Annotated in this window: 37 protein-coding genes and 1 pseudogene; 20 read left to right on the forward strand and 18 right to left on the reverse strand. The window is 70.4% G+C overall.

Annotated features, from left to right (window positions below):
- Positions 1-407 (reverse strand): annotated as a pseudogene (locus FHR90_RS13760) (IS5 family transposase); the annotation flags it as partial.
- Between the two features lie 543 nt (positions 408-950).
- On the opposite strand from FHR90_RS13760, the gene FHR90_RS13765 reads away from it, so the two are divergent.
- Positions 951-1,451 carry a hypothetical protein gene (locus tag FHR90_RS13765; RefSeq protein WP_176622782.1) on the forward strand — a complete coding sequence of 167 codons (501 nt, stop codon included), beginning with the start codon at positions 951-953 and terminating at the stop codon, positions 1,449-1,451.
- 168 nt (positions 1,452-1,619) lie between these two features.
- On the opposite strand, the gene FHR90_RS13770 is transcribed toward FHR90_RS13765, so the two are convergent.
- The 5 genes from FHR90_RS13770 to FHR90_RS13790 form a co-directional block, all read right to left on the reverse strand.
- Positions 1,620-2,147: a GNAT family N-acetyltransferase gene (locus tag FHR90_RS13770; protein WP_176622780.1), complete on the reverse strand. Its 528-nt coding sequence runs from the start codon at positions 2,145-2,147 to the stop codon at positions 1,620-1,622.
- A complete protein-coding gene (locus FHR90_RS13775; protein WP_218061967.1) occupies positions 2,144-2,389 on the reverse strand; it encodes a type II toxin-antitoxin system TacA family antitoxin in 246 nt (81 codons plus the stop codon). Before FHR90_RS13775 ends, FHR90_RS13770 begins: the two co-directional genes overlap by 4 nt.
- A gap of 212 nt (positions 2,390-2,601) precedes the next feature.
- Positions 2,602-3,387, reverse strand: a complete 786-nt coding sequence (locus FHR90_RS13780) for a hypothetical protein (protein WP_183275414.1) — start codon at positions 3,385-3,387, stop codon at positions 2,602-2,604.
- 128 nt (positions 3,388-3,515) lie between these two features.
- A complete protein-coding gene (locus FHR90_RS13785) occupies positions 3,516-4,874 on the reverse strand; it encodes a sigma-54-dependent transcriptional regulator (protein WP_183275415.1) in 1,359 nt (452 codons plus the stop codon).
- The gene (locus FHR90_RS13790; protein ID WP_183275416.1) at positions 4,871-6,367 is read right to left on the reverse strand and encodes a sensor histidine kinase; all 1,497 of its coding nucleotides are present in this window, start codon (positions 6,365-6,367) and stop codon (positions 4,871-4,873) included. The genes FHR90_RS13785 and FHR90_RS13790 overlap by 4 nt, the downstream gene beginning before the upstream one ends.
- Positions 6,368-6,523: 156 nt before the next feature.
- Between FHR90_RS13790 and FHR90_RS13795 the strand changes: the two genes are divergently transcribed.
- Complete coding sequence (locus FHR90_RS13795) at positions 6,524-6,754, forward strand: hypothetical protein (RefSeq protein WP_176625601.1); 231 nt, start codon at positions 6,524-6,526, stop codon at positions 6,752-6,754.
- A gap of 176 nt (positions 6,755-6,930) precedes the next feature.
- Here FHR90_RS13795 and FHR90_RS13800 read toward each other — a convergent pair whose 3' ends face one another.
- A complete protein-coding gene (locus FHR90_RS13800; protein ID WP_176625603.1) occupies positions 6,931-8,772 on the reverse strand; it encodes an ABC transporter ATP-binding protein in 1,842 nt (613 codons plus the stop codon).
- A 103-nt stretch (positions 8,773-8,875) separates the two neighbouring features.
- Here FHR90_RS13800 and FHR90_RS13805 point away from each other — a divergent pair, with 103 nt between their 5' ends.
- Positions 8,876-11,470 (forward strand): NUDIX domain-containing protein, encoded by a 2,595-nt coding sequence (locus tag FHR90_RS13805; protein WP_183275417.1) that lies wholly within the window; start codon positions 8,876-8,878, stop codon positions 11,468-11,470.
- Positions 11,467-14,679, forward strand: a complete 3,213-nt coding sequence (locus tag FHR90_RS13810; RefSeq protein WP_183275418.1) for a class I SAM-dependent methyltransferase — start codon at positions 11,467-11,469, stop codon at positions 14,677-14,679. Before FHR90_RS13805 ends, FHR90_RS13810 begins: the two co-directional genes overlap by 4 nt.
- Positions 14,680-14,865: 186 nt before the next feature.
- Here FHR90_RS13810 and FHR90_RS13815 read toward each other — a convergent pair whose 3' ends face one another.
- Positions 14,866-16,533 carry a dihydroxyacetone kinase family protein gene (locus tag FHR90_RS13815; protein WP_183275419.1) on the reverse strand — a complete coding sequence of 556 codons (1,668 nt, stop codon included), beginning with the start codon at positions 16,531-16,533 and terminating at the stop codon, positions 14,866-14,868.
- Positions 16,534-16,784: 251 nt separating this feature from the next.
- Between FHR90_RS13815 and FHR90_RS13820 the strand changes: the two genes are divergently transcribed.
- From FHR90_RS13820 to FHR90_RS13835, 4 genes are read left to right on the forward strand one after another with little or no spacing between them, the layout of a single operon-like run.
- Positions 16,785-18,524: an AMP-binding protein gene (locus FHR90_RS13820; protein WP_183275420.1), complete on the forward strand. Its 1,740-nt coding sequence runs from the start codon at positions 16,785-16,787 to the stop codon at positions 18,522-18,524.
- Positions 18,525-18,552: 28 nt separating this feature from the next.
- On the forward strand, positions 18,553-19,206 hold the full coding sequence (gene nth, locus FHR90_RS13825) for an endonuclease III (protein WP_176623787.1): 654 nt from the start codon (positions 18,553-18,555) through the stop codon (positions 19,204-19,206).
- Positions 19,155-21,137: a CocE/NonD family hydrolase gene (locus tag FHR90_RS13830; RefSeq protein ID WP_176623782.1), complete on the forward strand. Its 1,983-nt coding sequence runs from the start codon at positions 19,155-19,157 to the stop codon at positions 21,135-21,137. The genes nth and FHR90_RS13830 overlap by 52 nt, the downstream gene beginning before the upstream one ends.
- Before the next feature lie 49 nt (positions 21,138-21,186).
- Positions 21,187-22,632 carry a carbohydrate porin gene (locus FHR90_RS13835; protein WP_176623780.1) on the forward strand — a complete coding sequence of 482 codons (1,446 nt, stop codon included), beginning with the start codon at positions 21,187-21,189 and terminating at the stop codon, positions 22,630-22,632.
- A 133-nt stretch (positions 22,633-22,765) separates the two neighbouring features.
- Here the strand turns inward: FHR90_RS13835 and FHR90_RS13840 are convergent, their stop codons facing one another.
- The 3 genes from FHR90_RS13840 to FHR90_RS13850 all read right to left on the reverse strand — a co-directional run bounded on the left by FHR90_RS13840 (position 22,766) and on the right by FHR90_RS13850 (position 26,716).
- Positions 22,766-23,464, reverse strand: a complete 699-nt coding sequence (locus tag FHR90_RS13840) for an MgtC/SapB family protein (protein WP_176623778.1) — start codon at positions 23,462-23,464, stop codon at positions 22,766-22,768.
- Between the two features lie 4 nt (positions 23,465-23,468).
- Entirely contained in the window at positions 23,469-25,664 is a 2,196-nt protein-coding gene (locus FHR90_RS13845) for a ComEC/Rec2 family competence protein (protein WP_183275421.1), read from the reverse strand.
- 146 nt (positions 25,665-25,810) lie between these two features.
- On the reverse strand, positions 25,811-26,716 hold the full coding sequence (locus tag FHR90_RS13850; protein WP_176624908.1) for a LysR family transcriptional regulator: 906 nt from the start codon (positions 26,714-26,716) through the stop codon (positions 25,811-25,813).
- A 124-nt stretch (positions 26,717-26,840) separates the two neighbouring features.
- Between FHR90_RS13850 and FHR90_RS13855 the strand changes: the two genes are divergently transcribed.
- From FHR90_RS13855 to FHR90_RS13865, 3 genes are read left to right on the forward strand one after another with little or no spacing between them, the layout of a single operon-like run.
- Positions 26,841-28,007 carry an iron-containing alcohol dehydrogenase gene (locus FHR90_RS13855; RefSeq protein ID WP_176624902.1) on the forward strand — a complete coding sequence of 389 codons (1,167 nt, stop codon included), beginning with the start codon at positions 26,841-26,843 and terminating at the stop codon, positions 28,005-28,007.
- 58 nt (positions 28,008-28,065) lie between these two features.
- A complete protein-coding gene (locus tag FHR90_RS13860; RefSeq protein WP_176624900.1) occupies positions 28,066-29,460 on the forward strand; it encodes an MFS transporter in 1,395 nt (464 codons plus the stop codon).
- Complete coding sequence (locus FHR90_RS13865; protein WP_246330283.1) at positions 29,457-30,977, forward strand: CoA-acylating methylmalonate-semialdehyde dehydrogenase; 1,521 nt, start codon at positions 29,457-29,459, stop codon at positions 30,975-30,977. Before FHR90_RS13860 ends, FHR90_RS13865 begins: the two co-directional genes overlap by 4 nt.
- A 3-nt stretch (positions 30,978-30,980) precedes the next feature.
- On the opposite strand, the gene FHR90_RS13870 is transcribed toward FHR90_RS13865, so the two are convergent.
- A complete protein-coding gene (locus FHR90_RS13870) occupies positions 30,981-32,588 on the reverse strand; it encodes a hypothetical protein (RefSeq protein ID WP_176625349.1) in 1,608 nt (535 codons plus the stop codon).
- Between the two features lie 173 nt (positions 32,589-32,761).
- Here FHR90_RS13870 and FHR90_RS13875 point away from each other — a divergent pair, with 173 nt between their 5' ends.
- From FHR90_RS13875 to FHR90_RS13885, 3 genes are read left to right on the forward strand one after another with little or no spacing between them, the layout of a single operon-like run.
- On the forward strand, positions 32,762-34,291 hold the full coding sequence (locus tag FHR90_RS13875) for a S41 family peptidase (RefSeq protein ID WP_183275422.1): 1,530 nt from the start codon (positions 32,762-32,764) through the stop codon (positions 34,289-34,291).
- A 10-nt stretch (positions 34,292-34,301) separates the two neighbouring features.
- A complete protein-coding gene (locus FHR90_RS13880) occupies positions 34,302-35,297 on the forward strand; it encodes a divergent polysaccharide deacetylase family protein (RefSeq protein WP_183275423.1) in 996 nt (331 codons plus the stop codon).
- Complete coding sequence (locus tag FHR90_RS13885) at positions 35,290-35,811, forward strand: RNA pyrophosphohydrolase (RefSeq protein WP_176623999.1); 522 nt, start codon at positions 35,290-35,292, stop codon at positions 35,809-35,811. The genes FHR90_RS13880 and FHR90_RS13885 overlap by 8 nt, the downstream gene beginning before the upstream one ends.
- A 124-nt stretch (positions 35,812-35,935) precedes the next feature.
- Here FHR90_RS13885 and FHR90_RS13890 read toward each other — a convergent pair whose 3' ends face one another.
- The 6 genes from FHR90_RS13890 to FHR90_RS13915 form a co-directional block, all read right to left on the reverse strand.
- Positions 35,936-38,158, reverse strand: a complete 2,223-nt coding sequence (locus tag FHR90_RS13890) for a TonB-dependent receptor (protein ID WP_176623997.1) — start codon at positions 38,156-38,158, stop codon at positions 35,936-35,938.
- A 92-nt stretch (positions 38,159-38,250) separates the two neighbouring features.
- The gene (locus tag FHR90_RS13895) at positions 38,251-39,840 is read right to left on the reverse strand and encodes a DHA2 family efflux MFS transporter permease subunit (RefSeq protein WP_176623995.1); all 1,590 of its coding nucleotides are present in this window, start codon (positions 39,838-39,840) and stop codon (positions 38,251-38,253) included.
- Complete coding sequence (locus tag FHR90_RS13900) at positions 39,840-40,955, reverse strand: HlyD family secretion protein (protein ID WP_176623993.1); 1,116 nt, start codon at positions 40,953-40,955, stop codon at positions 39,840-39,842. The genes FHR90_RS13895 and FHR90_RS13900 overlap by 1 nt, the downstream gene beginning before the upstream one ends.
- A gap of 102 nt (positions 40,956-41,057) precedes the next feature.
- Positions 41,058-42,812, reverse strand: coding sequence for an ABC transporter ATP-binding protein (locus tag FHR90_RS13905; RefSeq protein WP_183275424.1), 1,755 nt, complete (start codon positions 42,810-42,812; stop codon positions 41,058-41,060).
- 57 nt (positions 42,813-42,869) lie between these two features.
- Complete coding sequence (locus tag FHR90_RS13910) at positions 42,870-44,138, reverse strand: CCA tRNA nucleotidyltransferase (protein WP_266153127.1); 1,269 nt, start codon at positions 44,136-44,138, stop codon at positions 42,870-42,872.
- Complete coding sequence (locus FHR90_RS13915) at positions 44,125-44,763, reverse strand: DUF1285 domain-containing protein (RefSeq protein ID WP_394367863.1); 639 nt, start codon at positions 44,761-44,763, stop codon at positions 44,125-44,127. Before FHR90_RS13915 ends, FHR90_RS13910 begins: the two co-directional genes overlap by 14 nt.
- Before the next feature lie 18 nt (positions 44,764-44,781).
- On the opposite strand from FHR90_RS13915, the gene FHR90_RS13920 reads away from it, so the two are divergent.
- The 6 genes from FHR90_RS13920 to FHR90_RS13945 all read left to right on the forward strand — a co-directional run bounded on the left by FHR90_RS13920 (position 44,782) and on the right by FHR90_RS13945 (position 53,184).
- On the forward strand, positions 44,782-45,828 hold the full coding sequence (locus tag FHR90_RS13920) for an AAA family ATPase (RefSeq protein ID WP_183275425.1): 1,047 nt from the start codon (positions 44,782-44,784) through the stop codon (positions 45,826-45,828).
- A 20-nt stretch (positions 45,829-45,848) separates the two neighbouring features.
- Positions 45,849-46,844 carry a DUF58 domain-containing protein gene (locus tag FHR90_RS13925; protein WP_246330284.1) on the forward strand — a complete coding sequence of 332 codons (996 nt, stop codon included), beginning with the start codon at positions 45,849-45,851 and terminating at the stop codon, positions 46,842-46,844.
- Positions 46,841-49,549 carry a DUF4159 domain-containing protein gene (locus FHR90_RS13930; RefSeq protein WP_183275426.1) on the forward strand — a complete coding sequence of 903 codons (2,709 nt, stop codon included), beginning with the start codon at positions 46,841-46,843 and terminating at the stop codon, positions 49,547-49,549. Before FHR90_RS13925 ends, FHR90_RS13930 begins: the two co-directional genes overlap by 4 nt.
- Positions 49,546-51,672 (forward strand): VWA domain-containing protein, encoded by a 2,127-nt coding sequence (locus FHR90_RS13935; RefSeq protein ID WP_183275427.1) that lies wholly within the window; start codon positions 49,546-49,548, stop codon positions 51,670-51,672. The genes FHR90_RS13930 and FHR90_RS13935 overlap by 4 nt, the downstream gene beginning before the upstream one ends.
- 121 nt (positions 51,673-51,793) lie before the next feature.
- Positions 51,794-52,486 (forward strand): ankyrin repeat domain-containing protein, encoded by a 693-nt coding sequence (locus FHR90_RS17670; RefSeq protein ID WP_176626397.1) that lies wholly within the window; start codon positions 51,794-51,796, stop codon positions 52,484-52,486.
- 116 nt (positions 52,487-52,602) lie between these two features.
- Positions 52,603-53,184 carry a hypothetical protein gene (locus FHR90_RS13945; protein ID WP_183275428.1) on the forward strand — a complete coding sequence of 194 codons (582 nt, stop codon included), beginning with the start codon at positions 52,603-52,605 and terminating at the stop codon, positions 53,182-53,184.
- Positions 53,185-53,243: the final 59 nt, after the last annotated feature.

Raw genomic sequence — 53,243 nt, forward strand, 5'->3', positions numbered from 1 at the left:
GCAGTCACGGTCGGTCAGGGCGTGGATTTTGGTCGTGCGTCCGCCACGGGAGCGGCCGATGGCCTGGCGGCACTCCCCCCTTTTCCACCCGAAGCGCAGCGATGCGCTTTCACGGCGGAGGAATCGATCAGGATCTCGGCGGGCGGCCCGCCGGCTGTCGCCAAGGCGTGAAACAGGTTCGACCACACACCCTTGGCAGCCCAGCGCCGGAAGCGGTTGTAGAGCGTCTTGCGTGGCCCGTAGACGGCCGGCGCGTCTTTCCACCGGCACCCGGACAAAAGGACATGGATGATGCCGCTGATGACGCGCCGGTCATCGACGCGTGGCTTGCCGCGCGTGTCGGTCGGCAGATGCGGCTCAAGTCGGGCGAACTGGCGATCGCTGAGCCAGAAATGATCTCGGTCCAACGGAGGTCTCCTTCCGGAGACCTTGAATCACGTCGAAGCCATCGTGGGAATCCACTTTATGGGTCCCAGCCCTAGTCGGAGAAATCGCCCCAATCCAAGCAACGCTTGTGGCTATCAAGGAGGTTCTGGAGGGCTATCCGCTTACCTACACACAAATGCTCCATCGGGTGCAGAAAGCAACCGGTGCGAAAAAAAGCGCGATTAATGCGATTATCAAAGGAAGAAATATAAAATCTAATAGATCCTTCTCATATTACGCCTTTGTCAGCAATTCAGACCGCCTCCGATACGAGAATAATGGAGTATTAAAAAAGGGTGTGGCATCTAATTACAATGATGAATCTGTATCATTTATTATAAATGAGCTGCGTAGAAACTTAGAATCCTAGTGTATTACTAATAATTACAGAAACATAAATGAAAAATGGTCATCAGTTAAATGATTCTGATGTACAATGAATTGATGATTGAGCAAAGCATTATGATGATATAAGTGCATCTCATATGTAGAAATCTTAACTCGAGGATGTTTAGGCGCATAAAATGAATTATGTGACGGGAGACATCTTTGTAAAAGTACCATCCCCCCAAACCTTGAAGGCGTGGTTACCTCTCTGGGATTGCATCTCAATTCTTTTTCTGTTCCAGAATTCCGACGTTGCGGATGGGGAAGATGAGCTGCCGGAGTGGCGAATCTACTGGGTTGCAGGCTTGGCCCTGCTGAGAACTGTGGGCCATGTGCTAGCAAAGGTCGATGCCAAGATATCGCCGGAACACGCGGAGGCCATTGCCGCACTCTGGAAGGGATTTCAGGACGACAGGAGCAAGTCGGCCATTTTTTGGACATTCATCGATAGGGAAAGGAATAATCTCCTTAAAACTTATTCCTTTGGTGCTAAACTTGCGTGGGATGATAATCAGGATGCTTACGTAGAATTCGAAGGCGGGCTCGACGCCTTCGATCGCTTTCGTGAGGCGGTCTATTGGTGGCGTCACCATCTTATGGCGCTCGAGCATGAACTTTTAGTGCCAACATGTGACTAGTCGACTTGGATCCAGGATAGATGGCAGAGTAGGCCTCTTCCGGTTGGTGTTATTCGGCTCATGACGATTGAGGTTCGTCGAGAATGATCTGAGCCATGCCGGGCATGCCGCAGGTATGCAGCGCATTGGGGTGCGGTTGATGCCGACCCGCGCGAGGCGGCCATTCTCTCAGAGTTGGTCGGCTGCCTGCAAAGCGCTTTGCAGGGTTGCCAGCGGCAACACGAGGGTCAGCGGGCGGTCGGTAAGCGGCACGGCGCCGTAGGCTGCGTACCAATTCGCCGCTCGCTCGTTCCTGGCGTCGATGATGAGCATCACGCCGCCTGCCTCGGCTGCAACGCGGAGGCATCGACGCGCGACCATGCCGAGCAGCTGCCCGCCGAGACCCTGGCCCTGGACGCGGACATGCGTGGCGATCCGTGCCAACCGAAATCCGGGTACCTCGTGTCTGGCGAGGCCACGCCTGACGATCGCGGGCGTGTCGGCATAGCTCAGACTGCCCGGAGCGATGCTGTAGAAGCCGAGGATGGTGCGGTTGTCCGTGTCGTCGATCGCGAGGAAGGTCTTCGCACCGCCCGACTCGTGGCTCTGGCGCGCATGGCGCTGAAGAAAGATGTTCAGCTCGGCATCGCCGCAATCGAACGACGCTCGATCATGTGCCTTGGAAATCGCCTCCTCGTGCCAGCCAGGCAGTGTCATGCCGGCTTTGGCATGTCGGCGATCGCGGCACGCAGTCTGGCGTTCGCCGGGGGCGGGTTCTCCAGCAGGTCGAGAACCAGCAGGCTGTCACGCTCCGAGAGACTGACGCACTCGGCCGCTTTGACGACCGCTTCCGCCTCGCGCAACGCGGAGCGCGTGACGAAAGTGGTGAGATCGGTCTGCTTCAACGCGGCGGCGCGCGCGAGCAGGGCCTTTTGCTCCGGCCTGATCCGCAGGCTCATCCGTGGCGTGTCTTCCATCACGGCTCTCGGCATGGTTGCCCTCCTGCGTATGCCTTCAAATGGTACAGGGCGGCACGATAGCGCTCGTCATGCGTGCTTTCAATTCATACGGGAGGGAGTTTTGCCCGGCGTCCCGGAGGCGAGGGTTTGTGCGGCCGCCCCGTTCCTTCTCGCCCCCGCCGCCGCGCGCGGGCGGCGGCGGGGGCTCGCGGTCAGTGGTGGTCGCCGTGGGGGCCCGGGCCGGGCAGGCCGGGGGGTGGCGCGATGTCCTTCAGCGTGGCCGCGCTGGCGCCGAGGGAGCGGGCCTCGATGGCGGTGCCGAGGATGGTCTTCGAGCCGAAACCCTTCACCGCCACCGGCTTGCCGACCGCGAGCGCGTCGCCGAGCTGTTCGGCGGCGGGCGGTGGCAGGTGGATCTCGGTGCCGTTGTCGAGCAGCACGCCGTCGAGCTCGCCGCGCGGGCCGTGCAGCTGCAGCTTCACCGTGCCGGAGGCGGACAGTTCGGTGGCGTCACCTCCGGGGGGCGGTGGCGGCGGGGCGCCGTGCGGGGGCATCGCCGGGCCGTGGCCGAACCAGTGCGGCCAGAAATGGCCGCCCCCCGGACCACCGCCGAAGCCGGGGCCGCCGGGGCCGAAGCGCGGGCCGTCATGCGATTCGACCACGCTCTGGCCGGTGGCATCCTGGGTGATCGACATCGCCTTGATCATCGGGATGGTGCGCGCCTTCAGGCCGTGGATCGTCACCATGTCGCCCGGCTTGACGGTGGCGACCAGCAGGGTCGACTGGCGCGGCGAGAAATGCACCTCGGTATTGCCGTCGAGGATCAGCCCGGCGACGTCGCCGCGCGGGGTGAGGTCGTACTGCGTCACGCGGCCCTTGAAGCTGGGCAGCTGGGCGGGGTCGTAGAGCGGGCCGTCGGTGGGCTGCGCCGCATAGGCGACGCTGCCACCGATCACCGCGAACACCGCAGTCGCCAGCAGGCTCTTGGTTGCGTTCATCGTCTGTCTCCTGCCCCGCTGATGGGGCCTGGACAAACAGGAGCAAGCCGCGTGCCAGTTCATGACCGTCGCGTTTTCAATGAGTTATTCGACGCGACCGGGTGTCGGGGTGTCGGACAGCCCGACGCCTATGTCGGATTTTCCGACACATCGAGCCGCCGCATCCGCTCGTAGAGCGCCTGCCGGGCGATGCCGAGCGAACGCGCCGCCCGGGCGCGGTTGCCACCCGCCTCCGACAGGGCGCGCAGGATCATCGCCCGCTCCACGCGCGCCAGCGCCTCTGGCAGCGTCTCGCCGGGCATCGCCTCCATTCCCTGCGCGGTCTCCGGCTGCCCCTCGTCGAGAAAGGCGAAATCCGCCGCTCCCAGCACCGGCTCGCGGGTGAGGGCGGCGGCGCGCTCCACCACGTTGCGCAGTTCGCGCACGTTGCCGGGCCAGCGATGCGCCACCAGCCGTGCCGCCGCATCGGCCGCGAGCCGACGCGGCGCGCCGGGGCCGGCGGCCAGCGCGAGGAAATGCTCGGCCAGCTCGACGATGTCGGCCAGCCGATCGCGCAGCGGCGGCAGCGCGATCGGGACCACGGCGATGCGGTAATAGAGGTCCTGCCGGAACCGCCCTTCCGCCACCTCGCGCACCAGGTCGCGATGCGTCGCACAGACCAGGCGCAGATCGACCTTCACCGGCCGGCCACCGAGCGGCGTCACCTCGCGCTCCTGCAGCACGCGCAGCAGCTTGGCCTGCATCGCCAGATCCATGTCGCCGATCTCGTCGAGCAGCAGCGTGCCGCCATCGGCCGCCCGCAGCGCACCCGTGTGGTCGGACGTCGCGCCGGTGAAGGCGCCCTTCACATGCCCGAAGAGCTGGCTTTCGAGCAGGGCTGCCGGAATCGCCGCGCAGTTGACCGCCACGAACGGCCCCGACGCCCGACGCCCCGCACGATGCAGGGTCTGTGCGACCACTTCCTTGCCGGTGCCGGTCTCGCCGGTGATCAGCACGTTCACGTCGCCGTCGGCGACCCGCCCGATGGTCTTCTGCACCTCGCGCATCGCCGCCGAGGCGCCGACGAACGCCGAACCGTCCGCGTGCGTCCGGGGCTCGGCCGCGGCCCCGCTCTCACCGCCGGTCGCCAGCAGGCGCGCGATCAACCGTGAGAAATCCTCGCGCCCCACCGGCTTGGTGAGGTGGTCGAGCGCGCCGAGCCGCATCGCCTCGATGGTGTTGGTGGCGGTCGCGACCGCGGTCAGGATCGCCACCGGCGGCGGGGCGGGGCGCGCGCGGATGCGGCGCAGCACCTCGATGCCGTCGAGGCCGGACATGCGCAGGTCGAGCACCACCGCATCGACCGTCTCGCGGTCGAGCAGGGCGAGGCCGGCGGTGCCGTCCCGTGCCTGCAGCGGCCGGTGGCCGAGATCCTCGACCAGCTCGGCCATGCCGGCGCGCAGCCCGTCATCGTCGTCGATCAGCAGGATGGTGCGCGGCGCGGTCATTGCGGGATCTCCAGCACGAACCGCGCCCCCGCGCCCGCCGTCTCGTCGAGGCGGATGCCGCCCCCATGCGCCGACGCCGCCTCGCGGGCGATCGCCAGCCCCAGCCCTGTGCCGTCGGCCCGGCCGGTCACGAACGGATCGAACAGGCTCGCCCCGAGTGCGGGATCCACGCCGGCACCATCATCGCTCACCACCAGCCGTACCATCCCCTCCACGACTCCGCCCTCGACCCGCACGAGCGTGCGCGCATGCTGGGCGGCATTGAGCACCAGATTGCCAAGGGACGCCTCGAGCAGAGCCTCGTCCAGCCTCGCCTCGCCGGTCATGACCTGCAGATCCAGCGCGATCTCCCCTGCCCGCCCCGACTGGGCGAGGCGCGCCGACGCGATGCGTCCGCACAGGGCGCGCAGATCGCAGGCCAGCGGCACGGCACCGTGCTGCGTGGTCATGTCGAGCAGCGCGTGTGTCAGCCGCTCCAGCCGGGAGACCTGCTCGAGGATCGCCGGGAGGGCGGCCGCGCGACGCTGCTCGCTTCCCGCGATCGCGTTCTCCGCCCGCAGCCGGATCGCCGCGATCGGGTTGCGCACCTCGTGCGCCACCCCCGCCGCCACGCGCCCGAGTGCCGCCAGCCGCGACGCCGCCGCCTCGCGCGCCTGCGCCGCCTCCAGCCGCAGCGCCGTCTCGTTGAGTGCGGCGATCACCCGGTCCAGCCCCGGCTCGCCGGCCGGGCGCAGCACCGCCTTGCCCGCCGTGCCGCGCACCGCCGCCTCCAGCCGCGCCAGTGCCCGCCGCCAGGCCAGCAGCAGCCGCGACGACCACAGGCCGATGCCGAGGATCAGCAGCAGCAGCGCACCCACGCCGAGCCCGAGACCCGGATGCGCGGCGGCGAACAGCATCGCCGGCAAGCCCTCGCCCACCCGGCCCCCGCCGGGGCTCGCCACCCAGCCGACCAGCCCCGGCCAGGGTCCGGGCAGCACGCAGGTGGCGATGGCGAGCGTCGCCGGCCCGGCCGCGACCGCGCCCTGCACCGCCCTGTCGTCCCGCTCGGCCTGCGCCACCAGGGGCGCGAGCGCACCCGGCCCGGGAAACGCCCCGCCCGAGGCCACCACGCTGCCCGGCCGGCCGCCGCGCACCGCCACCACCGGCACTCCCTCGCGCCAGATGCCGCCCGTGGTGCCGGGCAGCTCGGCCAGCCCGAGCGCCGCCACCGCCGCGAGATCGGCCGGCGGCGGCAGCTCCGCCCCCGGCGGCACGCCGACCGAATAGAACGCCACCTGCTCGCGGATCAGCCCGCAACCGGTCTGTGCGACCGCCATCGCCCGCTCGTCGCCGGCCAGCATCGACTGCCGGGCAAATCCGGCCAGCAGCAGCACCGAAAGCACCGAGGCCGCTAACGACAGGCTCCACAACACCAGCAGCCGACCGCTCAGCGAACGCAGCAGCAGCCCGCCCGTCTGCCCCGCTCCCCCGATCCAGCCTCGCCGCGACAGCATGGCAGCCCCTTAGTTTCTCGTTAACAAAATGGTGATAGGGCGAATTAAGAACGGCGCCGCCGGGACGGACACAAACCTGCCGCAAAGCAGCCACGGTTCCTGCCCGGCCGAAGCCGACTGAAGATCGTGTCCTCGTTGCGTCAAGGTGTATCAGATATGCTGCGCATCAATGCCCGCCCCGGCCAGACCTGGATCGAACGTCGCGACCAGCTCGCGGCAGACGTTTCCGCGCACGGCGTACAGCCGCGCCGCCGGACGGTCACGCAGCTGGAGGCCGCAGCCGATGGCGGCGTCGATGTCACGTTCTCCGACGGCCAGAAGGCCTGGCGCACCAGCTTTTCGGCGTGGCTGAGCTGGATCGAACTCACCGGCGCCGAACTCGCCTAGGGTCGCATGACCGGCCGCGCCGTGGCGGCCATCCGACGGCGATCTGCTGCGCTTCGGTGCTCACGGCCATCACGGCCGCTCCGCTCCGATGCTCGCAGATCCCCACCGGCCGCCGCCGCTGCGCGGCGGCTCTGACTCACCACGGCACGCCCGCTCACGCGACCTCCATCCGCACGTCACACGGTCAGTTCGACCTCGCCCGCCTCGCCCAGGATCTGATGGTCGTGCAGGCGGCGGTAGAGACCGCCCTCGATTGCCAGCAGTTCGTCATGCGCGCCGTCCTCGGCCAGGCGGCCGTGCTGGAAGACCAGGATCCGGTCCAGCGTGCGCACTGTCGACAGGCGGTGCGCGATCACGATCACCGTGCGGCCGACCATCAGGCGCTGCATCGCCTCCTGCACCAGCGCTTCCGACTCGGTATCCAGGCTCGAGGTCGCCTCGTCGAGGATCAGCAGACGACAGTCGGCCAGGAAGGCACGGGCGATGGCGATGCGCTGACGCTCGCCGCCCGACAGCTTCACCCCGCGCTCGCCGACCAGGGTCTGGTAGCCCTTCGGCAGCCGTTCGATGAAGCCGGCGGCATTGGCGAGCTCGGCTGCGCGCGCGATCTCTGCCGCCGAGGCGCCGGGACGGCCATAGGCGATGTTCTCTGCCAGTGAGCGATGGAACAGCACCGGCTCCTGCGGCACCAGTGCGATCTGGCTGCGCAGGCTCTCCTGCCGCACCCGGGCGACGTCCTGCGCATCGATCAGGATGCGGCCCGACTGGATGTCGTAAAGGCGCTGGATCAGCTTGGTCAGCGTGGTCTTGCCCGAACCCGACGGCCCGACGAGCCCGACGCGCTGCCCGGCCGGGATCAGCAGGTCGAAATGGTCGAACAGCGGTGCGGCATTGCGCCGCGCATGCGCCTCATAGGTGAAGCACACCTGCTCGAAGCGCACCTCGCCACCGCTCAGCCGCATCTCGCCGGCACCCGGCGCATCGGCGAGGCCGTGGTCGCGGTCGAACATCGCCACCAGCTCCTCCATCTCGTTGACCGAGCGCTGGAGCTGGCTGATGTGCTGGCCGAGATCGCGCAGATAGCCCTGCACCAGGAAGATCATCGTCAGCACATAGGCGACATCGCCGGCATTGGCCCGGCCGCGCCACCACAGCCACACCACCCCGCCGACCATCATCATCCGCAGGCCCAGCAGCGCCGTCGCCTGAAGGTTGCCGCTGTTGGTGCCGACCACCCAGGCGCGGGTGGTGCGCCGTCCCCAGCGGCGCAGCACCGACGCGAGCCGCGCATCCTCGCGCGATTCGGCACCGAACGCCTTGACCACCGCGTTGCAGGTCACGGAATCGGCCAGTGTCGCGCCCACCCGCGTGTCCCAGCTGTTCGACAGCCGCGCCGGCGGCGCGGAATAGAACAGCGTGAGGCACACCGACATCACCACGAACGCCACCGAGCTGACCGCCAGCAGCGCGCCCATGATCGGCCAGCGCCAGCCGAGCACCGCCGTGCTGCCGACCAGCACGATGATCTCCGGCAGCAGCATCAGCAGCGTGGTGTCGTCGAAACTGTCGATCGCCCACATGCCGCGGGTGATGCGGCGCACGATCGCGCCGGCGAAGGTGTTGGCGTGCCAGTCGGTCGAGAAACGCTGCACGCGCGCGAACGCGCCTTCCGCCACCTCGCGCATGATGCGCACCGTCAGATGGGTGATGCCGAGATAGGAGAACCGCCGTCCGACCACGCCGAACAGCCCCAGCACGCCGAGGCCGGCCACCAGCCACGCCGCACGGTGCACGCTCTCGGGCGGCAGGCCGCCGGCCCGTCCCGAGCCGTCGGAGATCGCATCGACCAGCCAGCCCGACACGATCGGGCTGACCACGTCCGCCCCCGTCGCCAGCACCATGCCGAACACCACCGGCACGAGCTGGACCGGCGCCCGCAGCCATTGCCGCAGCACGAACCGCACGGCGCCGATGAATACGCGCGACGGGGTTTCGCGCGCTGGCGATGAGGTGGCCATGTCTGGATGCTCCCGGGGATCGTCCAGCTATGCCAAACCGCCGCCCGGTCGGGCAACCCGGTCTCGCTGAAACCTGACCGATCTGTTACCTGACGGCTCGGGGATGGTTCACGGGAAAGGCGATTTCGACTTGGAAGGCCTGCCCTACCTGGCCGAGGACACGCCCGCCGCAGCGGTGCCGCGCCTGCGGGCCGTGGCGGCGCTGAGCGAGGCGAGCGCCGCCCTGCATGCCGATCACGCCGCCCGGCTGGCGACGCTGCTCGAGGGCGGCCCCGCCTCGGCCGGGCGGTGGCGCTCCGCATTGCGTGCCCTGCTGCGCCGGCTGCGCGCGCACCATCCGCGCGCACGCCTGCGACGCGTGCTGCGCGAGGAGGGCATCGCCGCCACCTGCCGCAAATCGCTGCGCCTGCTGCGCAATCTCGCCCGGCACGGATGGAACCACGCCGCCCTCCGGCTCGGCCACGCCCGACTTCGCCTGCAGCCGCGCCCCGGTTTCGTCTCGCACGCGATCACGCCCGCGCCGCCGCCGCCGGTCCTCCTGCCGCCGCCCGGCCCCACCACCGCCCATCCGCCGGCCCGTCTGTTCGGCACGCGGGTGCTGATCGTCGCCGAGCTCAGCCTGCCGCAATGCGCCAAATACCGCGTCTGGCAGAAGCGTGAGCAGCTCGCCTCGCTCGGCATCGCCTGCGAGGTGCGCGACTGGACCGACCACGACGCCGCCCGCGAGGCGATGCAGCTCTGCGCCAGGGTGATCTTCTACCGCGTGCCCGGCCATCGCGGCGTGCTGGCGCTGTTCGACGAGGCCCGCCGGCTCGGGCTGGAGGCGATCTGGGAGGTCGACGACCTGATCTTCGATGCCGGCCTGTATCTCGCCGACCGCGACCTCTCCCGCCTGCCGCCCGACATCCGTCGCGGTGCGCTGGCCGGCGCGGCACTCTATGCCCGCGCCTGGGCCGCGGCCGATCGCGGCATCGCCTCCACCCCGGCCCTCGCCGCGCTGATGCAGGCCCACAGCCCGCACCCGGTCGATATCGTCGAGAACGCGCTCGATCTCGACACGCTCGCCGCCGCCGAGCATCTGCTCGCCCGCCGCCGCACCCGCCCCGGCCGCCACGGGATGCAGATCTTCTACGGCGCCGGCAGCCGCACCCATGACGGCGACGTCGCCATCGCCGCCGACGCGCTCGCGACCATCCTCGCCCGACACAACCGCGCCAGCCTGCGCATCGTCGGCGAGGTCGCGCTGCCCGCCTGCCTCGACCCGTTCGCCGACCGCATCGAGCGCCTGCCGCCGGTCGACTACCATGCCTATCTCGCCCTGCTGGCCGACGCCGACATCAATCTCGCCCCGCTCGAGGACACGCCGTTCAACCAGGCCAAGAGCAACATCAAGTTCGTCGAGGCCGGCATCCTCGCCATCCCGTCCGTGTGCTCGGCCGCGGCCAATTTCGCCAGCGCCATCACCGACGGCGTCGATGGCTGCCTTCCGCGCGACACGCCCTCCTGGATCGACGCGCTCGACCGGCTGGTTGCCGATCCGGCCCTGCGCGCACGCATGGGCGAGGCCGCCCGCGCCAGCGTGCTCGACCGCTACGCCCCCGCCCGGATCGCCGCCACGCGGATCGCGCCGCTGTTCGCCGCCCCGCCCGCGACCGGCCGCCGCACCCGCCTGCGCGTGCTGGCGGTGCACCCCACCCTGCTCTCGCCCGATGCCGGTCCGCTCGACGCCGCCACCCGCCAGGCGCTGCTGGAGCTCGGCACGGACGGCGAGATCGAACTCGCGGCCTTCACCGCCGCCGATCTGCCCGACGCGGCGCCCTACGCCCTGCGCCGGCTCACCGACCGTGCGTGGCCGGTGATCGTCCTGCGCCCCCCGCCGCGCTCCCGTCCGGACCCGGTCCTCGCCCTCGACGACCCCGCCTGCGCCGCCCGCTTCGCCGAACTGCTCGACGCGCTGCGCCCAGGCGCGGTCTGGCTGCTCGGGCTGCACGGGCTCGGCGCCGGACTCGCGCGCGCCTGCCTCGCCCGCGACATCCCCTATCTCGTCGATCTCGCCGATGGGTGGTGGCGTCCCGCGAGCCCGATGCCCAACCCGACTCTCGCCGCCCGGGTGATCGCCGGCGCGCTCCATCACGCGACCGCACTGGTCGCCCCGGACGAGCCGACCCGCGCGGCCGCCATCGCCGCCGGCGCGCCGCCCGACCGGACCACCATCCGCACCGACGATCCCGCCTTCCTGCGCGGCACGCTCGATCGCATCCTGCCGCCCCGCCCCGACACCCCCGGCCCGACGCTGGGCATCGCCGCCGCCGTGCTGCTCGATGCCGCCGGCCGGCTGGTGCTGGTGCGCAAGCGCGGCACCGACCTTTTCATGCAGCCCGGCGGCAAGATCGCCCCCGGCGAGACCGCCCCCCAGGCGCTGCTGCGCGAGCTCGGCGAGGAGCTCGGCCTGATGCTGTCGCCGGCCGACCTCACCCCGCTCGGCCGCTTCACCGCCCCGGCCGCCCATGAACCCGGCTGGCAGATCCGCGCCGAGCTTTTTCTCGCCCGCACCGACGCCGAGCCCGCCCCGCACGCCGAGATCGACAGCGTGATCGCGGTGACGGCCGACCAGGCCGCCACACTGCCCCTCGCCGCGCTGACCGAACTCCACGTCCTGCCTCTCATGCGCGACCTGCCGCCACGGACCGACCGATGACCCAGACCAACCCCACACTCGACCTGCTCGCCGACCCGGCCCTCGACGCCCCGTTCCGCGTGCCGCCACGTCTCGATGTCGACAGCGCCTGGTATGGCCATGTGCCGTTCGCGCAATGGCTGGTCGGCGCGATCGCGCCCGGCCTGATCGTCGAACTCGGCACCCACGCCGGCGTGTCCTACGCGGCGATGTGCGACTCCGTGCTGCGCGCCGGGCTGCCGACGAAATGCATCGCCGTCGACACCTGGAAGGGCGACAAGCATGCCGGCTTCTACCCCGAAGCCATCCATGACGACCTGCGCGCCTTCCACGACGCGCGCTACGGCGATTTCTCCACCATGATGCGCTGCCGCTTCGACGAGGCGCTGCCCTACATCGCCGACGGCAGCATCGACCTGCTGCATGTCGACGGACGCCACCATTACGAGGACGTGCGCGAGGACTACACGAGCTGGATCCCCAAGCTCTCGCCGCGCGCGGTGGTGCTGTTCCACGATACCCAGGTCCGAGAACGCGATTTCGGCGTCTGGCGGTTCTGGGGCGAGCTGTCGCAGACGCGCCCGAGTTTCGAGTTCCTGCACGCGCACGGGCTCGGCGTGTTCGCCCATGGCGCCGAGATCCCCGGCCCGGTCGCCCGGCTCTGCGCCGCCGACGCGCACCGCACCGCCACGCTCCGCGCGCGCTTCGCCCGGCTCGGCGAACGCTGGGTCGCCGGCGAGACGCTGCGCCACACCCAGGCGCTGCTGCATCACGAACAGCAGGTCCGCGCACAGACCGAGGCCCGCGCCCGCGCCCTCGACGTCGCCCTCGCCGGCGCGCAATCCGCCGCCGGGCTCGCCGAGCAGGCCCTGCGCGAGCACCAGGCCAGCCACCAGCAACAGCAGCACCAGTGGCACGACCGCCTGCGCGGCGCCGAGCACGCAAGCGAGCTGCAGCTCGCCGAAGCCCGCGCCGCCCTCGCCCGCGCCCAGCACGCCGAAACCCGACTGCACGAGATCCTCGGCGACCCGCGCGCCACCGCCTGGGGCCGCGCGCTGGTCGAACGCGCCGAGCTCGCCGAACGCCACGCCGCCAACCTCGTCGCCGCCCTCGAGGCCGCCCGCACCGACCGCGCGATCATCCTCGGCTCCACCTCCTGGCGCATCACCGCGCCGCTGCGCGCGCTGCGCGGCGGCACCCACATCACGCCGATCCCGGTCCTCGACACCCCCGTCGCCCCGATCGAGCCGCCGAGTGCGCCGGTCGCGCCGCCGGAGCCCATCGCGACGCCCGGGGTCGAAGCCGTCCCTGCTCCCCGCCCCGCGCCGACGCGTATCCTGTTCGTCTCCGGCGAGGCCCACACCCCGGGCCACACCTATCGCTGCATCCGCCTCGCCGAAGCCACACGGCGCCTCGGCCTGCCCGCGCATTTCGTCTCCATCGAAGGCGTCACACCCGCCGATCTCGACTCCTGCCGTCTCGTCATCCTGTGGCGCGTGCAGCGCAGCGAACACGTCGAAAATCTCTGCCGACTCGCCCGCGAACAGGGCGCTTCCATCGCCTTCGACATCGACGACCTGATGGTGGTGCCCGATTTCGCCACCCCGGAGCTGATCGACGGCATCCGCACCACCAACTCCATCACCTCGCAGGTCCGCGACCTGTTCGTGCGCATCCGCCAGAGCGTCGATCTCGCCGATTTCTGCCTCTGCACCACCGAGGAACTCGCCTACTGGCTGCGCGGCGAAGGCCAGGACACCTATGTCGTGCCCAATACCTTCGACGACGCCACCTTCTTCGCCGCCCGCCGCGCCGCCGCCAGCCGCCCCGATGACGGGCTGCTGCGCATCGGCTACGCCGGGGGCACCCGCACCCACCAGAAGGATTTCGCCCGCGCCGCACCCGCCCTCGCCCGCTTCCTCGGCGGCCGCGACGATGCCCGGCTGGTGGCCTTCCGCGATCCGGCCTCCGGCGAGGGCCTGCTGCTCGCCGACGAGTTCGCCGACCTCCCCGCCGACCGCATCGAATGGCGCGACATGGTGCCGCTCGCCGAACTGCCGGCCGAGATGGCCCGCTTCGACATCAACATCGTACCGCTCGAGACCGGCAACGTGTTCGCCGAGGCCAAGAGCGAGCTGAAATACTTCGAAGCCGCCCTCGCCGGGGTGCCGACCATCGCCTCACCCACCGGCCCTTTCGCCCGCGCCATCCGCCCCGGCATCACCGGCCTGCTCGCCGGCGACGACGCGGCCTGGCTCGACCACCTCACCCTGCTCGCCGACGACGCCGGCCTGCGCGCCCGCATCGGTCACGCAGCCGCGCTCGACGCGCTCTCCGCCTGGGGCCCGAACCGCGCCGCCAGCGCGCTGCGCGACATGCTCGCCTCGCGCGCCAGCCCCGCCGACGCCGCCCGCACCTTCCAGCTCACCCTGTTGCGCCGCGCCCTGCCGAAAGCCCCGCTGCCGACCCTGCCCGAATTCGACACGCTGTTCCGCCACGACCGCATCGCCGAGGCCGACGCGCAGGTCACCATCATCATCCCGCTCCACAACTACGAGGCCCATATCCTCGACGCCCTCGAATCGGCCCGCCACCAGACCCTCGCCGCGCTCGACCTGATCGTCATCGACGACGCCTCCACCGACGGCTCCGCAGCCCTGGCCGAAACCTGGCTCGCCGCCCATCACGCCCGCTTCCGCCGCGCGATCCTGCTGCGCAACCGCGCCAACGCCCATCTCGGCCCGACCCGCAACCTCGGCTTCGACCAGGCCGAAACCCCCTACGTGCTGCCGCTCGACGCCGACAACCGCCTTCGACCCGCCGCCTGCGAACGCCTGCTGGCCGCCATCGCCCCCACCGACGCCGCCTTCGTCCATCCGCTGATCCAGACCTTCGGCGAGCGGAGCGAAGTGCTCGGACGCCACCCGTACACCCCCAACCGGCTGGTGGGTGCGAACACCATCGACGCCATGGCCCTGATCGCGCGCGCCGCCTGGGCCGAGGCCGGCGGCTACGACGACGTGCAATACGGCTGGGAGGACTACGACCTGTGGTGCCGCTTCGCCGAACGCGGCCTCGCCGGCCTGCATCTCGCCGACATCCTCGCCGACTACCGCACCCACCCGAACTCGATGATCCACGCCGACACCGAACAACCCGACCAACGCCGCGCCCTGATCGCCGACATGGAATCCCGCCACCCCTGGCTCCGCCTCACCGGCCGGCGGTAGAGGCCCGCCCGCAGGGGGCGCTGCCCCCTGCACCCCCGGCAAAGGGCTGAGCCCTTTGCGATCCCATTTGTTATGTGCAAGGGGGGATGGGCATCAGCCCATCCCCCCTTGCACATAAAATCCGAGGTGCAGGAGGCCGAGCCTCCTGCCAGGGGGTGCGGGGGACAGCGTCCTCCGCGAACGGCCTCACCCCGCCAGGGCGCGGAGCCAGACCACGGTGCCGAGGGCGCCGGCGTCGGGGGCGCCGAGGGCGCGTTCGCCGAGATAGGCGGCGCGGCCGCGTTTGGGGCGCATCGAGGTGGTGTCCTGTGCGCCGCGGGCGGCGGCGGCGGCGGCGGCGGCCCAGGCGGCGGCGTAGCCTTTCGAGGCGTTGGCGGCGAAGGCTTCGGCGGCGGGGTGCAGCGCGTCGAGCATGGTGCGGTCGCCGGGCTTGGCGCCGCCGAGATCGGTGATGGCCTGTAGCGCCTCCTGGAAGGCCTTCGCGGCGGTTTCGGGGGCGATGGCGGTCTCGCCCTGCAGGGTGCGGGCGGCGCGGGCGAGGGCGACGGCGTAGAACGGGCCGGAGCTGCCGCCGACCACGCGGCGCAGCACGGAGGCGACGGATTGCAGCACGACGTCGGGGCCGCCGCGAGCGCCCCTGGCCACGTCCTCGATCGCCTCGCCGGCGCGGGCATAGCTGGCGCCCAGATCGCCGTCACCGCTGACCGAATCGGCCTCGGCAAGTTCGCCCTCCGCCGCGCGGCACGCAGCGCCGACCCTGGAGAGGGCCGCGACCAGGGCGGGGTCGGCCTCGGGCAGGTCGTCATGGGTCTCGGCGTGCGGGGCGGGGATCACCTGCACTTCGGCGACGGCGCCCGGACCCACCCAGGCACCGGCTTCGGTCGCGGCATCGAGGGCGGCGAGGCGGGCGTCGTCGAGGCGGCAGAGGGTGAGCGACACGCCGGGCATCTCGAGCGCGGTCATGTAGTTGCCGCTCCAGGCGCGGACCACGTCGATGCTGTGCTCGCGCAGCCAGTCGAGCGCGTCGCCGGCGACGACGGCGAGTTCCATCGGCGGGGTGCCGCCGAGACCGTTGACCAGCAGGGCGACGCGTTCGTCGGCCTTGATGCCGAGATCCTCGACGATGGTGGACAGGATGGTGGCGACCAGCTCGGCGGCGGGCTGCATCGGCCCGCGCGAGACGCCGCGTTCACCGTGGATGCCGAGGCCGAGCTCGATCTCGTCCTCGCCGAGCTCGAAGCCGGGCTTGCCGGCGGCGGGCACGATGCAGGGGCCGAGGCCGACGGCCATGGTGCCGACCGCATCGGCGGTGGCGCGGGCGGCGGCGACCACCTCGTCGAGGCTCGCGCCGGAGGCTGCGGTGGCGCCGGCGATCTTGTGGACGAACACCGTGCCGGCGACGCCGCGGCGGTCGCTGCGCCCGACGGTGTTGCGCAGCGAGACGTCATCGGCGACCAGCACCAGCTCGACGGGGATGCCCTCGGCGCGGGCGAGTTCGGCGGCGAGGCCGAAATTGAGCCGGTCGCCGGTGTAGTTCTTGACGATCAGCAGCGCGCCGCGCGGCCCGGCGACGGCACGGATCGCCGCCAGCACGGCATCCGCGGAAGGCGAGGTGAAGACCGGCCCGGCGACGGCCGCCGACAGCATGCCGGCGCCGACATAGCCGGCATGGGCGGGCTCGTGGCCGCTGCCGCCGCCCGAGATCAGCGCCACGGGACGGTCCTCGGGGCGGTCCGGCACGGCGGCGATGGCGACGTCCTCGTCGGCCAGGACGCGCAGTCCGGGATTGAGCCCGGCCAGGCCGAGCAGCATGTCGCGCACCGTGTCCTGCGGTCGATCGAGCAGCTTCTTCATGACGTCTCCCCTCGCTGCGCGGCGCGGCATGTCTCGCCGCGTCCCTCTGCAAGCCCGCGAGATTGCCGACTTCCCCGTCAATGCGCCAGCCCGGCCGCGAGGGCAGGACGCGCATCGGCACGGGCCTCACAACGAGTGGAACCGTGACGGTTTGGCTTGCAACCGACGGTTAGCTCTCTAGCTTATCCCTGAACAAGACAGATCCCGGCCGAACCGGGCGACATCAAACGGGAGACGTGCAGGTGCTGACGATGCGTGAAGGCGAACTGTACGACCGCGATCTGCCACGGTGCGCGGCCAACCATGTACCGCTCAGCCCGGTCACTTTCCTCGACCGCAGCGCCGCGGTCTGGCCCGAGCGCACCGCGCTGGTCTACGGACGGCGCCGAACGAGCTGGCGGGCGCTGCGGCACCGCTGCCGGGCGCTGGCCTCGGCGCTGCGCGGACGCGGCATCGGGCGCGGCGGCACGGTGGCGGCGCTGGCCGCCAACACGCCGGAGCTGTTCGAGCTGCATTTCGCGGTGCCCCTGTCGGGCGGCGTGCTGGCCGCGCTCAACACCCGGCTGGACGCCGCGACCATTGCCTGGATGCTCGAGCATTGCGAGGCCCAGATCCTGTTCGTCGATCGCGAGTTCGCCGCCATCGCCGCCGATGCGGTGGCGCGGCTCGGCCGGGGCATCGCCGTCATCGACATCGACGATCCCGCCTGCCTGCATCGCCGGGCGGCGATCGGTGAATGCGATTACGAGGCGCTGGTGGCCGAGGGCGACGCGAGCGAGGCGCTGCCGCCCCTCGAGGACGAGTGGGACGCGATCGCGCTGAACTACACCTCCGGCACCACCGGCGAGCCGAAGGGCGTGGTCTATCACCATCGCGGCGCCTATCTGAACGCGGTCTCCAACGCGCTGGACTGGCAGCTCACCCGCGACTGCGTCTATCTGTGGACGCTGCCGATGTTTCACTGCAACGGCTGGTGCTTCGCCTGGACCATCGCCGCGGTCGGCGGCATGGCGGTCTGCCTGCGCCAGGTGCGCACGCATGCGATCGTCGAGGCGATCGCGCGCGAGGGTGTCACCCATCTGTGCGGTGCGCCCACCGTGCTCACGATGATCGATGCCGCCGGTCCGGAGGTGCTCGCCTCGCTGAAGACCGGCGTGTCGGTGATGGTGGCGGCCGCGCCGCCGCCGCCATCGGTGATCGAGGCCATCGAGCGCCATGGCTGGACCGTCACCCATGTCTATGGCCTGACCGAAAGCTATGGCCCGGTGATGATCAACGAGTGGCAGGCGGAGTGGAACGGGCGCGACGCCGAGGCCAGGACGGCGCTCAAGGCCCGTCAGGGCGTGCGCGGCCACATGCTCGAGGACGTGATGGTGGCCGACCCCAGGACCCTGCAGCCGATGCCGGCGGACAGCAGCAGCGTGGGCGAGCTGTTCCTGCGCGGCAACAACGTCATGAAGGGCTATCTGCGCCAGGCCGAGGCGACCGAGGCCGCGTTCCGCGGCGGATGGCTGCATACCGGCGATCTCGCGGTCCGCCATCCCGACGGCTATGTCGAGATACGCGATCGCGCCAAGGATATCATTATCTCAGGTGGCGAGAATATTGCAACTATTGAGATAGAAAACGCCCTTCACCGCCACCCTTCCGTGCAGGGCGCCGCGGTGGTTGCCCGGCCCGATCCGCTGTGGGGCGAGACGCCCTGCGCCTTCGTCGAGCTTCGGCCCGGCGAGAGCGCCGACGCCAATGCGCTGATCGCGTATTGCCGCACCGTCCTCGCCCGGTTCAAGGTGCCGCGGCACGTGATTTTCGGCCCGCTGCCGCGCAGTTCCACCGGCAAGGTGCTCAAATACGTGCTGCGCGAGACGGCACGGGAGGATGCGGAGGGCCGCTCCGGACTCGGGCCGGCGGATTCGGACGGAGAGACGGCGTTTGACGACAAGCACGACCTCGCCGAAATCCGCCACCCGCCGATCGCGCGCCAGTTCTGAGCCGAAATCCGGGCCGCGCTCGAAGCCGATGAAGGCCGCCGATGTGCGGCCGTTCATCGAGGCCCTCGCGGCCGCCAATCCCGACGCGGAAAGCGAGCTGACCTATACCGACGCCTTCACGCTGCTGGTCGCCGTGGTGCTGTCGGCGCAGGCGACCGACGCCTCGGTCAACCGCAGCACGCCGGCGCTGTTCGCCGCTGCACCCGATCCGGCGGCGATGGCCGCGCTGGGGACGGACGGCATCGCGCCCTATATCCGCACCATCGGCCTGTGGCAGAGCAAGGCACGCCACGTCGCCGCCCTCGCCGCCCGACTGGTCGAGGCTCATGGCGGACAGGTACCGTCCGATCGCGCCGCCCTCGAAGCCTTGCCCGGGGTGGGCCGCAAGACCGCCAACGTGGTGCTCAACATCGCCTTCGGCGAGGCGACGATGGCGGTCGACACCCATATCTTCCGGCTCGGCAACCGCACCGGGCTGGCCATCGGCCGCACCCCGCGCGCGGTCGAGGACAAGCTCGTCCGCCGCATCCCGCCGGCGATGCTCCGTCCCGCGCATCACTGGCTGATCCTGCACGGACGCTATGTCTGCCGTGCCCGCACGCCGGAATGCTGGCGTTGCGCGGGGGCGCAATGGTGTACATACCCGGCCAAGACCGAACCGAAACGGAGTCGTGCCGCGTGAATCGTCCTGCCGTCGCTGTCGCCGCGCTCTGCCTGCTGGCCGCCCTGCCCGCCCGCGCCGCGCCCGCCTTTCCCGACACCGTGCAGACCGGCACCGACATCCCGTCGAAATTCACCCTGCCCGCCGGCGCGCAGGATTACGACCGCCGCGAGGTGATGGTCCCGATGCGCGACGGGGTGAAGCTGTTCACCGTGATCTGGGTGCCGAAGGGTGCGCATGACGCACCGATGATCCTCACCCGCACGCCGTATGATGCCGCCCACCGGATGCGCGACCTCCATGCCGCGAAGCTGGTCGATGCGCTGCCGCAGGGCGACGATGTGTTCGCACGCGCCGGCTATATCCGCGTGTTCCAGGACATCCGCGGCAAGTACGGCTCCGAGGGCGACTACGTCATGACACGGCCGCCGATCGGGCCGCTCAACCCCACCAGGACCGACGAGACCACGGACGCCTACGACACCGTCGAGTGGCTGGCGAAGAATGTGAAGGAGAGCAACGGCCGCGTCGGCATGCTCGGGTCGTCCTACGAGGGCTTCACCGTGTCGATGGCGCTGCTCGGCCCGTCGCCGCACCTGATGGCCGCCTCGCCGGAAAGCCCGATGGTCGATGGCTGGATGGGCGACGACTGGTATCATTACGGCGCCTTCCGCACGCCGAATCTCGACTATTTCACCGGCCAGATGGCGGCGCGCGGCAAGGGTGTCGAGATCCCCCGCCCGTATCGCGACGACTACAGCAACATGCTCGCATGGGGCTCCGTCGCCGGCGAGGCGGCGGCCGGCGGGCTCGACCAGCTTCCGTTCTGGCACCGGATGCTGGCGCATCCGGCCTATGACGCCTTCTGGCAGGGTCAGGCGCTCGACCATCTCGCCGTCGAACATCCCTCGAAGGTGCCGACGCTTTGGCTGCAGGGCATCTGGGACCAGGAGGACATGTGGGGGGCGATCCACACCTTCCTCGCACTGCGCAAATCCGGCCATCTCGACAACAACCACCTTGTCATGGGCCCATGGCGGCACAGCCAGGTGAACTATGACGGCTCGTCGCTCGGCGCGCTGCACTGGGCCGGCGATACGGCCGAGGACTACCGCGCGCATGTGCTGCTGCCGTTCTTCAACCAGTATCTCAAGCCGGGCTCGCCGAAGGCCGACATCCCGCGCGTGCTGATCTACAACACCGCCGAGGATCACTGGGACCGCTTCTCCGACTGGCCGACGCGCTGCCTCGATGCCTGCGGCGGCAATCTCGGCAAGCCCGCCTATCTGCTGTCGGGTTTCTCGATCGGCTTCACCGCGCCGGGGGCGGCCCCCGGCGCTCCCGATGGTGCCGACAGCTATGTCTCCGACCCCGCGCATCCGGTGCCCTATCGGCCGCGCCCGGTGGTGGCCTCGGACCGCCCGGGCTGGCAGACCTGGCTGGTCCAGGACCAGCGCTTCGTCGATGGCCGCCCCGACGTGCTCAGCTACAGCACCGGCGTGCTCGACCATCCGCTGCACCTGTCCGGACAGCCCGTCGCCGATCTGTGGGTCGCCACCACCGGCGCCGACGCGGACTGGGTGGTCAAGATCATCGACGTCTATCCGGGCCAGAACCCGTCCGACCCCGATATGGCCGGGTTCGAGCTGCCGCTGTCGCTCGACATCTTCCGCGGGCGGTATCATGCGAGCTTCGAGCACCCGGCCCCGCTCAAGCCCGGCGAGCCGACCCGCACCCGTTTCTCGCTGCCGGCGATCAACCATGTCATCGAGCCCGGCCACCGGCTGATGATCCAGATCCAGTCGTCCCTGTTCCCGCTCTACGACCGCAACCCGCAGGGCTGGGTCGACAACATCCTGACCGCGAAACCGGCCGATTTCCGGCCCGCCACCCAGACCATCCTGCACGATTCGGCCCATGCCTCAGCAGTGTGGCTGCCGATCGTCGACTGAATGACGACAAAAACAGCCTCAGAAAAACAGCCCCAGGGAGAAAACAGCAATGACGTATCATCCGACGCTCGCCTTGCGCGCCCGGCTGGCGGCCCTCGCCGCCTCTGCGCTGGCCTGGGGATCGCTCGCCCATGCCGCGCCTTCGACCTCGTCGGCGGCGGCGGGCAACGACCTGCCCAACAGCGGTTTCGCCTCCGGGCAGTCGCTTCAGGTCTCGGCGCCGATCGCCGGCCCGCTCTTCGCCTCGCCGTTCTCCAATGACCACCTGTTCGGCGACTGGGCCGGCGCGCGGCCGTGGCTCAAGGATCACGGCATCATCATCAATCTCGACTGGCTGACCGAGAATGCCGGCAACATCACCGGCGGGCGTCGCAAGGGATTCGACTTCGCCGGTCAGGTGGCCCTCACCGTCGATCTCGATCTCGGCACCATTCTCGGCTGGAAGGATACCGCGTTCCATTTCCTCGCCATCAACGGCAACGGCCGCTCGCTCTCGCCCGACTATCTCGGCGACACGCTGGCCGCCCCGCAGGAGATCTATGGCGCGCGCGGCAACGTCATCGCCCATCTGGTCTACGCCTATGGCGAGAAGACCTTCGACCACAATCACTTCACCGTCGCCGGCGGCTGGCTGCCGGTGGGCAGCTTCTTCGCCGCCTCGCCGCTCAACTGCCGGCTGATGAACGTCATCACCTGCGGCAACCCGCATCCGCTGCCCAACTACCCCGGCGAGCACGACTGGCCGCAGGCCTCGTTCGGCGGCATCGCGCGCTACTGGTTCTCGCCGCAATTCTACGCCATGGCCGGCCTGTTCAGCGTCGATACCGATTTCAACACCGGCGGCGGCGGCATTTCCGGCTGGGCCTGGGCGGATCCGCACAAATCCGGCGTCTCCGTCCCCGTCGAAGCCGCCTGGATTCCAGCCTTCGGTCACGACAAGCTGATCGGCCACTACAAGATCGGTTTCGACCACGACACGCATCGCTATGCCGATGTTCTCAACTCCACCCTGCCGGAGGCCGACCGCATCACCCACCCGCGCGAGATGTGGTACGCGATCGCCGACCAGATGCTGGTCCGTCAGGGCCCGGGCCTGACCGACGGGCTGATCGCCTTCGGCGGCTACGTGCATGGTTCGGCCAATGTCAGCCCGCTCAAATCGCAAATCTTCGCCGGACTGACCACCACGGGTGCGGCCTGGCACCGCTCCGCCGATACGGTGACGATGGCCTGGCACGTGCTGCAGATGTCGAGCAGTTTCACCCGCGCGCAGGAAGCCGCCGAGCTCGCCGGCGAGACCTTTCCGCTCGCCATCGACGGCTACAACGCCTACGGCCCGCAGAACACCGAGCAGGTGGTGGAACTCAACTACGCCGCAGCGGTCTACCGCGGCGTGACGCTGATGCCCGATTTTCAATACATGATCCGGCCCGGGGCCACCACGCGCACGCCGGATGCCGCCATTCTCGGCTTCCGCAGCAACATCAATTTCTGAGTCTTCTTTTTCTGAAGAAAAAGAAGCAAAAAGACTTCTGTCCGTTCTCCGGGTGGTTCGCACTCTCTCGATCCACTCGGACCGGCCAGAAAATCACGGAGGGTTTTTGGTTCTTTTTTGCAAAAAAGAACCCCTACCCCGTCGTCTCCGCCGACCAGGTCGCCGACAGCACCTCCGGCGCCCGACGCAACTCGTCGACCACCGCATCGAGCTCGGCTTCCGCCACCGTGATCGGCACCAGGTCGGCGACCAGCTCGACCAGATGCTCGCCGTTGGTCTCGATCTCGATGCCGCGCATCGGGTAATGCGCCCGTTCCAGAACCTCGTCGATCAGATCACGCAGTTCGGCGATGTGGCTCGGTCGTCCGGTGACATGGATCGCATACAGCGCCTCCGTCACGGCCAGCGACACCGGCCGGCGGTTGATCCAGTTCACCAGCGGCCGCAGCAGCGTGTTGCCGGCCAGCACGAACGCGGTCAGCAGCACGGCCTGCAGCGGCCTCGCGGCCCCTGACAGCGCGCCCACCGCGGCCGAGCACCACAAGGTGGCCGCGGTGTTCAGTCCCCGGATCTGGGTGCCGTCCTTGAGGATCACCCCGGCGCCGAGAAAGCCGATTCCCGAGACCACATAGGCGATGATTCGCGTCGCCCCGTCCGGCCCGAAGGTCTGGTAGCCGAGATTGACGAACGCCGCCGCCCCCAGTGCGACCAGCACATTGGTGCGCAGGCCCGCATTGCGCTGCCGCCACTGCCGCTCGAGCCCGATCAGCGTGCCGCACGCGAAGGCACACCCGTAGGCGAGCAGGGTCGGGATGGTGGCCGGATCGAACATCGCCCTATTCGGCCTGCGCCAGCGGCAGCGTCAACTGCACCCGGCGTGCGAACGGCGCCGGCGGCACCCAGGGTCGATCGCCGCGCAGCACCCGGTCGCTCCTCACCACCACACCGCCGTCGCCGATCCAGACCGCCTGCGGCCCGTCGCGCCAGACGGTGAAACGGTCGATGCGCGGCACGCCGGGGCAGGCCCCCGGTGCGGGCGTCGGCGAGACCAGCAGCGCGATGCCGTCACAGGCCCCCTCCGGCAGCGCCGCCTTCGACCGCGCGCGCACCAGCAGCACCGAGATCCCGTCGCGGGTGATCGTGCAGGACGCCGGATCGCACGCCGCCTGCCCGTCTGCGCTGCTCCCGTCCACGGGCAATGCTTCCACGCGCCGCGCCGCCCAGGCCCGCTGCCAGTCGGCCGCGATCACCCTGTCGGCCCGCCCCTGCTCGACCCACAGCGTCCCGCCGGGCCGCTCCGGCGCGAGACCGATCATCCCCGCATCGCCCGAGACCAGCAGCGCAGGCCGCGTCGTCAGCGCCGGCGAGGCCAGCCCGGCCGCGATCACCACCCCACCCAGCAGCCGCGACCGGCCCGGCCAGATGCACAGCCAGGCCAGCCCGAGTGCGACCGCCGCCAGCCCCCAGCCCGGCATCGACGGCACCGCGACACTCGCCGCCGGCAGGGCGGCCACCGCATGCGCCAGCCACAGGATCCCCTCGATGCCGTGTCCCATCACCCACAGTGCCGGCCGGTCCAGCCCGAGCGGCATCAGCAGCAGCCCGAGCATCCCTGCCGGCATCACCACCATTGCGGTGAGCGGCACCGCGGCGAGATTGGCGAGGACGAAGAACGGCTGCACCCGGCCGAAATGATACAGCGCGAACGGTGCCGACGCCGCACCGGCCAGCAGGCTGGTGAGTGCCAGCGCCGCCAGATGATGGCGCAGCCGCCCGACCGGGCCGCCCGCGCCATGCAGGCGCAGCATCGGCCCGCGCAGCGCCTCGTAGCCGGCGATCAGCGCCGCGACGGCGGAAAAACTCATCTGGAAGCCCACATCGAGCACGTCGTCGGGCGCGGCCAGCAGGATCACCGAAGCCGCCAGCGCCAGGCCGCGCATCGACAGCGCGCGCCGCCCCAGCACCAGCGCCAGCGTGACCAGACAGGCCATCGCGAAGCTGCGCAGGATCGGGATATGCATCCCGGTCAGCACCATATACCCCGCTCCCGCGCCGAGCGCGGCGAGAGCGGCGATCTCCCGGCACGGCCAGCGCAGCGCCACCCAGGCAAACAGCGCCAGCCCCGGCCGCACCACCGCCAGCACCACCCCCATCACGATGCCGATATGCAGCCCCGCCACCGCCAGCAGATGTGCCAGCCCCGAGGCCGCGAACGCGTCGCGCTCGGCCTGCGGCAGGCCGGTGCCGAGGCCGGTGAGCATCACCTGCGCCACCGCCGCCTCGCGGCCCGGCAGCACCGCACCGATCCGTGCCGCGATCGCCTCGCGCAGACGCCGGACACGCATCGCGGGATCGGACCAGCCGCCCGCGGCGGGCGCGATCACCGACACGTCGCCGAGCGCATAGCCCTGGCCGCCCAGACGGTCGAAGAACGCCTCGCGCTGAAGGTCGCGCCCGCCGGGACGATCGGGCGGCGGCGGGTCGCGCAGCAGCGCGCGGACCCGCACCATCTCGCCTGCGCCCAGCTCCTGTGCATCGCCGGCGCGCAGGCGGAGATTGACGTCGCGGTCCATCGCGCCACCCACACCTTCCTCCGCCTCGTCCACCACCGTCCGCCGCCCTGGCGCGCGTTGCACTTCGGGGGTCGCGATGCGCACCCGCCGCGCGCCATCGGCCAGCACGTCCACCGACAGCAGGCGTCCGCTGACCAGCACCGCCTTCTTCGGCATCGCGCTGACCGGGGGCGCGCGATGGCAGGCGAACTGTCCCGACCAGAACCCCAGCCCGAAGGCCAGCACGCAGAGGGCCACGGCACTCGCGATCGCATGGCCACGCATCCGCGCGGCGAGCGCCGCACCCCCGCCCGCGCCCACCAGCAGCGCCCCGGTCCAGGCATTCGGCTCGGAGCGCAGCAGCAGGTAGGTCGCACACCCCGCGCCCAGACAGACCGACAGCAGGCTCGCCAGCCGCGCCGCCTGCGCCACCAGGACCTGCTCCAGCAACGCCACACGCCGCCCGAGGCCACGCAGCAACGCCGCGCGCCGCGCAGAACCGCGACCGGACAGGATCAGCGACGAGGACACGGACCGCAGGCTACCGCCCGCCGCATTCTTGCGCTACCGATACGTTAGCGGAGAACGGACAGACCGGGACATCCAGAGCCGCCGCTTCATCCGCCTCACGGTTCAGCCATGAACAGATCCCCCGCGGCCATGACGCTGTCGCGCAGCGTCTCGCACACGCGCTGCACGCGCGGATTGTCGGCGTCGTCCTCCGAGACCGACATCCAGTAGCTGCGCACCAGCGCCACCTCGCCGCCCAGCACCGCGACCAGCCCCTCACCTGCCGCCTGCGCCACGAAGACCGGCAGCACGCCCAGACACAGCCCGGCGCGGATCGCGGCGAGCTGTGCGCCGAGCGAGGAATTCTGCAGCCGCGCCGAGATGGCACCCCCGGCGAGATCGCCGAGATAGTCGAGCCCGCGCGTGAACACGAGATCCTCGATATAGCCGGTAAACAGATGCGCACGCAGGTCCGCCTCGTCGCGGATCGGCGGATGGCGGTCGAGATAGGCCGGCGCCCCATACAGTGCCAGCCGGTAGTCGGTCAGCTTCTCGGAGCGGAACCGCGCACCCGACGCCGGCGACAGCGTCACCGTGATGTCCGCCTCGCGGCGCGACAGGGCGACGAGCTGCTGGATGGTCAGCCACTCCAGCACCAGACCGGGATTGGCGGCGAGCAGCCCGCCGATCCGCGGCGCCATGAAGAAATTGCCGAATCCCTCCAGCGTGCTCAGCCGCACCGTGCCGCCGACCGCGTCGCTGCCGGCATGGGCCTCCACCCGCGCCGCCTCGCGCTCCATCGCATCGGCGATCGCCAGCAGCCGCCGCCCCTGCCGGGTCAGGCTGTAGCCGCGCTGATGGCGCTCGAACAGCTTGCGCCCGAGCGAGTGTTCGAGTGCGGCGATCCGTCGCCCCACCGTCGCATGATCCGCCCCCAGCCGGCGCGCAGCACCCGAAAGCGTGCCGGTGCGCGCCACCTCGTGGAAATACTGCAGGTTCGACCAGTCCAGCCCGTGCGCCATGCCGTCCCACACGCCTCGTCTGTGCATCCGCGCACAGACTATGGGAGTTCCTTGGGAATTTTCCAAAGCCGATACGACCGGTAGCGTGCCGGCCAACAACAAACCAAGACGTCCGGGAGCTTCCATGCGTCCGATCTACCTGCCGGGCTCGCTGCGAATCGGCGGCGGTGCCCTCGACCATCTCCCCAAGGCCCTCGCCCAGGCCGGGCTGCACGCGCCGTTCATCGTCACCGACCGCTTCATGGCGCAGTCCGGCGTGCTCGAACGCGTGCTGCATCTGCTGGAGGCGGACGGCATGGCGCCGCGCGTCTTCGACGGCACCGTGCCCGACCCCACCGTCGCCGCCGTGCAGGCCGGATTGAAGAAGCTCAAGGCCGGCGCGGCCGATTGCGTCATCGGCCTCGGCGGCGGCAGCCCGATCGACACCGCCAAGATGATCGCCGTGCTCGCCCGCCACGACACCTCACCGGCGGCGCTGAAATTCCCGCATGTCCAGGATGCACCCGGCCTGCCGATCGTCGCCGTGCCGACCACCGCCGGCACCGGCTCGGAAGCCACGCGCTTCACCATCATCACCGACGAGGCCACCGACGAGAAAATGCTCTGCGCCGGGCTGGCCTACCTGCCGAAGATCGCCATCGTCGACTACGAACTCACGCTGACCAAGCCGTGGCGGCTGTCGGCCGATACCGGCATCGACGCGCTCACCCACGCGATCGAGGCCTATGTGTCGAAACAGGCCAACCCGTTCTCGGATTCGCTGGCCCTGTCGGCGATGAAGCTGATCTGGCCGAATGTCGCCACCGTCTGCCACGAACCCGCCAACCGCGCGGCGCGGGAGGCGATGATGCTCGGCGCGCTCCAGGCCGGCATGGCGTTCTCCAACTCGTCGGTTGCCCTGGTGCACGGCATGAGCCGGCCGATCGGCGCGCATTTCCATGTCGCGCACGGCCTGTCGAACGCGATGCTGCTGCCGGCGATCACCGCCTTCTCGATCGATGGAAACGAGGCGCGCTATGCCGACTGCGCCCGGGCGATGGGCATCGCCGAGGCCACGCACAGCGATAGCGACGCCGCCCGCGCGCTGATCGATGCACTGCGTGCGCGCAATGCCGAGCTCGAGGTGCCCACCCCGCAGAGCTACGGCATCGACGCGCAGCGCTGGTCGACGCTGCTGCCCACCATGGCGCGCCAGGCACTGGCGTCCGGCTCGCCTGCCAACAATCCCCGCCTCGCCGAGGCCAACGAGATCGAGACCCTGTATCGCAAGGTCTTCGACGGAGCCATCTGAGTTTCCAACGACAGAGCCGTCGCCAACAAGACGGCCATAGCCGGGAAAGACGTCCAGCATGAGTGCGACCCTCGCAGGCCCGATCGAAATCGCGCCGACCACCACACGGGAGATGCGGTTTCTGGTGCTCGCCTCCACCGTGGGAACGGTGATCGAATGGTATGATTTCTTCATCTACGGCTCGCTCGCGACCCTGCTGGCGAAGCTGTTCTATCCCGCCGGCAACACCACCGCGGCGATGCTGCTGACCGCGGCCGGTTTCGCGGTCGGCTTCGTCGTGCGCCCGCTCGGCGCGCTGATCTTCGGCCATGTCGGCGACCGGCTCGGCCGCAAGACCACCTTCATCCTCACCCTGGTGCTGATGGGCATCGGCACCACGGCGATCGGTCTGCTGCCCACCTACCGCACCGCCGGTCTCGCCGCTCCGATCCTGCTGATCTCGATGCGCATCCTGCAGGGCATCGCACTCGGCGGCGAATATGGCGGTGCGGCCTCCTATGTTGCCGAACACGCCCCCGACGCGAGCCGCGGCCGCTGGACCAGCTATATCCAGGCGATGGCCTCCACCGGACTGCTGATGAGCCTGCTGGTGGTGATCGCCTGCCGCCTCGGCCTCGGCTCGGCCCAGTTCGAATCCTGGGGCTGGCGGCTGCCGTTCCTGCTGTCGAGCGTACTGGTCGCGCTGTCGATCGGCGTGCGCATGCGCATGGCGGAATCGCCCGCGTTCCAGGCGCTCAAGGACCGCCGCGAGATCGCCCACGCCCCGGTGCGCGAGGCCTTCGCCGAGCCCGCCAACCGGCGGCGAATCGTCGTGTTCCTGTTCGGCGTCGCCTGCGCGCAGGCCGTCACCTTCTACACCGCGCAGTTCTACGTTCTTTATTTCCTGCAAAGCGTGCTCAAGGTCGATTTCCTCACCGCCTCGCTGGCGGTGGCCGCCGGGACGTTGTGCGGCGCCCCGTTCTTCGTCGTCTTCGGCGCGTTGTCCGACCGCCTCGGCCGCCGCCCGCTGATCCTGGCCGGGATGGTCGCCGCCCTGGTGCTGCTGCTGCCGCTGTTCATGGCCATCCACGCCGCCGTCACCCCCGCCGGCGTCGATACGGTGCGCATCGCGCTGTGCGTGTTCATCGCCGTGGTCATCGCCGCCGCCATCTACGGCCCCTACGGCGCCTATCTGGTCGAGAACTTCCCCACTCGCGTGCGCTACACCTCGACCTCGGTGCCCTATCACATCGCCAACGGCGTGATCGGCGGCTTCCTGCCGCTCGCCGGCCTGTCGCTGGTCGCGCGCACCGGCAACATCTATGCCGGACTCGCATACCCGCTGGCCTTCTGCGCCATCGGCCTGGTCGTCACCGCCCTTGCCCTGCCCGAGACGGCCGGTCGCCGGCTTTCCGATTGCGGCGCCCTCAACGAAGCCCGCTCCCGTACTCCAATCGACGGAACCACACGATGAACATGCTGACCGACATCACCAGGAAGGAAACCGTCTCGCACTGGATCGACGGCGCTCCGGCGACCTCCCGAAGCCCGCGCCGTGCCCCGGTTTTCAATCCCTCGACCGGGGCCGTCGCCCGCGAGGTCGTGCTGGGTGACGCCGCCGATCTCGATGCCGCCGTCGCCGCCGCGCGCGCCGCCTTCCCCTCCTGGGCCGCGACCCCGCCGCTGGCCCGCGCCCGGGTGATGTTCCGCCTGCGCGACCTGATCGAGCGCCACGCGAAAGATCTCGCCGCCATCATCTCGGCCGAGCACGGCAAGGTGCTGTCCGACGCGCTCGGCGAGGTCACCCGCGGCATGGAGGTGGTGGAATACGCGACCTCGATCCCCGAGGTGCTGAAAGGCGAGTTCACCGAACAGGTCGGACGCGACATCGACGCCTACAGCTTCCGCCAGCCGCTCGGCGTGGTGGCCGGCATCACCCCGTTCAACTTTCCCGTGATGGTGCCGCTGTGGATGGCGCCGATGGCGATCGCCACCGGCAACTGCTTCATCCTCAAGCCCTCCGAGCGCGACCCCTCCGCCGCGCTGCGGCTCGCCGAGCTGTTCGCCGAGGCCGGGCTGCCGAAGGGCGTGTTCCAGGTCCTGCACGGTGACAGGGAGATGGTCGAGGCGATCCTCGCCCATCCCGGCATCGAGGCGGTGAGCTTCGTCGGCTCCACCCCGATCGCGCGCCACATCCACCAGACCGCCACCGCGCACGGCAAGCGCGTGCAGGCGCTCGGGGGTGCGAAGAACCATGCCGTGATCATGCCGGACTGCGATCTCGACCGCACCGTCGATGCGCTGATGGGCGCGGCCTACGGCTCGGCCGGCGAGCGCTGCATGGCGATCTCGGTCGCCGTTGCGGTGGGCGCGGTCGCCGATCCGCTGGTCGCGGCCCTCGCACCGAGGGTGCGCGCGCTGCAGATCGGGGTATCGACCGATCCGCAGGCGGAGATGGGCCCGCTTGTCACCGCAGCACATCGCGACCGCGTGCGCTCCTATGTCGATGCCGGCGTCGAGGAGGGTGCGAAGCTGGTCGTCGACGGGCGGGGTTTCCATCAGCAGGGGCTCGAGGAGGGGTTCTTCACCGGCGGCTCGCTGTTCGATGACGTGACCCCCGCGATGCGGATCTACCGCGAGGAGATCTTCGGGCCCGTGCTGAGCGTGGTGCGTGTGCCGGACTTCGCTGCGGCACTCGCGCTGACCAATGCGCACGAATTCGGCAACGGCACGGCGATCTTCACCCGCGACGGCGATTGCGCGCGCGCGTTCGTGCATGGCGTGCAGGCCGGCATGGTGGGGGTGAACGTGCCGATCCCGGTGCCGATGGCGTTTCATTCGTTCGGCGGCTGGAAGGCGTCGCTGTTCGGCGATCACCACATGCACGGACCCGAGGGCGTGCGCTTCTACACCAAGCTCAAGGCCGTCACCTCGCGATGGCCGCAGGGCGCGCGGGCTGGCGCGGAATTCACCATGCCGACGCTGGGGTGAGCCTCACCAGCTTGCCTTCGGCCGCGCCCAGCGTTGCCATCGGTCTTTCGCCACACAGCGATATTCGAAGAGTGCGTCCCAGGCTTCCTGGCCCGGCGTGCAGGGTGAATCGCTGTGTGGCGGCGCCTTGCCCGCCGGATCGGACACCAGCCGCGCAGCGGTGAGATCCCCTCGCACCGTTGCCGAGCCGTCCGGCCCGATCTGCAACAAGGGTGATGCGCGGTCATAGACGCCGTGGACATCCGCGCCGTAGAACGAGAACCCGCCGGGCCCGAGCCCCGGCGAGTTGATGAAATCGGTCTCGCCACGCACGGAGGCGTTCCAGCAGGTCTTCACGCCCGACACACCCTCGACCCGCGCCGGACAGGTCCAGTTCGTCGCATTCAGCGTCACGTATCTGTAGTCGCCCGTATACCAGTTGGCGTAGGCGATCACGGTGTCGTTGAAATCATAGCCATGCGCCACCCAGCAGGAATTGTCGTGCACCACCACCATCGACGGAGTGCCGGACGGCGGTGCGTGGATGCGCATGCAGTGCGGCTGCCGCACCGCGATACCTTCGATGATGTTGTGCGACACGTCCCCGGTCGAGAGATAGGCGACGATCAGGTCGCTCGATGTCGCGCCGACATGGTTCATCTGCGCGCCCTGGATGGTGACCCCTCCTGCGAAATCCGAAGGATCGTCTGCACCTCCGGGAGAAATCGAAATCGCGCTCCATCCGGGCGCGGTCGGCTCCCAGCTGCTCGAATCGAACGTGTCGCCGATGAACTGCAGGTTCGACCATCGATCGAACCGGATGCCGCCCTGTGACGCCTCGAAGTAGCTCTGGTTGATCTGGACACCCTCGCCGTTGACCGGATTGTCGGTCTTCACGCCCCAATGCCCCTCGAGCACTTTCGAGCTGACGATCCCGATTCCCTGCACGAAGCCGACCAGATGCCAGCCGGTGCCGCCGACGACGGTGACGTTGCGGAAATCGTTGTTCGCCGAGGCGCGGCTGCCGGACGTGCCCTCGACATGGAAGGCTTCGGCGGTATTGACCTTCGCATACTCGTTGACGACCACGTTCTCGCTGCGCGAGTCACCGACATCGTAAAGTCCGACCGCCATCGCCATGTTGTTGATGTTGAGGTCGCGGATCACCGGCGCGTGGATCACCTCGGCCGACACACGCGAATTGTCGAACCTGATCGCCGTTCCCGAAGGTGGACCCGGCCTGCGGTTGGTCAGCGTCATCGCCGCCAGGGTGATCGCCACAGCCTGCGGCTGCGCCGCCTGGGCGACGAAACCGAACAGGTCGTTGCCATCGGTCAGGATGGTGCCCCCATGTCCGTCGACGGTGAACGCGCGCAGCGCATGCGCCCGGTTCGTCAATTCGAGCCGCCGGCGCACCACGCAGGTGCCATGGAACGCCAGCGTGCCGCCCGCGCCCGCCACCGCGTCGAGCGCCTTCTGGAAGGCCGCCGAATCGTCGCTCACCCCGTCGCAGGCCGCACCCAAATCCTGCACGGCCACCACCCCGGCCGCGCTCATGCGCGTCTGCGCCTCGCCGCCGGACACCCCGGCCAGGACCATTCCCAGCAACACCACCGACCGCCTGATCGACATCGTCCCACCCCTCCAGCGCCCCGTCATATCGAACCCGCAACGCCCATCCGGATTGTCCAGCCGGCGTTCATTGTTCACTCACACATTCGGGGCCATACTGCCCGTCATCCAGGCCGGACTCGCGCCTGCGAAGCCGAACCGTTGCCGCCTTGCGTTGAGGGACCCGCCTGCCGATGAAGTTTCGCTCCAGTCTGCTGCTCGGTGCCGCCTTCGCCGGCGGCCTTGCCGCGGCTCCGGCCGCCGGATGGCTCCTCGACCACCATGGCCTGCCGCACGCGATCTCGACCGCGCTCGCCCAGGCCGCCGGCGGGGAGAATCCGGCCAGTTCCATCGCCGATACCCATCGCGCGCTCGGCCTGTTCGGCGACGTGTTCGAACGTGTCCGCGCCGATTATGTCGAGCCGGTCTCCGACGGCAAGCTGATCGAGAACTCGCTCGACGGCATGCTCAGCGGGCTCGATCCGCACAGCTCCTACATGAACCCCAAGCAATATGCCGACATGCAGGTGCAGACCAAGGGCGAGTTCGGCGGCCTCGGCATCGAGGTCATCGGCGACCAGGGGCTGATCCGCGTCGTCTCGCCGGTCGACGGAACGCCCGCGGCCCGCGCCGGCATGAAGCCCGGCGACCTGATCCTCGCCGTGGACGGCAAGTCGCTCGACGGCATGTCGTCCGACGAGGCGATCGCGAAGATGCGCGGTGCGCCCGGCACCAAGGTGACCCTCACCGTCAAGCGCAAGGGCATCGACAAGCCGCTCAGCGTCACCATGACGCGCGAGATCGTCCATATCCAGGTCGTGCGCTCCGACCTCTATGGCAAGGTGGGCTATATCCGCGTCTCCAGCTTCAACGAGGAGACCGACGGCGCCCTGCGCGCCGCGTACGACAAGCTGAAGAAACAGGCCGGCGGCAAGCTGTCGGCGCTGATCCTCGACCTGCGCAACAACCCCGGCGGCCTGCTGGACCAGGCGATCGACGTCTGCGACGACTTCATCGCCTCCGGCGAGGTCGTTTCCACCCGCGCCCGCCACAAGGAGGACAGCCAGCGCTGGGATGCCCGCGGCGACGACATCACCGGCGGCCTGCCGGTGGTGGTGATGATCAATGGCGGCTCGGCCTCGGCGTCCGAGATCGTCGCCGGCGCGCTTCAGGACCATCGCCGCGCCGTGCTGCTCGGCGAGACCAGCTTCGGCAAGGGCTCGGTGCAGACGCTGATCCCGGTTCCCGGCGGCGGTGCGATCCGGCTGACCACGGCGCGCTACTACACCCCCTCGGGCCGCTCGATCCAGGGCCTCGGCATCACCCCCGACGTGCTGGTGCGCGAGACCGACGATCCGCCGGACCACCTCTTCCCCGACCGCGAGGCCGATCTCGCCCATGCGCTGAAGAATCAGGGCGGCACCACGCCGAAGCTGCCTCCGCGCACCGACCTGCCGGCGATGGCCGCCTCGATCCCCAAGGTGCCGCCCAAGACCTGGCCGGCCTTCGACCTGTTCAAGCCGGCAACCGACTTCCAGCTCCAGCAGGCGATCAAGCTGGCCGATGCGATGTCGGCCGATCCCACCTCGCGCGAGACCGCTCAGCGCGCCGCGACCGCTGCCCCCGACGCCGCCGTGCCGGCCGCCACGGTTCCCGCCCCCGTGAAGCCCGACAGCGGCGCCGCGCCCCACAACGCCACCCCGGTCAACCCCGCACCGAAATGAGCCCGGCCTGATGGCCGCTGCGCGCCGCCCTTCCTGGTCGCGACCAGCCATCGCACTGCTTGCCTTCTGGTGCGTGGTGCTGGCACTGGCCTGTGCGCTCGCCGCATGGGCGGTGTTGCATCGGCCCGCTCCCCCTCGTCCTGTCGCGGCGCCCGCCACCGCCGCCACCGCTCCGGTCGTGCCGCGCACCGCTCCCGCGACCGCGCCCACGCCGCGCCCCGCGCTCTTGCCGCCGCCCTCGACTGCTGCCAATCCCCATCACTGGCCACAGGTCGCGCTGGTGCTGAGCGGCATCGGACTGGCCCGCGCACCCAGCGAGGAGGCGATCGGGAGCCTGCCCGCTGCCATCACCCTGGCCTTCTCGCCCGATGCGCCGGACCTGCAGCCGCTCGCGGATGAGGCCGCCGCGCGCGGCCATGAGCGCCTGCTGTCGTTGCCGATGGAGCCGGAGGGCGCACCCCGCAACACCGAAGGCGCCCACGAGCTGAGCCTCGGCCGGTCGCCAGCGGCCAATGCGGCCGACCTCGCCTGGGCGCTCGGCCGCTTCACCGGCTATGACGGCCTGACCGACGCGGAATCAGGCCAGTATGGCGAGCATTTCGCCACCACCGCCGGCTTCGCGCCGGTCGTGGCCGAGCTCGACCGGCGCCATCTCGCCTATATCAGCGCCACCACGCCGCTGGTGGCGCCGGCACGGACGCTGCATGCCGATCTCCGGCTCGACGAGGCCGATGACCCTGCCGGTATCGACGCCTGGCTGGCACACCTGGAGGCCATGGCCGAGACGCATGGCTGTGCGCTCGGCATGGTCGGGCCGCCCACCCCGCTGCTGCTCGACCGGCTGCGCCAGTGGTCCAGCGCACTGCCCGCCCGCGGCGTGCTGCTGCTGCCGGCCTCCGCGATGCTGCCCGATGGCGGCGCCCCCTGCCCCGCCCCGGGTGCGGCGCCGCCGGTCGCCGAACCGGTCGCCCCCACGCCCCCCACCGAGGCTTCGCCGCATGACTGACGCCCCCTCGCTGCTGCCGCTGCGTCCGAATGTGGGCGCGGCCCTGTTCAACCGCCGCGGCGAGGTGTTCATCGGCCGTCGCACCGACATCAAGACACCGAACGACGCACCCGGCATATGGTCGATGCCCCAGGGCGGCATCGACGCGGACGAGGACCCGGCCGTCGCCGTCCTGCGCGAGCTGCGTGAGGAGATCGGAACCGACCGCGCCGAGATCCTTGGCCACCATCCCGAGTGGCTGAGCTACGAGCTGCCGCCGGAACTGATCGGCCGCGCGCTGGGCGGGCGCTTCCGCGGACAGCGACAGCGCTGGTTCGCGCTGCGCTTCACCGGAGAAGATGCCGATATCCGCCTCGATGCCGAGGACCATCCCGAATTCGATGCCTGGCGCTGGGTGCCGCTCGCCGAACTGCCCCGGCTCGAGGTGGGGTTCAAGAAGCCGATCTACGCCGCGCTGGCGGTGTCGTTTGCCGGGTATGCGGAGAGCCTGCGGCGGGAGTCCTTCTTTTTCTGAAGAAAGAGAAGCAAAACGACTTTCATCCGCTGTCGGGGTGGTCCGCGATCTCCCGAATACATCCGCAGCAGCCAGAAAATGCGGAAGTTTTTTGGTTCTTTTTTTCCAAAAAAGAACCCCCTTTTCAGAACCTCTGCGAAACCCCCGCCAGGATCGTCCGCCGCAGCCCGTATTGCGGCGCCCCTACCCCGATGCCCGAGCCGGACCGCAGCTCGTAGCTCTTGTCGAACAGGTTGATCACGTCGAGCCGCAACTGCGTGCGCCCGAGATGCGGCAGGAGCTCGAAGCCCTGCACCGCGGCGAGATTGAACGTCGCGTAGGCCGGCACCGAATCCCCGTTCGGCACCGCGCCGTCGGCGCGCAGGCCGCTGCCATAGACCATCGTCCCGGACAGCAGCAGCGGATGCGTGCTGCGATACCAGAGGCGGTAGCTGGCACCGGCGGACGCGGTCCAGCGCTGGTCGTGATCGAGATGGATCCAGTGCTGCCGGATATAGGCGAGATCATCGGGATCGAAGTTCCATTGCGCGGAGACGATGTCCTTGCCGATCGCCCGCGACCAGGCGAAATTGCCATACAGGTCGAGCGGCCCGCGCTGGTAGTCGGTGGCGAACTCGTAGCCGTTGACCTGGCCGCGACGGTAGTTGAACGCCGACAGCACGATCGGCGAGCCGAACTGGCCCTCGTCGATCAGGTTCTTCGCCAGTTTCACATAGGCATCCACCGAAGCATGCCAGCCGGGCAGGAGCTCCTGCGCATAACCGGCGTCGAAATAGTGGTCGCGCTCTGCCTTGACCGTCGTGTCCTGCAAGGTCGCAGGCGCGGCCGAGGTATCGGCGAAGCGGCTCAGCTGCGCGCCGCCGACCAGCTCGAAGGGCGGCGGCGTGAAGTAGCGTGAATACCCCACATGCAGCGTGCCGCCCTTCCACGGCCGCCAGACCACGTTGATGCGCGGCGAGACCTGTTTGGAATGGGTGTATTCGTCGACCCCGTCGAAGCGCAGTCCGTAATTGACGGTCAGAGTGCGCAGCGGCGTCCATTCGTCCTGCGCATACATGCCGTACAGCCAGCCGGTACGCCCCTCGCCGTCATGGATGTTGACGGTGTCGGGGCTGTAGACCGGGTCGCCGTCCTCGTCGGTGCCCGTCTGCGGATAGACCGTGGAATCGATCTTGGAGACGTTGCGCTCGACATAGACCTGATATCCGAACCGCACCGTATGGGTGGGGGCGGCACGCCAGGTGACATCGGTCTGCGAGCCCGACGAGAACACCGAGCGCTGCGCGCGCTGGGCGATGCCGTTGTAGACCAGATCGCCGAGCTGATCGGGCGAGTAGCCGAGCGAGCTGTAACGCACCACGCCGGAGGTCTGCAGGCTCAGCCTGCTGCCGATGTCCTTCTGCAGCGAGGCAATGGCGAAATCGGTGATCTGCTTCTGCCGTTCGTCGAGCGAGGCGCTGTCCACACTGCCGAAATTGCTCTGCCCGAGCCCGCTCTGCGCATAGCTCGGATTGGCGAACTGCCTTTGCTGGCCGGGATTGTTCGGAAGCTGATACTGCGCGTTCGACACCCCCGTCGTCAGGCTGATCCGGGTCTGCGGATCGAGCGTGTACCGGAAATGGCCCAGATAGTGATACTGGTTCGACAGATCGTGGATGGCATTGAAATCGGGGGTCGGGTTCTCGATCCCGACCCTGTCATGCACGTAGTCGCCGGTGACGAAGAAATCGAACTTCCCGGCATGGCCGCCATATTGCAGCGAGGGGAAGACATAATCCCGCGCGCCGCCATAGATCGACAGGTCGCCGCCAGGGTCGGCGCTGCCGCTCTTGGTGGTGATGTCCACGACGCCGGCCTGGAGAAAGCCGTATTCGCTCGGCAATGCGCCGGTGGTCAGCGACATCGAATGCGCGAACCGGGTCATCAGCGTCTGGCCGAACACGCTCAGCCCCTCCGGCAGTTCGACGCCGTCGAGACGGAACTGCACCTCGTTGTGGTCGCCGCGGACATGGATCTGGCCGAAACTGTCCTGGCTCACCCCCGGCGCCTGCAGCAGCACGGAGTTGAGCGGCGCATTGTCCGCGCCCGGCAGCGTCTCGATGTCCTTGCGTGAGAAGCTGTAGGTGGTGGCGCCCGTCGCGGGTTGCAGGGCCGCGCGCTGGCGGTCGAGCTTCGCGTTGACGACGATATGCTCCTCGACCACCTGCTGCCCGTCGGCGCCGCGATGCAGCGTGGCGCTGTCATCGAAGCCGGAGCGCCCGCCGCCCGTCGGCGGCGAGGTCTGTGACACGGTCTGGGCGAGGGCCGCGCCGCCGCCGAAGGGGCACGCGGACAGCAGAAGGGCCATGAGCCGGGCCGGGCGGCGGGAGGAAGCGTGACGCATTCCGCCGGTCTATCCCGGAATGTTATAACATATCAATCCCGGAAAACGGTCTCGGCCTAGTGTCCCCCGCCGGAACCGGGCTTCCCGGAGGCGACCATCGGTCCGAACAGCATGCACATCGGCACCATCACCAGCGCCGCCATGCCGAACAGCAGATAGGCATCGTGATAGGCAAGGATCGTCGCCTGCCGGCGGAATTCGCTCAGCAGATGCGTGGTCGCAGCCGTCGTGGCCTGCATCGACGGCAGCCCGGCATCGAGATAGGCCTGTTTCGCGCGGTCGAGATAATCGTTGTATGGCGCCCGGTACGGCGTCATCCAGTGCACCATGTGCGCCTGACGGATCTGCGTGCCCTGCTGGATCACCGCGGTCGCGGTGGAAATGCCGATCGAGCCCATCACGTTGCGCACCATCGCGAACAGCGCCGAGGCATCGCCGTTCAGCTCTCGCGGAATGGTCGAGTAGCCGATGGTCGAGATCGGCACGAACAGGAACGCAAGACACCCCGCCTGCAGGATGCGGCAGATCACCAGCGTGCCGAAATTCACGTCGGGTGGGATATAGGACGAGATCACCATCGCCACGCCCATCACCGTGAATCCGAACGCGATCAGCATCCGGGTCTGCACCACCTTCATCAGCCGGCCGATGAACGGGATCAGCACCAGGATCACCAGCGCGCCCGGCGACAGCACAAGCCCGGCCAGCGTCGCCGTGTAGCCCAGCACCTGCTGGGCGAATTGCGGCACCAGGACCGCGGTCGAGTACAGCACGAAGCCCAGCGTGGCGATGCTGATCGTGCCGAGGGTGAAGTTGCGATCCTTGAACACCCGCAGATTGACCACCGGCCGCTTCGCACTCAGCAGCCACACGATCGCCCCGCCGATGCCCAGTGCCGCGCCCACCCCCATCCAGCGGATGAACGGCGAGCCGAACCAGTCGTCATCCTCGCCACGGTCCATCAGCACCTGCAGGCAGCCCAGCCCGATGGTGATCAGCGACAGACCGATCACGTCGAGCGGCGCGGCCTGTTTCTTTGCCCAGGGCGGGTCCTCCACCAGCGCCGAATTGGCGATCAGCGCGAGAATGCCGATCGGCACGTTGATGTAGAACACCCAGCGCCACGAGGCATTGTCGGTGATGTAGCCGCCCAGCGTGGGGCCGAGCGCGGGTGCCACGATGGTCGCCAGCGCGGTGACGCCGAACGCGGCGCCGCGCTTGGCCGGCGGGAAGGTGTCGAGGATGATCGATTGCTGGTTGGGCTGCAGCCCGCCGCCGAAGAACCCCTGCATCAGCCGGAACAGGATCAGTTCCGGCAGGCTCGTCGCCGCTCCGCACAGGAACGAGAAGACGGTGAACATGGCGATGCAGATCAGGAAGTAGCGCTTGCGTCCCAGCAGCCGCCCGATCCAGCCCGACACCGTCAGCACGATGCCGTTGGCCACCAGATAGGCGGTCAGCGCCCAGGTGGCGTCGTCATAGGAACTCGACAGATCGCCGGCGATATGCGGCAGCGACACGTTGACGATGGTGGTGTCGAGCACCTCCATGAACGCCGCCATCGTCACCGACACCGCGATCAGCCACGGATTGGCCTTCGGCCGCCAGTCGCTGCCACCACCCTGGGCCTGCGGCGCTGACGCCATTACTCGACGTTGACCGTCGGCTCGACCGACAGGCCGAGCGGCAGCGGGCGCTGCGGATCGAGCCCGCCATCGATGATGATCTTCACCGGCACGCGCTGCACGATCTTGACGAAGTTGCCGGTCGCGTTCTCCGGCGGGAAGGTCGAGAACTGCGCGCCGGTGCCGTTCTGGATCGAGTTCACCACACCATGGAGCTTGAGATCCGGATAGGCATCCACGCTGATATTGACCGGCTGGCCGGGACGCATGTGCGCGAGCTGCGTCTCCTTGAAGTTCGCCACCACCCACACGTCGGGCTGCACGATCGCGAACAGCGCCTGACCGGACTGCACCAGGTTGCCACGCTCGATATTGCGCTGCGCGATCCAGCCGTCATGCGGGGCGCGGATCGTGGTCCATTCGAGGTTCAGCCGCGCCCGCTCGACCGCCGCCTTGGCATTCGCGACCGCTGCGTCCTGCTGCTGCGCCGTCGCATCGGTCTGCTGGATGTTGGCCTGCACCGGGCTCGCCTGCAGCACCTGCGCCTTTGCCTGCTCCACATCCGCCTGCGCCTGGCGCAGCGACGCCGTGGACTGGTCGATCGCCTGCTGCGTGGTCGCGGCATGGGCGATGCGGTGCTGGCGGTCGTATTCCTGCTGGGCGTTGAGTTCCTTCGCCTCCGCCTGGGCAAGCGTCGCCTTCGCCTGCGCGAGACGGGCGGGGAAGTTCTTTTCGGCCACCTCGGAGGCGTAATGCGCGCCGAGGGCGGACTTCTCCGCCTGCTGCTCCTGGGCGATCGCCTGATCGAGTGCGGCCTGCCAGTCGCGCGGATCGATCTGTGCCAGCACCTGCCCCTGATGGACGAACTGGTTGTCGTTGACGTTCAGCGCGATGACATAGCCGCCGACATGCGGCGCGATCTTCACCACGCGGCCTTCGGTATAGGCGTCATCGGTGGTGACATCGAAGCGCGTCAGCCACCAGTACAGACCGCCACCGATCAGCACGACCAGGATGAATCCGATCAGCGCGAACTTGAGCAGCGGGCTGCGCCGCTTGCCCTGCGGCTCGGCGTCCTTGCCGTCCTGGTCCTGGGCGCCATTCCCCTGCCCGGTGTCGTCGCTTTGCGGCGCCATTTGGTCCCAACCTCTGATCCCGATGCACGGTGGCAGTTCGCTGACCGACCCGTTCGGTCATTCGTGCCATGAACCGCCCGCAGCCGCAACACGGCGCAGCCTTCAGGCGGCGAGCCCCTGCGTGCGCACCAGCCGGGCGTAGATTCCGTCCGCCGCCAGCAGCTCGGCATGGCTGCCGATCTCCACCGCGCGGCCCTCCGCCATCGCCACCACCACATCCGCCGACCGCACCGTCGACAGGCGATGCGCGACGATGATCGTCGTGCGGCCCGCGCGCAGATGCGCGAGCGCCGCCTGCACCGACGCCTCGCTCTCCGCATCGAGCGCACTGGTCGCCTCGTCCAGCAGCAGCAGGCGCGGATTGCGCAGCAGCGCGCGGGCGATCACCACGCGCTGCCGCTGGCCGCCCGACAGCCGGCCGCCGCCGGTGCCGACACGCGTCGCGAACCCCTCCGGCAGCGCGTCGATGAACCCCTCGGCCGCCGCCGCCCGCGCCGCCGCGCGCACCTCCGCATCGCTCGCCCCGACCCGGCCCATGCGGATGTTGTCGGCGACCGACGCATCGAACAGCAGCGTCTCCTGCCCGACATAGGCGATCGCGCCCCGCAGCGAGGCCAGCGATACCGAGCGCAGGTCGTGACCGTCGAGCTCGATTCGCCCCGAGCGCGGATCGTGCAGCCGCGGCAGCAGCGACAGCGCGGTCGACTTGCCCGCCCCGGACGCACCCACCAGCGCCACCGTCTGCCCCGGCTCGGCGGCGAAACTCAGCCCGTCCAGGCCGATCCGCCCGTCGGGATAGTCGAACCGCACGTTCTCGAAGCGCAGCGCCCCGGGTCCGGCCGGCAGCGCCGGGGCCCCGAACGCGTCCACCACATCCGGCCGCTCGTCCAGCACCGTGAAGATCCGCGCCAGTCCCGCAACACCCTCCTGCACCGCGGAATTGAGCGAGCCCAGCGCGCGCAGCGGCCTCGACGCCAGCAGCAGAGAGGCCACGAACCCGGCGAAATCACCCAGGGTCGCTCCGCCATGCGCCGCCCGCCAGCCGGCGAAGCCCAGCACCAGCGCGACCGCCGTGCCGCCCAGCACCTCCAGCACCGGCTCCACCCGCGCACGACCGCGCGTCATCTTCAGCAGCGCCCTGTAGAGCGCGGCGAACGACGCATCCGCACGCGCCTGCTCGGCCCGCTCCATCCCGTAGGCCCGCACGGTGCGCGACTGCGCGATGCTTTCGGTCAGCAGGGCGGCGGTCTCGCCTACCCGCTCCTGGATGCCGCCCGAGGCCCGTCTCACCCGCTTGCCGATGCGCTGGATCGGGATCGCCGCGACCGGATACAGCACCGCCGCGATCAGGCTGAGTTCCCAGTCCATCCAGATCATCGAGATCACCAGCCCGACCACGGTGACGCTGTCGCCGATCGCGTTCACCGCCCGGATCATCGCCTCGCGGATCGTCACCGCATCGGTGGTGAAGCGCGCAGCCCACGTCGCCGGCGCCTCCGCCTCGATGCGCGCGATATCGGCGGCCATCAGATGCGCGAACATCCGCTCCTGCAGGCCGCGGATCACCACCAGCACCAGATCCTGCATCGCCACGGTCTGCCCGTACTGCGACGCGGCCTTGGCGCAGGTGATCATCACCACCAGCATCGGCACCTGGTACAGGATACGGGGATCCTGCGCGGCGAACATGTCCAGCGCCCGCTTGATCACCACCGGGTACAGGGCGTTGAACAGCGCCATCGCCACCGTGAGTGACAGCACCGCCGCGATCCGTCTCGGGTAGCGCAGGATTTCCTCGCGCCACAGCCGCCGCAGCAGGGTGGGTCTGATCGTCTTGGAGAGGGCGGCAGGCTGCATGGGGTCCCGATTAGCAGGCTGAGGCACCGTCGTCTCGGGGCTTTGCCCCGAACCCCATCAAGGGCTGAGCCCTTGAAACCCCTCCTTCAGGTCGTGGCGAAGCCGCTGGGCAAGCTCGACGAGGCAGTCGGGACGCTCCGGGCGGCAGCCCTGGCCGCGCCACCATCCGCGCATCCCGGCGAGGGCCTCGCCCACCTTCGGGCCCGGCGCCACACCGGCGGCCACCACGTCCGCGCCGTGGAGCGGGAATTCGGGCTGCGGCAGCGTCATCAGCCGCGTCCGCAGCGCGGCCCAGCCGGCATCCGGGGCGCCGCGCACCGCGGCCTGCGCCAGCCAGGCACGTCCGGCCAGCACCTCCGCCGGCTCGGCATCGCGCGCCGCCCGCAACGCATCGTCATCCGCCCCCGGCGACAGCGCCTCGCTGGCCAGCAGCGCCGCCAGCCCCGTTCCCTCCGCCCGCGACAGGCGCAGCAGCCCGGCAACACGCTCCGCCTGCCCGGGCCGCACCAGCGCTGCCAGCCGCACCAGAGCCGGCGGCGTGTCCGCATCGGCCGCCGCCTCGAGCCGCAACAGCAGCCCTGCGCCCTCGGCCCGCAATGAGGGTCCGAACAACGCGCCAAACACCCCCAGCCGCCCCATCAGCCCGACCACCGGCCCGATCGCCGGGGTCTCGAACAGCCGACGCAGCTCCGACCACACCCGCTCCGCCGACAGCGCGCTCAAACCGCCCAGATCGGCGCCGATCGCACCGACCGCCTCCGCATCCGGCGCACCCTCGCTGCCGAACCGGGCCAGGAAGCGGAAGTAGCGCAGGATCCGCAGCCGGTCCTCGGCGATCCGCTCCGCCGCCCGCCCGACGAAGCGCACCCGCCCGGCGCGCAGATCGTCCAGGCCACCGAAACAGTCGTGCACGACCCCGGCGCGGTCAAGCGACATCGCATTGAAGGTGAAATCGCGTCGCGCGGCATCCTCGCGCCAGTCGTCGGTCCACGCGACCGTCGCGTGCCGCCCGTCCGTCACCACATCGCGCCGCAGCGTGGTGACCTCGACCCGCTCGCCATCCACCATCACGCTGACCGTGCCATGCGCGAGCCCGGTCGGGATCGCCACCAGCCCCGCCGCCTCCACCGCCACGACCACCGCCTCGGGCGGCCGCGGCGTCGCCAGGTCGAGATCGACCACCTTGCGCCCGGCCAGCAGGTCACGCACCGCCCCGCCCACCAGCCGCGCCTCCGGCAGGATGGTCCACATCCGATCGAGGGCGGCGGCGGGCCCGGCCGGCAGCGCGCCCGTCAGATCGGGAATGTGAGGCTCAGCCGCAGCCACCTTCCGCCGGCCCCACGGGGAAAAACACGCCCCGGCTCCACACCCCCATGCAGGGGGTGCCGTCCACACACCCCGGCTGTGCGAGGGCGGCGAGCTCGTAATAGACCGGCCGCGACAGCCTGGCCTCGATCGGCTGCCCGCGTGACGGGCGCACGTCGATATAGGGCACCGGGGCCGAGCCGCACGCCGCCTTCAGCCGCGAGCGGTCGCAGCGCCAGTCCACGCGCAGCCGCCGCTCGGGGCCCAGCTCGACGATCTCGTCGATATTGGTGCGGAAGGTGAGTTCCTGGTCGCGCCCGGACCCGGTCCAGTTCATCTCGACGGCGATGAAGGGCGCGTCCTCGACCTCGATGTAGCCACGCTCGGCCGGCGTCTCCAGCCAGAACACGCCGTCGGCATCACGCTGCAACGCATGACCGAACAGACACACCATCGCCTTGCGCGCGATCGGCGAGCCCCGATACATCCACGACCCGTCGCGCCGGATCAGGAACGGCAGCGCACCGCATTCGTGCCGCTGTCGCGGCGCCGGAGCGGAGTCGGCGTCGCCCTGGGCGGGAGTGGGGATGCGATCGGCCTGCATGAATCCGATATGGCGCGCGTCGCGGCTTGATGAAACCCCCATACCTGCGACACTAGGCGCATGACGCTCTCCGCCGACCTCCAAGCCCAGCCCGTCAGCGCCGACCCCGTCGCCGCCGCCGACCGGCTGATCGCCCGCCTCGCCGAGGTGCGCGCCGCCATCGCCGAGGTGATCTTCGGCCAGCGCGCGGTGGTCGAGCAGACGCTCGCCTGCGTGCTCGCGGGCGGTCACGGCCTGCTGGTCGGCGCGCCCGGGCTGGGCAAGACGCTGCTGGTCGAGACGCTGGGCACCGTGCTGGGCCTCGACGCACGGCGCGTGCAGTTCACCCCCGACCTGATGCCCGCCGACATCACCGGCTCCGAGGTGCTGGACGAGGACGCGCATGGTCGCCGCTCCTTCCGCTTCGTCCCCGGCCCGGTGTTCTGCCAGCTGCTGATGGCGGACGAGATCAACCGCGCCTCGCCGCGCACCCAGTCCGCCCTGCTCCAGGCGATGCAGGAGGGTCGCGTCTCCGTGGCCGGCACCAGCCACCCGCTCCCGCAGCCCTTCCACGTGCTGGCCACCCAGAACCCGATCGAGCAGGAAGGCACCTACCCGTTGCCCGAAGCCCAGCTCGACCGCTTCATGCTCCAGATCGACCTCGCCTTCCCCGATGCCGAGGCCGAGCGCGCCATGCTGCTCGCCACCACCGGCGCGTCGCGGGCCGTCGCCCGCCCCGTGCTGGCCGCCGGCGAACTCGCCGCCGCCCAGGCGCTGGTGCGCGCACTGCCGGTCGGCGAGCGTGTGGTGGATGCGATCGTCGCCCTGGTGCGCAGCGCCCGGCCCGAGCCGGGCGGCGATGCCGAGGCCATCCGCCTGCTCGCCTGGGGCCCCGGCCCTCGCGCAGCGCAGGCGCTGATGCTCGCCACGCGCGCGCGCGCGCTGCTCGACGGGCGGCTGTCGCCCAGCCTCGAGGATGTCGACGCCCTGGCCGGCCCGGTGCTGCGTCACCGCATGGCGCTGAACTTCGCCGCCCGCGCCGAGGGCGCCTCGCTCGATGCGCTCATCACCCGCCTCGCCGCGGCGCAGGGGCAGTATGAGGGCCATATCCGCCGCACCGCACGCTGACCGGGCGCGCCTTTCCCCCGATGAGCGGCCTGTTCTCCCGCCTGCGCCCCGCCCGGCCGGCCCCCATGGCCCCGCCCGCCGCCCGCGCGCCCGGCACCCCCCCCGACCTGCTGGAGGCCGAGCGCCTCGCCGCCGCCCTGCCGGTCCTGTCGCTCGATACCGCCCGCATCGCGCCGCGCTCGGGCCTTGGCACGCATGGCCGTCGCCAGGCCGGCCATGGCGACAGTTTCTGGCAGTACCGCCCCGTGCTGCCCGGCGAGCCGGTCACCCGCATCGACTGGCGGCAGTCGGCGCGCAGTGAGCGCGCCTTCGTCCGCGAGACCGAACGCGAAGCCGCGCAGACCGTGTGCCTGTGGTGCGATCCCACCCCCTCGATGCACTGGCGTTCCGACCCCGGCCTGCCTCGCAAGTCCGACCGCGCCGCCCTCCTCGCCCTGGCCGCGGCGGCGATGGCGCTGCGGGCCGGCGAGCGCGCCCGCGTGCTCGGCCCCGCCGGTGCGACCGCCGCCACCCGCCAGCGCCTGCCGGTTCTCGCCGCCGCCCTCGCGGCCCTCCCCGCCCACGCCACCTTCCCCGACACCGCGCTTTCCGACACGCCGCGCGACAGCCTGGTGCTGCTGTTCGGCGACTTCCTCGATCCGGTGGAGCTGTGGGAGCACCGCCTGCGCACGCTGATCGCCCGCCCGGCCCATGCCCTGCTGGTCCAGGTGCTCGACCCTGCCGAGCTCGAGCTCCCCTGGCAGGGCCGCGTGCGCTTCGAGGGGCTGGAGGGCGAGCCCGCGCTGCTGGTCCCCCGCGCCGGCGACCTGCGCGCCGCCTATGCCGACGCGATCGCCGCACACCGCGCCGCCCTGGCCGGCACCGCCGCCCGCTTCGGTGCGCGCCTGCTGCTGCATCGCACCGACCACCCCCCCGAGACCGCCCTGCGCACCCTGCATCTCGCACTGTCCGGCGCTCCCGCAATCGGGGGTCCGGGGCCTCAGTCCCCCGCAGGTGCAGGACAGCGCCCTGCATGAGCTGGACCTCCCCCTGGCTGCTGGCGGCCCTCGCCGCGCTGCCGCTGCTCTACTGGCTGCTGCGTGCACTGCCGCCGTCGCCGCGCGTGCAGGATTTCCCCGCCCTGCGCCTGCTCGCCGGCCTCGCTCCGCCGCGCGAGACCGTCGCCCGCGCCTCGCCGTGGCTTCTGGCGCTGCGCATCGTCGCCTTCGGCCTGCTCACCATCGGTCTCGCCGGCCCGCTGCTGCACGCCGATCAGGGGCCGCAGGCGACGATCGGCCAGGCCGACACGGTGATCGTCATCGACAACGGCTGGGCTTCGGCCGCCGACTGGACGGAGCGCCGACAGGCCGCCGAGGCCGCGATCGCCACCCTCGAGCGCACCGGCCATGACGGCTGGCTGCTCGGCAGCGCCGATCCCGTGCCCGCCGCACGGGCCGCATCCCCGCCGCTGCCCCCCGCCACCCTGCGCGGCGGGCTCGCCGCGATGCACCCGCAGGCCTGGCCGCCCGACCGCGCCGCCCTCGCCCGGCGCCTCGCCGCCCTGCCGGCCTCCGCCTCGGTGCTCTACCTGGCCGATGGCGTCGCCACGGGCGACGACCCTGCGCTGAACACCGCGCTGCGCCGCTTCGCGCATCTCGTCACCCTGCGCGACCCGGCCGCCGATCCGCTGCTGATCGGGCCGCCGCGTACCAGCGCCGACCGGCTCGAAATCAGCCTGCTGCGCCTGCCCGGCCACGCCCGGGCCCGGCGCATCGAGGCCCGCGACGAGGACGGCGGCACTCTGGCCACCGCCACCTCGGATGCCGGCAACACCGCCGTCTTCGCCCTGCCCGCCGAGCTGCGCAACCGCATCGCCCGGCTGGTGATTCCCGGTCTCGGCGCCGGCGGCGTGCGCCTGCTCGACGAATCCACCCGCCGCCGGCCGGTCGGCCTGCTCGGCACCGAGACCGAGGATACCCCGCTGCTCGGCCGCCTCTATTATCTGCGGCGGGCACTGGCTGAAGGCAGCGAGCTGCGCGAAGGCGATCTGTCCAGCCTGCTGTCGCGCGAGCTGTCGGTGATCATCGCCCCCGACGGCACCGTCGCCTCGCTGTCGGACTCCGACCGCAAGCGCCTCGCCGCCTGGGTCGAGGCAGGCGGCATGCTGATCCGTTTCGCCGGCCCGCTGCTCGCCTCGCATGCGGGCGACCCCGCCGACAGCGGGCCGGAGGCCGCCCCCGCCTTCTCGCCCGCCGACAGCCTGCTGCCGGTGCCGCTGCTCGGCGGTGCGCGCGAGTTGGGCGGCGCGATGTCGTGGGAGACCGCCCAGAGCCTGGCGCCATGGCCCGCGACCTCCCCCTTCGCCGGCCTGCCCGCGCCCGCCGACGTGCGCATCCGCAAGCAGGTGCTGGCCGCGCCCTCCGGCGCGCTGGACGCGGCGAGCTGGGCGCGGCTCGCCGACGGCACGCCGCTGGTCACCCATCTCGCCCTCGGCCGCGGCCAGCTCGTGCTGTTCGCCGTCACCTCCAACGCCGACTGGTCCGACCTGCCGCTGTCGGGCGTGTTCCCGCTGATGCTGCACCGGCTGATCGAGCGCGCGACCGGTTTCGCCACGCAAGGCGACGCCGGCGGCCGGGCCCTGCTCGCCCCGGCGCTCAGTCTCGACGGCAGCGGCAGCCTCGCCACCCCGCCGCCCGGCGCGCAGGCGCTGCAAGCCGACCGCTTCGGCCTGACCCCGGCCACGAGCCTGCATCCGCCCGGCCTCTACGGCCCGGCCAGCGCCCGCCGCGCGCTCAACCTCGCCGACACCCGCGCCGCCCTCGCGCCGCAGACCCTGCCGGGTCCGGGCGAGAGCCTCGCCGCGACCCGCGCGACCGCCAGACTCGGCCCCTGGCTCGCGGCCATCGGCCTCGTCCTGCTGGCGATCGACCAGCTCGCCGTCCTGGTGCTGCGGGGCTGGCGACCCTGGCGCCGGGGCGCGGCCATCGCTCTGGTGCTGCTCGCCGCGATCGCTCCCGCCCATGCCCAGACCGCACCAACCCAGGACTCGCCCGAGCTTCCCCAGGGGGCCCTTCACACCACGCTCGCCTACATCCGCACCGGCGACCCCGCCCGCGACGAGACCCTCCGCGAGGGCCTCGCCGGCCTCGCCGCCTACACCTCCGCGCGCACCTCCGCCGCCATCGCCCCCCCGGTCGCCGTGACCCCCGGCATCGACGACCTCGCCTACTACCCGCTGATCTACTGGGCGGTGGACGACACGCCCCCCGCCCCGAAGGCGATCGCCGCGCTCAATGCCTATCTCGCCCATGGCGGCATGCTGCTGATCGATTCCCATGCCGGCGACGCCGCGCTGTCGCCCGAGGCCCTGCACCGCGCCACCGACGGGCTCGACATCCCCGCGCTGGCGAAGCTCGACGACCATCAGGTGCTCGCCCACACCTTCTATCTGCTGCACGACTTCCCCGGCCGCTGGGCCGACGCGCCGGTCTGGATCGCCGCCGCCGCGGTCTCGTCCGAGGACGGCATCGTCAGCCCGGTGGTGATCGGTGCGGGCGGCTGGGCGCAGGCCTGGGCGGTCGATGCGCAGGGCCAGACCCCGTTCGCCGCCATCCCCGGCGGCGAGGACCAGCGCCGCACCGCCTACCGCTTCGGCGTCAACCTGCTGATCTACGCCCTCACCGGCACCTACAAGGCCGACCAGGCGAAGGTCCCGGCACTGCTCGAACGGCTCGGCCAATGATCTCCCCCCTCGCCCGGACCTCCGTGCAGTTCGCCCTGCTGCTGCCCGTCTGGGCGCTGGCCCTGCTCGGCGTTCTCACCGCCCTCGCGCTGGGCGCAGCGCTTTGGCGCCGCACCCCCGGCGCGATCCTTCGCGCCGCCGCCGCCTGCGTCATCCTGCTGTGGGCCAGCGGCCCGCAGATGCTCGCCGAAACCGTGGGCAAGCTGCCGCAGACCGTGCTGCTGCTCACCGACCGCACCGCCTCGATGTCCTTGCGCCAGCGCGCCGCCATTGCCGACGCCACCGCCGCCTCGCTCGCCGCCGAACTGCCGCCCGACACCCGCCTGCGCCGCGTCGACATCCCCGCCAGCCCCACCGGCGGCACCCGCCTGTTCGCCGCACTCGAATCCGGCCTCGCCGACATCCCCGCCGGCCAGCTCGCCGGGGTCGTCGCGCTCACCGACGGCCAGGTCCACGACGCCCCCGCCCAGCTCCCCGCCCGCCTCGGCGCCGGCGCCGGCCAGGCGCCGCTTTCGGTGCTGATCCCCGCCGCCGGCGAAGAGCACGACCGCCGCCTGCGCATCCTCGAGGCCCCGCCCTACGCCATCGTCGGCAAGGTCGCGACCATCCGCGTGCAGATCGACGATCTCGGTCCCGACCCCGATCGCGGCGCCACGGCCGAGCTGCGCGTGCATCGCGCCGGCGGTCCCGACACCGCCCGCAGCGTCGCCGTCGGCGAGCCGCAGACGCTGGAGGTGCCGATCGACCATGCCGGCCCGACCCTGATCGAACTCGAGGCAGCCCCGCTGCCGGGCGAGGTCTCGGACGTCAACAACCGCGCCACGCTGCGCATCAACGGCGTGCGCGACAAGCTCCGCGTGCTGCTGATCTCGGGGGCGCCGAACCAGGGCGAGCGCGTCTGGCGGCGCCTGCTCAAGGCCGACCCCTCGGTCGAGCTGGTGCATTTCACCATCCTGCGTCCCCCCGACAAGGACGATCTCACCCCGCTGAGCGAGCTCGCGCTGATCCAGTTTCCGGTGCGCACCCTGTTCCAGGACAAGATCGACCAGTTCGACCTCATCATCCTCGACCAGTTCGACGACAGCACCCGCCTGCCCGACGCCTACCTCGCCAACATCGCCGACTTCGTCCGCCAGGGCGGCGGGCTGCTGATGACCGCCGGTCCGGAATTCATCGGCCCCGGCAGCCTTCAGGACACCCCGCTCGGCGATATCCTGCCGGTGCATGTCCCCGTGGATGGTGGTCTGCACGAGCAGCGGCTGGTCCCGGAGCTCACCGAGCTCGGCCGCCGCCACCCCGTCACCGCCGACCTCCCCGGCGTCACCCCGTCCGGCACCGACTGGGGCCCGTGGTATCGCGAACTGCTCGGCCAGACGCCGCGCGAGGGCTCCGAGACCCTGATGAGCGGCCCGACGCCGGAGGGTGGCCGCACACCCCTGCTCGTTCTCGACCATGTCGAGCAGGGCCGCGTGGCGATGCTGCTGTCCGACCAGATCTGGCTGTGGTCGCGCGGCGAGGGGGGCGGCGGCCCGCAGGCCGAGCTGCTGCGCCGCCTGTCGCACTGGCTGATGAAGGAGCCGCAGCTCGACGAGGAGCAGCTCGACGCCGCCATCACCGACGGCACCCTCACCGTCACCCGCCGCTCCGCCGCCAGCTCGCCCGTCGAGACCGTGCGCGTGCATCACCCCGACGGCACCGTCACCCCGCTCCCCCTCGCCGCCACCACTCCCGGCACCGCCACCGCGACCCTGCCAGCCGCCGCACCCGGCATCTGGGAGATCGAGGACGGCACCCGCCACGCCTGGGCAGCGGCAGCCGAGTCCGACGCGCTCGAGCTGTCCGACCTGCGCGCTACCGCCGAGCGGCTCGCTCCGCTCGCGCGCGGTGCCGCCGGCAGCCTCCATTTCCTCGGCTCCGACCCGGCCCATCCCGCCGTCCCCGCCCTGCGCGTGGTCGGCCCCGGCGACGCGGCCGGGGGTCCGGGCTGGATCGGCCTGCGGCCCGGCAATGCCACCGCACTCACCGGCGCGCGCGCCACGGCGCTGCTTCCTGCCTGGGTCGCGCTGCCGCTGGCGCTGCTGCTGCTGATGTGCGGCTGGTGGCGGGAGGCGCGCCGGAGCTGAACGCCGGTCACCTCACCTGCCGCATCGCAAAAAATCACGCTCCTGTGAGGAAAAATTTGACGCGAGGGGTCAAAATCGGCTTCCTGCCAGCCTGATTTCGCCCGACCCGGACTGGACCACGATGACCGCTCGCTCTGCCCTGCTGGCCGCCTGCCTGATCCCGGCCCTGGCCGCCACACCGCTCTCCACGGCCCTCGCCCAGAGCGCTGCCGGCACCACCACCACCTCGCCGAGCGGGGATGCCGCGCCCGCACCCAGCTCCGAGCCGGCGCCGATCAGCCCGCTGTCGAGCCCGCAGAACCAGCCGCAGCAGAACCCCGACGACGACAAGGACAAGAAGCCCGCGCCCCCGGCCGCCCTGCCTGGCGCGATGAGCGCCACCGATGCCGCCCCGGCGACGGTGTCGGCCAAGGACATGGACCCCAACACCGCGCTGTTCGATGCCGTCAACCGCGGCGACATCGAGGGCGCGAAGGACGCGCTGAACCGCGGCGCGGATCTCACCGCCACCAACGCGCTCGGCCAGACTCCGATCGACATGTCGATCGATCTCGACCGCCACGCCATCACCTTCCTGCTGCTGTCGATGCGCCAGGGCGGTGCCGCCACCGGCGCGCCGGCCGTCGCCTACGCCGCCGACAACGCCCCCGCGAAGCACGGCCACAGGAAGGGTCACGCGACGACGAAGGCCGCCACCGAGGACGAGACCAGCCTCGCCGACGCCGCCGACAACAACACCCCGCGCGTGCGCACCATCGCCGCCGGCGGCGGCACGCCGCTGCCGAGTGCCGGCTTCCTCGGCTTCGGCCACTGAGCAGCCTGCGTCCGGACGCGCCTGGAACGACCATCTGACCAGTCCAGACACGTCCGGGACGGTGTCTTGACCTTTGCAGACTCCTCACACCTCAAATGAGGAGGATTCTGCGCAAGGTGCCGATCGAGACGGTTCTGCCGCGGATCGATCGGGCGGGGTTTCTCGGCGGCGAGGAGGGGGTCTGCGCGGTGCTGCCGGCGGGGCGTTTCCCGATGCCGGAGATCATCTCACCGGGGCATGAGCGCCACACCCTGCCGGTCCAGCGGCCGGTCGGCATGCCCGCCCAACCGGAATCCGGGCTGCCGACCTCCATCGCCTGGCCCGAACTCTCGATCGCACGACTGCGCGACGTGCTCTGCCTGCCGGGCGGCCTCATCCTCAAGGGCGACCACGTGCTGCTGGAGAGTTTCTCCGCGCCCTGGGAATCGGGCTACCATCGCCACCTCGCCGCGGAGGACGATCGTGGCGATCTATGGAGCGTTGCGTCCGCATCGCTGGCCGAGCCGCTGCCGGTCGCGGCCCCGATGCTGCATCTCGACTATCAGCACAACGGCTTCATCGGCCATTTCTACATGGACGCACTGTCCCGCGGCTGGGGCGCGATCTACGGCCGCGCCTGGCTGGGCCTCGATGCGCTGCAGACGCCACTGTCGATCGTCAGGCCTGTACCGCCCGCAGATTGTGAGACACCGATCTGAAGCCTACGCGGCGACGGCCGCGAGTGGAAGCTGCGCGGCGCGGATTGCGGCCGGTGGCC

Origin of the sequence: Endobacter medicaginis, from assembly GCF_014192375.1 — a bacterium.
GTDB classification, from domain to species: domain Bacteria; phylum Pseudomonadota; class Alphaproteobacteria; order Acetobacterales; family Acetobacteraceae; genus Endobacter; species Endobacter medicaginis.

Coding starts and splice junctions, on each gene's coding strand:
- FHR90_RS13780 (WP_183275414.1), bottom strand. CDS start 3,387: ATGAACGCAACCAAGAGCCTGCTGGCGACTGCGGTGTTCGCGGTGATC.
- FHR90_RS13850 (WP_176624908.1), bottom strand. CDS start 26,716: ATGGCGCACGGGCTGGACTGGTCGAACCTGCAGTATTTCCACGAGGTG.
- FHR90_RS13925 (WP_246330284.1), top strand. CDS start 45,849: ATGAGCGGCCTGTTCTCCCGCCTGCGCCCCGCCCGGCCGGCCCCCATG.
- FHR90_RS13860 (WP_176624900.1), top strand. CDS start 28,066: ATGAGTGCGACCCTCGCAGGCCCGATCGAAATCGCGCCGACCACCACA.
- FHR90_RS13890 (WP_176623997.1), bottom strand. CDS start 38,158: ATGGCCCTTCTGCTGTCCGCGTGCCCCTTCGGCGGCGGCGCGGCCCTC.
- FHR90_RS13800 (WP_176625603.1), bottom strand. CDS start 8,772: ATGGCCACCTCATCGCCAGCGCGCGAAACCCCGTCGCGCGTATTCATC.
- FHR90_RS13835 (WP_176623780.1), top strand. CDS start 21,187: ATGACGTATCATCCGACGCTCGCCTTGCGCGCCCGGCTGGCGGCCCTC.
- FHR90_RS13840 (WP_176623778.1), bottom strand. CDS start 23,464: ATGTTCGATCCGGCCACCATCCCGACCCTGCTCGCCTACGGGTGTGCC.
- FHR90_RS13770 (WP_176622780.1), bottom strand. CDS start 2,147: ATGACACTGCCTGGCTGGCACGAGGAGGCGATTTCCAAGGCACATGAT.
- nth (WP_176623787.1), top strand. CDS start 18,553: ATGAAGGCCGCCGATGTGCGGCCGTTCATCGAGGCCCTCGCGGCCGCC.
- FHR90_RS13790 (WP_183275416.1), bottom strand. CDS start 6,367: ATGCTGTCGCGGCGAGGCTGGATCGGGGGAGCGGGGCAGACGGGCGGG.
- FHR90_RS13820 (WP_183275420.1), top strand. CDS start 16,785: ATGCGTGAAGGCGAACTGTACGACCGCGATCTGCCACGGTGCGCGGCC.
- FHR90_RS13830 (WP_176623782.1), top strand. CDS start 19,155: ATGGTGTACATACCCGGCCAAGACCGAACCGAAACGGAGTCGTGCCGC.
- FHR90_RS13885 (WP_176623999.1), top strand. CDS start 35,290: ATGACTGACGCCCCCTCGCTGCTGCCGCTGCGTCCGAATGTGGGCGCG.
- FHR90_RS13855 (WP_176624902.1), top strand. CDS start 26,841: ATGCGTCCGATCTACCTGCCGGGCTCGCTGCGAATCGGCGGCGGTGCC.
- FHR90_RS13905 (WP_183275424.1), bottom strand. CDS start 42,812: ATGCAGCCTGCCGCCCTCTCCAAGACGATCAGACCCACCCTGCTGCGG.
- FHR90_RS13915 (WP_394367863.1), bottom strand. CDS start 44,763: ATGGGGGTTTCATCAAGCCGCGACGCGCGCCATATCGGATTCATGCAG.
- FHR90_RS13865 (WP_246330283.1), top strand. CDS start 29,457: ATGAACATGCTGACCGACATCACCAGGAAGGAAACCGTCTCGCACTGG.
- FHR90_RS17670 (WP_176626397.1), top strand. CDS start 51,794: ATGACCGCTCGCTCTGCCCTGCTGGCCGCCTGCCTGATCCCGGCCCTG.
- FHR90_RS13935 (WP_183275427.1), top strand. CDS start 49,546: ATGATCTCCCCCCTCGCCCGGACCTCCGTGCAGTTCGCCCTGCTGCTG.
- FHR90_RS13815 (WP_183275419.1), bottom strand. CDS start 16,533: ATGAAGAAGCTGCTCGATCGACCGCAGGACACGGTGCGCGACATGCTG.
- FHR90_RS13900 (WP_176623993.1), bottom strand. CDS start 40,955: ATGGCGCCGCAAAGCGACGACACCGGGCAGGGGAATGGCGCCCAGGAC.
- FHR90_RS13880 (WP_183275423.1), top strand. CDS start 34,302: ATGGCCGCTGCGCGCCGCCCTTCCTGGTCGCGACCAGCCATCGCACTG.
- FHR90_RS13765 (WP_176622782.1), top strand. CDS start 951: ATGAATTATGTGACGGGAGACATCTTTGTAAAAGTACCATCCCCCCAA.
- FHR90_RS13810 (WP_183275418.1), top strand. CDS start 11,467: ATGACCCAGACCAACCCCACACTCGACCTGCTCGCCGACCCGGCCCTC.
- FHR90_RS13870 (WP_176625349.1), bottom strand. CDS start 32,588: ATGTCGATCAGGCGGTCGGTGGTGTTGCTGGGAATGGTCCTGGCCGGG.
- FHR90_RS13805 (WP_183275417.1), top strand. CDS start 8,876: ATGGTTCACGGGAAAGGCGATTTCGACTTGGAAGGCCTGCCCTACCTG.
- FHR90_RS13775 (WP_218061967.1), bottom strand. CDS start 2,389: ATGAGCCTGCGGATCAGGCCGGAGCAAAAGGCCCTGCTCGCGCGCGCC.
- FHR90_RS13930 (WP_183275426.1), top strand. CDS start 46,841: ATGAGCTGGACCTCCCCCTGGCTGCTGGCGGCCCTCGCCGCGCTGCCG.
- FHR90_RS13785 (WP_183275415.1), bottom strand. CDS start 4,874: ATGACCGCGCCGCGCACCATCCTGCTGATCGACGACGATGACGGGCTG.
- FHR90_RS13875 (WP_183275422.1), top strand. CDS start 32,762: ATGAAGTTTCGCTCCAGTCTGCTGCTCGGTGCCGCCTTCGCCGGCGGC.
- FHR90_RS13795 (WP_176625601.1), top strand. CDS start 6,524: ATGCTGCGCATCAATGCCCGCCCCGGCCAGACCTGGATCGAACGTCGC.
- FHR90_RS13920 (WP_183275425.1), top strand. CDS start 44,782: ATGACGCTCTCCGCCGACCTCCAAGCCCAGCCCGTCAGCGCCGACCCC.
- FHR90_RS13895 (WP_176623995.1), bottom strand. CDS start 39,840: ATGGCGTCAGCGCCGCAGGCCCAGGGTGGTGGCAGCGACTGGCGGCCG.